This window comes from Pseudomonas sp. P42, assembly GCF_017973755.1.
Lineage (GTDB): Bacteria > Pseudomonadota > Gammaproteobacteria > Pseudomonadales > Pseudomonadaceae > Aquipseudomonas > Aquipseudomonas iridis.
On the sequence record NZ_JACOPU010000003.1, the window covers coordinates 229,649 to 285,199 of the forward strand.

Here is a 55,551-nt window from a genome sequence, read left to right on the forward strand (position 1 = left end):
GTCATGGACCCTATCGCCAGCATCTCCTATAAAAAGGATAGCTCGCTGGCCATGCTGCTGGCCGCGCAGAAGCGCGGCTGGGAACTGTTCTATATGGAACAGCGCGACCTGTATCAAGGTGAAGGTCAGGCACGGGCGCGCATGAAGCCGCTGAAAGTCTTCGCCAACCCGGAAAAATGGTTCGAACTGGACGCCGAGCAGGACAACCTGCTGAGCGATCTGGACGTGATCCTGATGCGCAAGGATCCGCCGTTCGACATGGAGTTCGTTTACTCCACCTACCTGCTTGAACAGGCCGAAACCGCTGGCGTGCTGGTGGTCAACAAGCCGCAGAGCCTGCGCGACTGCAACGAAAAGCTGTTCGCCACACTGTTCCCGCAGTGCACGCCGCCAACCGTGGTCAGCCGCCGCGCCGATGTGTTGCGCGAATTTGCCGCGAAACACGGCGACGTCATCCTCAAACCGCTGGACGGCATGGGCGGCACTTCGATCTTCCGTCACCGCGCTGGCGATCCGAACCTGTCGGTGATTCTGGAAACCCTGACCGCCCTCGGCGGCCAGCAGATCATGGGCCAGGCCTATCTGCCGGCGATCAAGGACGGCGACAAGCGCATCCTGATGATCGACGGTGAGCCGGTGGATTATTGCCTGGCACGGATTCCGGCCCAGGGCGAAACCCGTGGCAACCTGGCGGCTGGCGGCCGCGGTGAAGCCCGTCCGTTGACCGACAAGGATCGCTGGATCGCTGCTCAAGTCGGCCCGACCTTGCGTGAAAAAGGCCTGCTGTTCGTTGGCCTCGATGTGATCGGCGAGCATCTGACCGAAATCAACGTCACCAGCCCGACCTGCATCCGTGAAATCGACAACGCTTTCGGCACCGACATTGGCGGGATGCTCATGGATGCTATTGAAAAGCAGCTGCAAGCTTCTAGCCGCAAGCCACAAGCCTGACGGCCAGCTCGAAACTTGCAGCTGCTCCTCTGCAGCTTGTCGCTTACAGCTTGAAGCTTGCAGCTAAAAACCAACATTGCGTTATCATGCCGTGCCTTTAAAAACGCGATGTTGGTTTTTCTGTCATGACCCTCCCGTCCGATCTGCCCGCTGAACTCGCCCATCGTGGCGTGCGCCCGGCCGATCGCCTCGGATTTACCCTGTTCCTCGCCGCGCTGATTCATTTGGCGCTGCTGCTCGGCGTCGGTTTCACGATGGTCGAGCCGAAACAGATCAGCAAAACCCTGGAAATTACCCTCGCCACCTTCAAGAGCGAAAAGAAGCCCGAAAAAGCTGACTTTCTCGCTCAGGAAAATCAGGAAGGCAGCGGCACGCTGGACAAGAAGGCGACGCCGAAGACCACCGAGATCGCGCCGTTCCAGGACAATCAGGTCAAAAAAGTCACGCCGCCACCGGCCGCCAAGCCGCAAGTGCAAGCCGCGCCCAAGGCTGCCGTGACTACTGTTGCGCCGACGCCGAAAAAGGCGCCGACCAAGAAAGAAGAAACCAAAACCGAAGTCAAACCGTCGGTCGACGCGCCGACGTTCGACAGCTCGCAGCTGTCCAGCGACATCGCCAGCCTTGAAGCCGAGCTGGCCAAGGAACAACAGCTGTACGCCAAGCGCCCGCGAATCCACCGTTTGAGCGCTGCCTCGACCATGCGCGACAAGGGTGCCTGGTACAAAGACGACTGGCGCAAGAAGGTCGAACGTATCGGCAACCTCAACTACCCCGAGGAAGCACGGCGCAAGCAGATCTACGGCAATTTGCGCCTGATGGTGTCGATCAACCGCGACGGCTCGCTGTATGAAGTGCTGGTGCTGGAATCGTCCGGCCAGCCGCTACTGGATCAGGCCGCGCAGCGCATCGTGCGACTGGCGGCGCCGTTTGCACCGTTTACCGGGGATCTGTCGGATATCGACCGACTGGAAATCATCCGCACCTGGAAATTCGCCCGGGGCGACAAGCTGTCAAGTAATTAAAGAACACCGTAGAACCCTGTGGGAGCGGGCTTGCCCGCGATGGGGCCGGCACATGCGGCATTGATCGTGACTGACACGACGCCATCGCGGGCAAGCCCGCTCCCACAAAGATCAGCATCGCTCACGGCTTTTGCAGCATTTCCCAGACATCCTCAGCTTGTCAGTTCGCCCCTTGAACGCCACACTAGCGCACATGAAAAACGTCAGCCCCAGCTACCTCAAGCATCAATTCCTGATCGCCATGCCACACATGGCCGACCCGAACTTTGCCCATACCTTGACCTACATCGTCGAGCACACGGCCAATGGCGCCATGGGGATCGTGGTCAATCGACCGCAAGAGCTGAATCTGGCTGACATCCTCGAGCAATTGCGCCCGGACATCGATCCGCCGGCCCTCTGCCAGCATGTGCCGATCTTCATCGGCGGGCCGGTACAGACCGATCGTGGTTTTGTTCTGCACCCGGCGGGCAAGACCTTCCAGGCCACCGCCGAGCTTGAGGGCGACCTGGCACTGTCCACCTCGCAGGACGTGCTGTTCGCCATCGCTGACGGCATGGGCCCGGAAAAAAGCCTGATCGCGCTGGGCTACGCCGGTTGGGAAGCCGGGCAACTGGAGGCCGAAATGGCCGACAACGCCTGGCTGACCTGCCCGTACGACGCCGACATCCTGTTCAACACCCGCAGCGAACTGCGTCTGGAAGCGGCGGCCAAGCACTTGGGGATCAACCTCAACCTGCTGACCAGCCAGGCAGGGCACGCCTGATGGCCCTGCGCCTGATTCTCGGCTTCGACTACGGCACCAAACAGATCGGCGTAGCGGTCGGTCAGGTGATCACCGGCCAGGCCCGCGAGCTGTGCACCTTGAAAGCGCAGAACGGTGTTCCTGACTGGAACCAGGTCGAAGCGCTTATAAAGGAATGGAAACCCGACGCCGTCGTCGTCGGCCTGCCGTTGAACATGGACGGCACACCCAGCGACATGTGCGTGCGCGCCGAGAAATTCGCCCGCCGCCTCAACGGCCGCTACAACCTGCCCTTCTATACCCACGATGAACGCCTGACCACGTTCGAAGCCAAGGGCGAGCGCCTGGCACGTGGCGGTCAGAAGGGCAGTTACCGCGACAACCCGGTGGACGCCATCGCTGCCGCTCTGCTGTTGCAGGGCTGGCTCGATGAAAACACTGCTTTATTTGAATCCTGACAAGCGCTACGGCGCTTTTCTTTTGGCTAAAATCTCGAGCCACCTCCGGCAGGATGGAGCTCGGGTCGAAGAAGGAGCAACCATGAGTCTGCCCAATCCCGCCGATCTGATCAGCCAGATGGCGATCCGCCTCAAGGCGCACCTTGCTCAACGCGGCGTCAGCGAACCGCGTTACATCGGTATCCGCACCGGCGGCATCTGGGTCGCGCAGGCGCTGCTCAAGGAACTGGGCAGCGACGCGCCGCTGGGCACGCTGGATGTTTCCTTCTACCGCGACGACTTCAGTCAGAACGGCCTGCACCCACAAGTTCGCCCGTCTGCCCTGCCCTTCGAGATCGAAGGCCAGCATCTGGTGCTGATCGACGACGTGCTGATGAGCGGGCGCACCATCCGCGCCGCCATGAACGAATTGTTCGACTACGGTCGCCCGGCCAGCGTGACGCTGGTCTGCCTGCTCGACCTGGAAGCTGGCGAACTGCCGATCCGCCCGAACGTGGTCGGCGCGACCCTGTCGCTGGCCGCTCACGAGCGCGTGAAGCTGTCCGGTCCCGAGCCGCTGAGGCTCGAACTGCAAGATTTCACCCTTTAATCCGCCCTATTGAGAGTCCCCCTCGCGATGACGCCTCTAGATACCAAGCGCCCGCTGCAGCTCAATGATCAGGGCCAGCTGCGCCACTTCCTCTCGCTCGACGGTCTGCGCCGCGAGTTGTTGACGGAAATCCTCGACACTGCCGACTCGTTCCTTGAAGTCGGCGCCCGGGCGGTGAAAAAAGTCCCATTGTTGCGCGGCAAGACCGTGTGCAACGTGTTCTTCGAAAACTCCACCCGCACCCGCACCACCTTCGAACTCGCCGCCCAGCGGCTGTCGGCGGACGTGATCACCCTGAACGTGTCGACCTCGTCGGCAAGCAAAGGTGAAACCCTGCTCGACACCCTGCGCAACCTGGAAGCCATGGCCGCCGACATGTTCGTCGTGCGCCACGGTGATTCCGGCGCTGCGCACTTCATCGCCGAACATGTTTGCCCGCAGGTGGCGATCATCAACGGCGGCGACGGCCGTCACGCGCACCCGACGCAAGGCATGCTCGACATGCTGACCATCCGTCGGCACAAGGGCGGTTTCGAAAACCTCTCGGTGGCCATCGTCGGCGACATCCTGCACTCGCGGGTCGCGCGCTCGAACATGCTCGCCCTGAAAACCCTCGGCTGCCCGGACATCCGCGTGATCGCGCCGAAAACCCTGCTGCCGATCGGCATCGAGCAATACGGCGTCAAGGTCTACACCGACATGACCGAAGGCCTGAAAGACGTCGACGTGGTGATTATGCTGCGCCTGCAACGTGAGCGCATGACCGGCGGCCTGCTGCCGAGCGAAGGCGAGTTCTATCGCCTGTTCGGCCTGACCACCGCGCGCCTGGCCGGAGCCAAACCCGATTGCATCGTCATGCACCCGGGGCCGATCAACCGTGGGGTGGAAATCGAGTCGGCGGTGGCCGATGGCCCACACTCGGTGATCCTCAATCAGGTCACCTACGGCATCGCGATTCGTATGGCCGTGCTGTCCATGGCCATGAGCGGGCAGACTGCCCAGCGCCAATTCGAGCAGGAGAACGCCCAGTGAAGCTCAGCATTCTCGGCGCACGCGTCATCGATCCAAGCAGTGACCTGGATCAAATCACCGACATTCACATTGAAGCCTGCAAGATCATCGCCCTCGGCGCGGCGCCGGCCGGTTTCAGCGCGATGGAAACCATTGATGCCACAGGCCTGGTGGCCGCTCCGGGCCTGGTCGACCTCAACGTCGCCCTGCGCGAGCCGGGCTACAGCCGCAAAGGCTCAATCGCCAGCGAAACCCGCGCCGCAGCGGCCGGCGGTGTGACCAGCCTGTGCTGCCCACCGCAAACCAAACCGGTGCTCGACACCTCCGCTGTGGCCGAACTGATCCTCGACCGCGCCCGCGAGGCCGGTAATACCAAGGTGTTCCCGATTGGCGCCTTGAGCAAAGGTCTGGACGGTGAGCAGCTCGCCGAGCTGGTTGCCCTGCGCGACGCCGGTTGTGTGGCGTTCGGCAACGGTCTGGAGAGTTTCCGCAACACCCGCACCCTGTGCCGGGCGCTGGATTACGCGGCGACGTTCGACCTGACGGTGATCTTCAACTCGCAGGATCACGATCTGGCCGAAGGTGGCCTGGCCCATGAAGGCGCGGTGGCCAGTTTCCTCGGCCTGCCGGGGATTCCGGAAACCGCTGAAACGGTGGCGCTGGCTCACGACCTGTTGCTGGTCGAGCAGACCGGCGTGCGCGCGCACTTCAGCCAACTGACCAGTGCTCGCGGTGTTGCGCTGATCGCTCAGGCTCAGGCCCGTGGTTTGAAGGTGACGGCGGATGTGGCGCTGTATCAGTTGATTCTGACCGACGAAGCGCTGATCGACTTCAGCAGCCTCTATCACGTGCAGCCACCGCTGCGCACCCGCGCTGACCGCGATGGTCTGCGCGAAGCAGTGAAGTCGGGGGTGATCTCGGCGATTTCCAGCCATCACCAACCCCATGAGCGTGACGCCAAACTGGCACCGTTTGGCGCGACTGAACCGGGCATCAGCAGCGTAGAACTGCTGCTGCCGCTGGCGATGACGCTGGTTGAGGATGGTTTGCTCGATCTGCCGACCTTGCTGGCTCGCCTGAGCGCCGGCCCGGCCGAGGCACTGCGCCTGCCGGCGGGCAAACTGACGGTGGGCGGTGCGGCGGATATCGTACTGTTCGATCCGAAGGCATCGACGGTGGCCGGTGAGCACTGGCTGTCGAGAGGCGAGAACTGCCCGTTCATGGGTCACAGCTTGCCGGGTGTGGTTCGCTATACGCTGGTGGATGGGCGGATCAGCCACCAGGCCTAAAAGCAAAAGATCGCAGCCCGGCGAGGGGCTGCGATCGATTGAGCTGCATCTAATGGCTATACAAAACCGTAATTAAAAGGATGATTTACTCAATCAACCTTACCCACAACAAGCAGTTGCACGAGATCGCAAGACCGCACAGCCATATCCCTCCTCAAATTATCTCCGCTAAATACCAGTCCAGAAACGTCAGAAAAATCGCACTCGCCTGAAAGAAAATTCTCCCCCTCCGCAATTCGCGAAAACAACTTCAACCTAATCAGAAACAGCCTACAAAGCTTCCAGATAAAAAATTATCGATCAGCAATTAACATTGATCCATCAGAAGGATGACAAACACAAACAGGGATGAACAAATGAAAAACGCACTTACGTTACCCCCAATAGTCACACGAGGCACAACTGGAAATTCTGGCGGCTTTACGGTCGACACGGGATTCAGGTGGGGAACCTATGCAACTGCAGATTGGCAGGGAGCGGGAGAAGCCATCATTACTAATGAAGGTCAAACCTATTCCCTTCCGTTGAGTGGTGGGCCAACAATATCCACCGCAGACATGGATTTATTCCATGCCTTATTGGCCAATACCATCAGAAGCACCAAAGAAGCTGGAACCTACTACTTGTCTGACCCCAAGATCCCATACGCAACCATCAATGACAGTAAAGTCACGGGAGCGTACTTAGGAAGAATAACGTTGAAGATGGAAGGGAACTTTACTCGAGACAATCAAGGCGCTTGGGTTTTCGATGGTTTCGTCAAAGCCTACGCTGACACCTACGACTTCGACGCCAGTAACAGATCGACCGCTCTTGAAACATTAACAACAGCTGGTAGAGTATTTTCTGGAACACACTATGAAATCGATATATTCGGCGAACAAAAAATACGACTCAACGGAGTTGGCTATAATCCGTCACCGTAACACGATGAATTCCTGAGAGGCTAATCACGAAAATGCCAATGAATCGAACCTACAAACATCCGAGCTACGTCTACCCGTTGTTTTTAGCCATCACATCTGTCACGGGCATATTCACAATTATAAATAATCTGGAATTAAACAAATATCAAATGGATCGGGACTCAGTTGGGCTACCCATCAGCATAATAATAATCACATGGGCAGTTCTAACACTCGCACACATGATACAAATAGTGATCCTAAAAAATAAATCCACCCGCAACCACACAGGCTTACTAATTAATATCCCAATATATTTGATTGCAGCTTCATCGCTATCGATTCTCGCGGACAGAACTATTTACTGGGCGGTACCCGACCATGCTGTGATTTCAATTCTGTATGGCGCTTGCACGATCGTATTCATGGATTTTCAACTGAGGACACTCGCACAATTGAAATAAACCGAACGCACATCAAGAGGCTTGCTGGCCAGGCACTGCGGCTTTCCAGCAAGCTCCCTCATCCAGTAATTACTGAAAGGTGCCGCGATTCTGTGCGTTGCGCACCGAGACCTGATCGTTCAGTGTCCAGAAGTCATACAGCACGCCAATGAAGAACAACCCGCCGGTCAGCAGGTACAACAAGCCGCTGATCCACTTGCCCTGGTACATCCGGTGCACGCCCAGCACGCCGAGAAACGTCAGCAGAATCCACGCCACGTTGTACTCGATCGGCCCGTCGGCAAAGCGCAGATCTGCTTCGCGATCCATTGCCGGGATCAGAAACAGGTCGATCAGCCAGCCAATTCCCAGCAAACCGAAGGTGAAGAACCAGATCGTCCCGGTCACAGGCTTGCCGTAATAAAAGCGGTGGGCACCGGTAAATCCGAAAATCCACAGCAGGTAACCGATGATTTTGCTGTGGGTGGTTTTTTCCTTCACACGGGGTAGCTGATAGCTGTTCATGAAGACCTCGATGCACTCGATAGATAAATATTCTTGAATTCTTTGTGACTTTTTTACAGGTAGCCGACGTATGGCAAATGTTACCGTCGCTACCGTGAAAGCCTTATAGCACCGGACCTCTGTCCGACAATCGCGTCAATTTGCCGCTTATTTGGTTCCGTTGCCTCCCGTTTGAATCGACCAACGGCCTCGGAAGTCACAAAAAAGCTGTTATAAAGTTGCGCGCTATCACTTAAGAGCCACGCCTAATGCGACCATTTTTCAAGACATGGCTAACTATTTGCCTATTAATGCCACTGGCCGCCCACGCCACCAATCGTGAGCAACGTCTTCCTAACGTTAACGGCTTTACTCCTAAATCCCATGCTTCTGCCCCATCGAGCAAAAGCAAACAAAGCAAAATCACCACGCTGAGCAGCAAAAGCCGCAGCAGCCTGGTACCGCCGATGGCGAGCAAGGAAAGCAGCAATGTCCTGAGCCGCGCCGTAAACGTCCTCGGTACTCCTTATCGTTGGGGCGGCAGCAGCCCAAGTAAAGGCTTTGATTGCAGCGGCCTGGTGAAATACGCGTTCAACGACGCCACATTCGACCTGCCACGCACTTCCAATGCCATGGCCAGCGGCCACGGTGAGAAAGTCGACCGCAAGGATTTGAAGCCTGGCGACCTGATTTTCTTCAAACTCAAGAGCCGTCGGGTCAATCACGTTGCCATCTACATGGGCAACGACCGCTTTATCCACGCGCCACGTCGTGGCAAGTCGGTGAGCATCGATACGCTGAACAAGCCGTATTGGCAGAAACATTACGTGGTTGCCAAGCGTGTATTACCGAAAGAGCAAAGCCAGATGCGCGTGGTTCAGCGCTAAAGGTCAAAAGATCGCAGCCTTCGGCAGCTCCTACAGGATTCTGTGTTCATCCCCGATATGTGGACGATCTGACCTGTGTAGGAGCTGCCGAAGGCTGCGATCTTTTGCTTTTAGAAGTTATCCGGCGTGCGCGCCTTCTCCCGCGCATGCTCGCGACTGATCAAGCCCTTGGTCACCAGATCTTTCAGGCACATATCCAGTGTCTGCATCCCCAGCGACCCACCGGTCTGAATCGCCGAATACATCTGCGCCACCTTGTCCTCGCGGATCAGGTTACGGATCGCCGACGTTCCCAGCATGATCTCGTGCGCCGCCACTCGCCCGCCGCCGATCTTCTTGATCAACGTCTGCGAGACCACTGCCAGCAGTGACTCCGACAGCATCGAACGCACCATGGATTTCTCGTCACCGGGGAACACGTCCACCACACGGTCGATGGTTTTCGCGGCAGACGTCGTGTGCAATGTGCCGAATACCAGGTGCCCGGTCTCGGCCGCGGTCAGCGCCAGGCGAATGGTCTCCAGGTCGCGCATCTCGCCCACCAGAATCACATCCGGGTCTTCACGCAACGCTGAACGCAGAGCCGTAGCGAAACTGCGGGTATCGCGGTGGACTTCACGCTGATTGATCAGGCATTTGCGCGACTCGTGAACAAACTCGATCGGGTCTTCGATGGTCAGGATGTGATGGTGGCGATGGGTATTGAGGTAGTCGATCATCGCCGCCAGCGTGGTCGACTTGCCGGAACCGGTCGGCCCGGTGACCAGCACCAACCCACGCGGAGCATCGGTGATCTTGCGGAAGACGTCGCCCATGGCGAGGTCTTCCATGCTCAGCACTTTCGAGGGAATGGTGCGGAACACGGCACCCGCGCCACGATTCTGATTGAAGGCATTGACCCGAAAGCGCGCCACGCCGGGGACTTCGAAGGAAAAGTCGGTTTCCAGATGTTTCTCGAAGTCGACCCGTTGGGTGTCGTTCATGATGTCGTAGATCAATTCGTGCACTTGCTTGTGGTCCAGCGCCGGCAGATTGATCCGCCGCACATCGCCATCGACGCGGATCATCGGCGGCAGACCGGCCGACAGGTGCAGGTCGGAAGCGCCCTGTTTGGCGCTGAAGGCCAGCAGTTCAGTGATATCCATAGCGCTCCTCAATTCCAGTAGAATGCCGCGAACCTTCAGACCCACGGCGCCTCTTGATGTCCACGATAGCAGACAACATCCTTCAGGTTAGTTCGCGCATCCAGGCCGCTACCGCCGCAGCCGGACGCGCTGAAAACAGCGTGCAGTTGCTGGCCGTGAGCAAAACCAAACCTGCCGAGGCGCTGCGCGAAGCTCATGCCGCCGGTCTGCGGGACTTTGGCGAGAACTATCTGCAAGAGGCCCTGAGCAAACAGCTCGAACTGGCCGACCTGCCCTTGATCTGGCACTTCATCGGCCCCATTCAATCGAACAAGACTCGCGCGATTGCCGAGCATTTCGAATGGGTGCACTCCGTGGATCGTCTGAAAATTGCCCAGCGCCTGTCCGAACAGCGCCCGGCCGACCTGCCGCCGCTGAACATCTGCATTCAGGTCAACGTCAGCGGTGAAGCCAGCAAGTCCGGCTGCACCCCGGCCGACCTGCCGGCGCTGGCGAATGCCATCAGCGCCCTGCCACGCCTTAAGCTGCGCGGCTTGATGGCGATTCCCGAGCCGACTGAAGATCGCGCCGAGCAGGACGCCGCGTTTGCTGCCGTGCAACGTTTGCAGGCCAGCCTGAATCTGCCGCTCGACACACTTTCCATGGGCATGAGCCATGACCTTGAGTCGGCCATTGCCCAAGGCGCCACCTGGGTGCGGATTGGTACCGCCCTGTTTGGCGCACGCGACTATTCCCAATCTTGAAATTTTCCAGATAAGGACCTGACATGAGCAACACACGTATTGCCTTCATCGGTGCCGGCAACATGGCCGCCAGTTTGATCGGCGGCCTGCGGGCCAAGGGTCTGGAAGCTGCACACATCCGCGCCAGCGACCCGGGCGAAGAAACCCGCGCCAAGGTCAGCGCCGAACACGGCATTGAAACTTTCGCCGACAACGCTCAGGCCATCGAAGGCGTCGACGTTGTCGTGCTGGCGGTCAAACCACAGGCGATGAAAGCCGTTTGCGAAGCGATTCGCCCCAGCCTCAAACCCGATCAACTGGTGGTCTCCATCGCGGCGGGCATTACCTGCGCGAGCATGACTGCATGGCTAGGCGAGCAGCCGATCGTACGCTGCATGCCCAACACCCCGGCGCTGCTGCGTCAGGGTGTGAGTGGTCTGTACGCCACCAGCGAAGTGACTGCCGAACAACGCCAGCAAGCCGAAGAACTGCTGTCCGCCGTCGGCATCGCACTGTGGCTGAATGAAGAACAACAACTCGATGCAGTGACCGCTGTATCCGGTTCCGGCCCTGCGTACTTCTTCCTGCTGATCGAAGCCATGACCGCCGCCGGCGTCAAACTCGGGCTGCCGAAAGAAACCGCTGAACAACTGACCCTGCAAACCGCACTGGGCGCCGCGCACATGGCAGCGGCCAGTGACGTCGATGCTGCCGAACTGCGTCGTCGCGTGACCTCGCCGGCCGGTACCACCGAAGCCGCGATCAAATCGTTTCAGGCCGGGGGCTTCGAGGCTCTGGTGGAAAAAGCACTCGGCGCCGCCGCGCACCGCTCGGCCGAAATGGCCGAACAACTGGGCAAATAAGGAGCCTTACATGATTGGATTGAACACTGCAGCGGTTTACGTGCTGCAAACCCTCGGCAGCCTGTACCTGCTGATCGTACTGCTGCGCTTTGTCCTGCAACTGGTGCGGGCGAATTTCTACAACCCGCTTTGCCAGTTCATCGTCAAAGCGACTCAGCCGCTGCTCAAGCCACTGCGCCGGATCATCCCGAGCATGTTTGGTCTGGACATGTCGTCGCTGGTGCTGGCGATTCTGGTGCAACTGGCGCTGATGGCGCTGACCCTGCTGCTGACTTACGGCACCATCGGCAACCCGCTGCAACTGCTTATCTGGTCGCTGATCGGCGTGACTGCGCTGTTCCTGAAGATCTTCTTCTTTGCCCTGATCATCAGCGTGATCCTGTCCTGGGTCGCTCCGGGCAGCCACAACCCGGGCGCTGAGCTGGTCAACCAGATCTGCGAGCCAGCCCTGGCGCCGTTCCGCAAATTCCTGCCTAACCTCGGTGGTCTGGATCTATCGCCGATCTTCGCCTTCCTCGCGCTGAAGCTGATCGACATGCTGGTGATCAACAATCTGGCGGCGATGACGATGATGCCGGAAATCCTCCGTCTGCTGATGTGAGCTGGTTTCGTTGGGACGGTGACGACCTGATTCTGGAGTGTCACCTGCAACCGGCAGCCCGTAGCGATGATTTCTGCGGGCTGCACGGTGATCGCCTGAAAATCCGCCTGACTGCGCCACCGGTCGAGGGCAAGGCCAATGCGTATCTGATGGGTTTTCTGGCCAAGGCTTTTGGGGTGTCCAAGAGCCAGGTCAGCTTGCTCAGTGGCGAGTTGAACCGGCAGAAACGGGTGAAAATTTGCTCCCCGAAGAAGTTGCCGGATTTGCCAGATCTAATGCGTCCGACCTGATCCACCGAGTCGTCCCACTCGCGAGCAGGCTCGCTCCCACATTGAAACGCAATCCCCTGTGGGAGCGAGCCTGCTCGCGAATGGCGGCACCTCGGTCCAGAGCGAACACATGAGGGCCAGATGGTTGCTTGCCGCTAACCCCCCCGGTCTTTAGACTTACGCCTCATTTCAACGAGAGCAGGGTCGATGCCAACTGCCTTTCCCCCCGATTCTGTTGGTCTGGTGACGCCGCAAACGGCGCACTTCAGCGAACCTCTGGCCCTGGCCTGTGGCCGCTCGCTGCCAGCCTATGACCTGATCTACGAAACCTACGGCACGCTGAACGCACAGGCGAGCAACGCCGTGCTGATCTGCCACGCCTTGTCCGGCCATCATCACGCCGCCGGTTATCACAGCGTCGACGACCGCAAACCCGGTTGGTGGGACAGCTGCATCGGCCCCGGCAAACCGATCGACACCAGCAAGTTCTTCGTGGTCAGCCTGAATAATCTGGGCGGCTGCAACGGCTCCACCGGCCCGAGCAGCATCAACCCTGAGACCGGCAAACCGTTCGGTGCCGACTTCCCGGTGCTCACCGTGGAAGACTGGGTGCACAGCCAGGCGCGCCTCGCTGACCTGCTCGGCATCGGCCAGTGGGCCGCGGTGATCGGCGGCAGCCTCGGTGGTATGCAGGCGCTGCAATGGACCATCACTTATCCGGATCGCGTGCGTCACTGCCTGGCCATCGCCTCGGCGCCCAAGCTGTCGGCGCAGAACATCGCGTTCAATGAAGTGGCGCGCCAGGCGATTCTCACTGACCCGGAATTCCACGGTGGTTCGTTCCAGGAAGCGGGTGTAATCCCCAAGCGCGGCCTGATGCTGGCGCGCATGGTCGGCCATATCACCTACCTGTCCGACGATTCGATGGGCGAGAAATTTGGCCGTGGCCTGAAGAGCGAGAAGCTCAACTACGACTTCCACAGTGTCGAGTTCCAGGTCGAAAGCTACCTGCGTTATCAGGGCGAAGAGTTCTCCGGACGCTTCGACGCCAATACCTATCTGTTGATGACCAAGGCGCTGGATTACTTTGATCCGGCGGCGAACTTCGACGATAACCTGGCGAAAACCTTCGAGAACGCCACGGCCAAGTTCTGCGTGATGTCGTTCACCACCGACTGGCGCTTCTCCCCGGCCCGCTCGCGTGAGCTGGTGGATGCACTGATGGCGGCGCGCAAAGATGTCAGCTATCTGGAAATCGACGCACCGCAGGGCCACGACGCCTTCCTGATTCCGATCCCTCGCTACTTGCAGGCGTTCGGCAATTACATGAACCGCATCACGTTGTGAGAAAGCCATGAGAGCTGATCTGGAAATCATCCAGGAATGGATCCCCGCCGGCAGCCGCGTCCTCGACCTCGGTTGCGGTGACGGCGAACTGCTGACCTGGCTGCGCGACAACAAGCAGGTCACCGGTTATGGCCTGGAAAACGATGCTGACAACATTGCCCAGTGCGTGGCCAAAGGCGTCAACGTCATCGAGCAGGACCTGGACAAGGGCCTCGGCAACTTTGCCAGCAACAGTTTCGACATCGTCGTCATGACCCAGGCCCTGCAAGCCGTGCACTACCCGGACAAGATCCTCGACGAAATGCTGCGGGTCGGTCGTCAGTGCATCATCACCTTCCCCAATTTCGGCCACTGGCGCTGCCGCTGGTATCTGGCGAGCAAGGGGCGCATGCCGGTGTCGGAGTTTCTGCCCTACACCTGGTACAACACGCCGAACATTCACTTCTGCACCTTCGAAGACTTTGAAGAACTTTGCCGCGAACGTGACGCGAAGGTCATTGATCGGCTTGCCGTGGATCAACAGCACCGCCACGGGTGGGCCAGTAAGCTATGGCCTAATCTGTTAGGTGAGATTGGTATCTACCGCGTCAGCAGCCCGGTACTGGCAGATCACCAAATCGCGGTCTGACATTCGAGGAGAACGAGCATGAGACGTTTGATTGGCACGCTGTTGGCAGCATGTCTGAGCTTTTCGGCGGTCGCCGCCGACGCGATCAAGGGCGAGCGCAAGGAAGTGCTTGGTGATGTCACCGTTCACTACAACACCTTTAATTCCACCTTTCTGACGCCTGACATCGCCAAGGCTGCCGAACTGATCCGCAGCAAGAACCAAGGCGTGATCAATGTCTCGGTGATCAAGGACGGCAAACCACTGGTCGCCAATGTCACCGGCACGGTCAAAGACCTGACCAGCAAAAGCGTGCCGCTGAATTTCCGCCAAGTCACCGAACAGGGTGCGATCTATTACATCGCCCAATACCCGGTGGAACAGCAGGAAACCCGCACCTTTGAAATCAAGGTGCAGAGTGGCGACAAGATCAACACCATCAATTTCAACCAAGAACTTTTCCCCGGCGAATGATGAACCTCAAGCAGCTCGTACTGGCCAGCCACAACGCCGGCAAACTCAAGGAACTCCAGGCCATGCTCGGCGAATCGGTGCAACTGCGCTCGATCGGCGAGTGGAGCAACGTGGAGCCGGAAGAAACCGGTCTGTCGTTCGTCGAGAACGCGATCCTCAAGGCACGCAATGCCGCACGCATATCCGGGCTGCCGGCGCTGGCCGACGATTCCGGTCTGGCCGTGGATTTCCTCGGCGGCGCACCGGGCATCTACTCGGCGCGTTATGCCGACGGCAAGGGCGATCCGGCAAACAACGCCAAACTGCTCGATGCCTTGAAGGACGTTCCTGAGGCCGAGCGCGGCGCGCAGTTCGTTTGTGTTCTGGCACTGGTGCGTCACGCCGACGATCCGTTGCCGATCCTCTGCGAAGGCTTGTGGCACGGGCGCATGCTGACGGCGGCCAGCGGCGAACACGGTTTTGGTTACGACCCGCTGTTCTGGGTGCCGGAGCGTGATTGCTCCAGCGCCGAGCTGACGCCTGCCGACAAGAACCAGATCAGCCACCGCGCCCGTGCAATGGATCTGCTGCGCCAGCGTCTGGGCTTGAAATGACCCGTGACTCTTCTGCGTCGTCGCTGATAGTCGGCGGCGCCGCTTCTTCGCCACGGGCGCCATTGCCGACGTTGCCGCCCCTGTCGTTGTACATCCACATCCCGTGGTGTGTGCGCAAATGCCCGTATTGCGATTTCAACTCGCACACCGCCAGCCCGGTGCTGCCGGAGCAGGAGTACGTCGACGCGTTGCTGGCCGATCTCGATCAGGATCTGCATGCGGTCTACGGTCGCGAAATCAGCTCGATTTTCTTCGGTGGCGGTACGCCGAGCCTGTTCAGCGCCGAGGCGCTCGGGCGTTTGCTGGAGGGCGTCGAGCAGCGCATTCCGTTTGCTCACGACATTGAAATCACGCTGGAAGCCAACCCCGGCACCTTCGAGCAAGAGAAGTTCGTTGCGTACCGCAAACTGGGGATCAATCGCCTGTCGATCGGTATCCAGAGTTTCCAGGAGGAAAAACTCAAGGCCCTCGGCCGTATCCATAACGGCGACGAAGCGGTACGTGCGGCTGGCATGGCGCGGCAGGCCGGGTTCGATAACTTCAATCTCGACTTGATGCACGGCCTGCCCGATCAGTCGCTGGACGATGCGCTGAGCGATCTGCGCCAGGCCATCGAACTGAATCCCACGCATATCTCCTGGTACCAACTGACGCTGGAGCCGAACACCGTGTTCTGGAATCAGCCGCCTGTGCTGCCGGAAGACGACACGCTGTGGGACATTCAAGAAGCCGGGCAAGCGCTGCTGGCCGAGCACGGCTATGCGCAATACGAAGTGTCGGCCTATGCCCAAACCGGCCGCCCCGCGCGGCACAACCTCAATTACTGGAGTTTCGGCGACTTCATCGGCATCGGCGCGGGTGCGCATGGCAAGCTCAGCCATCCGGACGGGCGCATCGTGCGCACCTGGAAAACCCGTTTGCCGAAGGACTATCTCAACCCGGCCAAAAGCTTCCAGGCTGGCGAAAAAGCCCTGACCAATGACGAGATGCCGTTCGAGTTTCTGATGAATGCTTTGCGCCTGACCGCTGGCGTCGAATCGCGCCTGTATCCGCAGCGCACGGGGCTGTCGCTGGAAAGCCTCGCCGAAGGCCGGGCAGCCGCAGAACAAAGCGGTCTGTTGCAGGTCGAACCGTCACGTCTGGCGGCCACCGAGCGCGGACAGCTGTTCCTCAATGACTTGCTGCAACAATTTCTGAACTGATTTCAGTGCTAAGGGAAAACGCATGGATTTGATACTCGATCTGCTCGCCACCGTCTCCCGCTGGAGCCGCAGCAACCTCTCGGAAATCGCCCTGGCACTGGTGGGCTGCCTGCTGGTGCTGTTCGGCGCCGACTTCAAAGGCTGGGTCGAACAACGTCTGGGCAGCATTGCCGGCGCCCTGCGCGTACCGCTGATGGCCCTGCTGTGCGTGATCGGCAGCGGCGCAGCGCTGATTTACGCCACGCCGTGGGTAATCAAAGGCCTGAGCCAGTTCAACAATTACAGCCTGGCGCCGGTGTTGTTGGTGGTACTGGTGCTGATCGGCGTAGTCGCCGACCGCCGCTGAATTCGAGCCATACACAAAGCAAATGTGGGAGCGAGCCTGCTCGCGAAGGCGTCATGACATTCAACTTCATCGTTGACTGTCAGAGCGCTTTCGCGAGCAGGCTCGCTCCCACATTGTTACTGCGTAAGGCTTACGACTGCTTTTCGAACTTCAGATCCCACACACCATGCCCAAGACGTTCGCCGCGGCGTTCGAACTTGGTGATCGGGCGTTCGGCCGGGCGCGGTACGCACTTGCCGTCTTCGGCGAGGTTGCGGTAGCCCGGGGCGACGTTCATGACTTCCAGCATGTATTCGGCGTACGGCTCCCAGTCGGTAGCCATGTGCAGAATGCCGCCGACCTTCAACTTGCTGCGCACCAGTTCAGCGAACGACGCCTGGACGATACGACGCTTGTGGTGACGGCTTTTGTGCCACGGATCCGGGAAGAACAGCATCAGGCGGTCGAGGCTGTTGTCGGCGATGCAGCGGTTGAGCACTTCGATCGCGTCGCAATCGTAGACCCGCAGGTTGGTCAGGCCCTGCGTCAGTACGCCATTGAGCAGCGCGCCGACACCCGGACGGTGAACTTCAACGCCGATGAAATCCTGATCCGGTGCAGCAGCGGCCATTTCCAGCAGCGAATGGCCCATGCCGAAACCGATTTCCAGCGAGCGCGGTGCCGAACGGCCGAAAACCTGATCGTAATCGACCGGCTCATCGGCCAATGGCAGCACGAACAGCGGTGCGCCTTGATCCAGGCCTTTCTGCTGGCCTTCGGTCATGCGCCCGGCGCGCATCACGAAACTCTTGATGCGGCGGTGTTGGCGCTCGTCGCCCTCTTCCGGCTGGATAGGCGTGTCGTTCGATTCAGTCATCTTGGCTCTTACTTGATCAGACCATCCAGCGGCGAAGAGGCGCTGGCATAGAGTTTTTTCGGCATGCGGCCGGCGAGGTAGGCCAGACGGCCCGCGACGATCGCGTGTTGCATGGCTTGGGCCATCATCACTGGCTGACCCGCGTGGGCAATGGCCGAGTTCATCAGCACTGCGTCACAGCCCAGTTCCATGGCGATGGTGGCATCGGAGGCGGTGCCGACACCGGCGTCTACCAATACCGGAATCTTTGCTTCTTCAAGGATGATCTGCAGGTTGTATGGATTGCAGATACCCAGGCCAGAACCGATCAGACCGGCCAGCGGCATGACGGCGATGCAGCCGATTTCCGCCAGTTGACGGGCGATGATCGGGTCATCACTGGTGTAAACCATCACGTCAAAACCTTCCCTGACCAGTGTTTCGGCGGCCTTGAGGGTTTCGATCACGTTGGGGAACAGGGTTTTCTGGTCGGCGAGTACTTCCAGCTTCACCAGATTGTGGCCGTCGAGCAGCTCACGGGCCAGGCGGCAGGTGCGCACGGCTTCAATGGCGTCGTAGCAACCGGCGGTGTTCGGCAGGAAGGTGTAGCGATCCGGCGACAATACGTCGAGCAGGTTCGGTTCGCCTTCGATCTGGCCGAGGTTGGTGCGGCGCACGGCGAAGGTGACGATCTCGGCACCCGAGGCTTCGATGGCCTGGCGGGTTTCTTCCATGTCACGGTACTTGCCGGTACCGACCAGCAAACGCGACTGGTAAGTACGACCGGCCAGCACAAAAGGCTTGTCGCTACGAACGATGCTCATGGGGAATCCTCTTTAGGGGTGAGGGTCTTGCAGAATTCTGTGCCCTTGCGGGCCGAGCGATTAGCCGCCGCCGATGGCGTGAACCACCTCGACGTTATCGCCGTCGTTTAGCGCGGTGTCGGCATGCTGGCTGCGCGGGACGATATCCAGATTGAGTTCGACCGCCACCCGGCGTCCGGTCAGATCCAGACGGGTCAGCAGGGCCGCAACGGTTTCACCGTCGGGCAGTTCAAGGGATTCACCGTTCAACTGAATGCGCATGCGCAATGCCGCCATCATTTTTAGGGGCTCGCATTCTAGCCCGATCATGACCTAAAGGTCAGCACCAAGCGTCAAGCGGTTCATTGCAAGCGCCAGGCAGCCAGGCCCAGGCACACCCAGCCGACGAGAAACGCCAACCCGCCGAACGGGGTGATGATGCCGAGCTTGCTGATACCGGTGGTGGTCAGCAGGTAGAGGCTGCCGGAAAACAGCAGGATACCGACGGTGAACGAGACACCGGCCCAAGTGACCAGTCGCCCCTGAATCTGCGTAGCCAGCAATGCCACACCGAATAACGCCAGTGTATGCACCAGTTGATAGGTGACGCCCGTGTGGAAAATCGCCAGATATTCAGGTGTCAGACGGCTTTTCAGGCCGTGGGCGGCAAACGCACCCAGCGCGACACCCGTGAAACCAAAAAAAGCGGCCAGCATTAAAAAGCCACGCAGCATTGGGAACTCCAGTCAGACTCGATCGGCAGGGTCTGTATAATGGCCCGCTCCACGGGTTCGGCCAAGCCATCTCTATGTTGCGTTCAATTTTCCGTCGTCTCACTAAGGCCCTGCTCTGGTTTGCGGGGGGCAGCGTATTGCTGGTTCTGGTATTTCGCTTCGTACCGCCGCCGGGCACCGCGCTGATGGTCGAGCGCAAGGTCGAATCCTGGATCGACGGCGAGCCGATCGACCTGCAGCGCACCTGGAAGCCGTGGGACGAGATTTCCGACGATCTCAAAGTGGCGGTCATGGCTGGCGAAGACCAGAAATTTCCCGAGCATTGGGGCTTTGATTTCAGCGCAATTCAGGCAGCGCTCGCGCACAACGAACTCGGCGGCTCAATTCGCGGCGCCAGTACGTTGAGCCAGCAAGTGTCGAAAAACCTGTTTCTGTGGGCCGGGCGCAGCTATCTGCGTAAAGGCCTGGAAGCCTGGTTTACTGCGCTGATCGAGGTGTTGTGGCCCAAACAGCGGATTCTCGAGGTGTATCTGAACAGTGTCGAGTGGGATGACGGCGTGTTCGGCGCCGAAGCCGCAGCGCGACATCATTTCGGCGTGAGCGCGAAGTCGTTGTCCCGACAGCAGGCGAGCTATCTGGCGGCGGTATTGCCCAACCCGCGGGTGTGGAGTGCGAGCCATCCGACGGCTTATGTTGCGCGCCGGGCCGGGTGGATTCGGCAACAAATGAGTCAATTGGGTGGGACGAGTTATCTGCTGAGTCTGAATGATTCGCGGCGTGCACCGTGGGCGCAGTGACTTCAAGATCAAAGGATCGCAGCCTTCGGCAGCTCCTACAGGTGAATGCGGGTCCCGTGTAGGAGCTGCCGAAGGCTGCGATCTTTTGATTTTCAAACAAAAATGCCCCGATCATCGCTGATCGGGGCATTTTTTGTTGTCGGCCGCCGGTTATGCGGCAATCGACAATTTGAGCTTGTTCATCGCGCTCTTTTCGAGCTGACGGATTCGCTCCGCCGACACGTTGTACTTCTGCGCCAGGTCGTGCAGCGTGGCTTTCTCTTCTGCCAGCCAGCGCTGGTAGAGGATGTCGCGGCTGCGTTCGTCCAGCACTTCCAAAGCTTCGTGCAGGTTGTTGTTGGAGTTGTCGCTCCAGTCGGCATCTTCCAGTTGACGCGCCGGGTCGTACCGGTGGTCTTCCAGATAGTTGGCCGGCGACTGGAAGGCGCTGTCGTCGTCCGCTTCCGCAGCCGGGTCGAAAGCCATGTCATGGCCGGTCAGGCGACTTTCCATCTCGCGCACTTCACGCGGTTCGACGCCGAGGCTTTCCGCCACACGGTGGACTTCCTCGTTATTCAGCCACGCCAGACGCTTCTTCTGGCTGCGCAGGTTGAAGAACAGCTTGCGCTGGGCCTTGGTGGTCGCGACTTTCACAATGCGCCAGTTGCGCAGGATGAACTCGTGAATTTCCGCCTTGATCCAGTGCACTGCGAACGACACCAGGCGCACACCCATTTCCGGGTTGAAGCGCTTTACGGCCTTCATCAGGCCGACGTTACCTTCCTGGATCAGGTCAGCCTGAGCCAGACCGTAGCCGCTATAGCTACGGGCAATGTGTACGACAAAACGCAGGTGGGCGAGCACCATCTGCCGAGCCGCCCCCAAATCCTGCTCATAATAGAGACTCTCGGCCAGTTCACGCTCCTGCTCCGGCGTCAGCAATGGAATGCTGTTCACGGTGTGCACATAGGCTTCCAGGTTTGCGCCTGGAACCAACGCGTACGCAGGTTGCAAAGAATTGGTCATACGAAAAAACCTCCGACTTACATACTCGTGCTTCTCAGCACTGCGAAAAATTGACCGGGAACTCAGGTACAAGTTCCCAATAACCGTAAGGCCAATCACGCGCAAAAAAGATTCTACTTCGGCGCCAGCTCCCTGAGATGACGTGCGACTGCAATCCATGCACCGATATAACCCAACAGCACCGCGCCAAGCAAGAGCGACAGACCATCGGCAACTGGCACTCCGGCCAGCGCGAAATCACTGCCGTACAAGCCGGCCAATCCAACCACCGCATCGTTCAGCCAGTCCAGGCCGAACGCCAATACGCCCCAGGACAACAGCCCCGCACCGAAGCCATACAACGCGCCCATATAAAGGAAGGGGCGCCGCACATAGCTGTCAGTGCCGCCGACGAGTTTAATCACTTCTATCTCTGTGCGGCGGTTTTCAATATGAAGACGAATGGTATTGCCTATCACCAAAAGTAATGCAGAAACCAGCAGCACCGTCAGACCGAAGACAAAACGATCGCCGAGCTTGAGGATGGCGGCCAGTCGCTCGACCCAGACTAGATCAAGTTGTGCCTGTTGTACCTTCGGCAGCTCGGAAAGTTTTTGTCTTAATGCTTCCAGGGTGGTCTTGTCGACCTCGTTCGGCGTCACCAGCACCACGCCCGGTAGCGGGTTTTCCGGCAGCTCGCGCAGGGCTTCGCCCAAACCGGACTGCTGTTGAAACTCTTCCAGCGCCTGATCGCGGCCGACATATTCAGCATCAGCTACGCCGGGCATGCCTTTGATCTGTTCGCGCAACGACTCGCCCTGCTCCGGGCTGGCGTCGAGCTGCAGGTACAGCGAGATCTGCGCCGCACGCTGCCACGATCCGCCGAGACGCTCGACGTTATTGAGCAACAGCGAAAGACCCATCGGCAGGCTCAGCGCCACCGCCATCACCATGCAGGTGAAGAAACTGCCGATCGGCTGCTTGCCGAGGCGACGCAGGCTGTCGAGCAGGCTGGCGCGATGGCTTTCGACCCAGGCACGGAACAGCGTGGCGAAGTCAGGGCCGTCGTCATCGTCGTGTTTTTTCTTTTTAGCCGGTTGCGGATCGGCGGCTTTCGGGGCCACGCGCTCGGAAACCTTCGGACTGCGAGTGGCACTCATACCCCGGCCTCCCCGTCGCCGATCAATCGGCCACGCTGCAGGGTCAGCATGCGGTGGCGCATACGGGCGATCAGCGCCAGGTCGTGACTGGCGATCAGCACGCTGGTGCCCAAGCGGTTGATGTCTTCGAACACCCCCATGATCTCGGCCGCCAGACGCGGGTCGAGGTTACCGGTCGGTTCGTCCGCCAACAGCAGGGCCGGACGATGGACGATGGCGCGGGCGATGCCGACTCGCTGTTGCTGACCGGTGGACAAGTCGCCCGGATACAGATCGGTTTTATCCGACAGCGCCACGCGCTCCAGCGCCGAATCGACGCGCTTGGCGATTTCGGGCTTGGACAGCCCGAGAATCTGCAACGGCAACGCGACGTTGTTAAACACCGTGCGATCGAACAGCAACTGGTGGTTCTGGAACACCACACCAATCTGCCTGCGCAGGAATGGAATCTGCGCATTGCTGATGGTGCTCAGGTCTTGCCCGGCGAGCAGCAGCTTGCCACTGGTCGGACGCTCCATCGCCAGCAACAGGCGCAATAGCGTGGATTTACCGGCACCGGAGTGGCCGGTGACAAACAAGAACTCGCCGCGACGGACTCGAAAGCTCAGCTCATGCAAGCCGACGTGACCGTTCGGGTAGCGTTTACCGACCTGTTCGAAACGAATCATGAACGCTCCCGCTCGGCAAAGAGTGCCTGGACAAAGGGTTCGGCTTCAAAGGTACGCAAATCGTCGATGCCTTCGCCGACGCCGATATAGCGAATCGGCAGACCGAACTGCTTGGCCAGGGCAAAGATCACCCCACCTTTGGCGGTGCCGTCGAGTTTGGTCAGCGCCAGGCCGGTCAGTTCGACAGTCTGATTGAATTGCTTGGCCTGGTTGATGGCGTTCTGGCCAGTACCGGCGTCGAGTACCAGCAGCACTTCGTGCGGCGCGTCGGCGTCGAGCTTGCCGATCACACGGCGAACCTTTTTCAGTTCTTCCATCAGATTGTCTTTGGTGTGCAGACGACCGGCGGTGTCGGCGATCAACACGTCGATGCCACGCGCCTTGGCGGCTTGCACGGCGTCGAAGATCACCGAAGCGGAGTCGGCGCCCGTGTGCTGGGCGATCACCGGGATCTTGTTGCGCTCGCCCCATACCTGCAACTGCTCAACAGCAGCAGCGCGGAAGGTGTCACCGGCGGCCAGCATGACTTTCTTGCCTTCCAGCTGCAGCTTCTTCGCCAGTTTGCCGATGGTGGTGGTTTTGCCGGCGCCGTTGACGCCGACCACAAGGATCACGAACGGCTTGTTCTGCGAAACGATTTTCAGCGGCTGCTCGACCGGTTTGAGCATCGCAGCCAGTTCGGCCTGCAGGGATTTGTACAACGCATCGGCGTCGGCAAGTTCCTTGCGAGCGACCTTCTGGGTCAGACGCTGGATGATCTGCGTGGTGGCTTCGACGCCAACGTCGGCGGTCAGCAGACGGGTTTCGAGGTCATCCAGCAGCTCGTCATCAATGGTTTTGCGGCCCAGGAACAGGCTGGCCATGCCCTCGCCAATGCTGGCACTGGTTTTCGACAGACCTTGCTTGAGGCGGGCAAAAAAACCGGCTTTGGTTTCTTCGGTGCGCGGGGCTTCGGTAACCACTTCGACCGGCAAGACTGGAGCAGCAACCACGGGGGCAGGTGCTGGCCCGGGCTGTTGAACGATTGGAGCAACAGGGGCAGGAACGACCGGAGCAACAGGCTCGGAAGCGATAGGTTCAGGGACCGGCTCTGAAACAACGGGCGCAGCCACAACAGGAGCCGGAGCGACCTCTGGAACAAACGCAGCCGGCGCAGGAATCTGCGGGGTGATATGCGGCGCGGCCTCTTCAACCAGCGCCACCGGCTCTTCCGCCACTGGCAAGGTCAGCCATGGCTCAGCCGCCGGAGTCAGCGGCAGCTCAACGGCCACAGGCGCTGCAGGCTCCGGTTCAGGCTCAACCGGTTGCAACACCGGTTCGGCATTCGGCAGCACAATCGGCGTCGGCTCTTCTTCTATTAAAGGAGCAGGCGCCGGGGCCGGTTCAGGAATCGCGGGCGGCTGTTCGACGACGGGTTCCTGCGGTTTCTTACGCAGCCATCCGAACAGGCTTTTCTTCTCGCCAGCCGCAGCTGGGGTCTTCTTGTCGTCGTTGGAACCAAACATGGAGGACGGCTATCTCACGGTAGCGACGCGCCATAAGGGCGCCCCGGCAAATAAATATTCGATGCAGAACAGACTGTGTTTCACCCAGCTTGTTCACGCGCAACATTTTGTCGAGGCGCCAGCGGCACCCCAAAGATTCGTATTAACGAAGGACTAAACCGGAAAAATCGGCGAAAAAGCGAAGTCTAGTCGATAAACCGCTGCTTTCTGCCGCCAACCTATACAGCCGCATCAGGCCTGAAAACCTGATAGGCGTGGTCGCCGGTAAAACGGATCAGTATCCTAGCACCTCCTCGCCCGCCGACGCTAAGACCAAGCGGGCAGCTCAACAGGTTAAAAAACGAATGAATGCTCTAGCCCGCCGCGCTGCAGGCCTGCTGTTCAGCACAGTCTGCCTGCCCCTTTCGGCCCTGGCGGCCGACCCGCAACCGACCCACGAATTCACCCTCGACAACGGCCTGAAGGTCGTCGTGCGCGAAGACCATCGCGCGCCGGTGGTGGTGTCGCAGGTCTGGTACAAGGTCGGCTCCAGCTACGAAACCCCGGGCCAGACCGGTCTGTCTCACGCGCTTGAGCACATGATGTTCAAGGGCAGCGAGAAAGTCGGCCCCGGCGAAGCCTCGCTGATCCTGCGCGACCTCGGTGCCGAAGAGAACGCGTTCACCAGCGATGACTTCACCGCTTATTACCAGGTGCTGGCGCGCGACCGTCTGGGCGTGGCCTTCGAACTGGAAGCCGATCGCATGGCCAACCTGCGCCTGCCGGCCGACGAGTTCGCCAAGGAAATCGAAGTCATCAAGGAAGAGCGCCGTCTGCGCACCGATGACAAGCCGATGTCCAAGGCTTACGAGCGTTACAAGGCGATGGCTTACCCGGCAAGCGGCTATCACACGCCGACAATCGGCTGGATGGCTGACCTTGACCGGATGAAGGTTGAAGAGCTGCGCCACTGGTATCAATCCTGGTACGTGCCGAACAACGCCACGTTGGTGGTCGTCGGCGACGTCACCCCGGACGAAGTCAAAACCCTCGCCCAACGCTACTTCGGCCCAATCGCCAAACGCGACGTACCGCCGGCGAAACAACCGCTGGAACTGGCCGAGCCCGGCGAGCGCAAGATCACCCTGCATGTGCAGACACAACTGCCTAGCCTGATGCTCGGCTTCAACGTGCCGAGCATCGCCACTGCCGAAGACAAACGTTCGGTTAACGCGCTGCGGTTGATTTCGGCGCTGCTCGATGGCGGTTACAGCGGGCGCATTCCGACCCAACTGGAGCGCGGTGAAGAGCTGGTGTCCGGCGGCTCGTCGAGCTACGACGCCTACACTCGCGGCGACAGCCTGTTCACCCTCTCGGCCACGCCCAACACGCAGAAGAAAAAGACCATGGCGCAAGCCGAGGCCGGTTTGTGGAAGCTGCTGGAAGAGTTGAAAACCACCGCGCCGTCCGCCGAAGAACTGGAGCGCGTGCGTGCGCAAGTGATTGCCGGCCTGGTCTACGAGCGTGACTCGATCACCAGCCAAGCCACGGCCATCGGTCAGCTTGAGACCGTCGGCCTGTCGTGGAAACTGATGGACACCGAACTGGCCGATCTGGAGAGCGTCACCCCGCAAGACATCCAGAACGCCGCCAAGCTGTATTTCACCCGCGAACGTCTCAGCGTCGCCCACGTACTGCCACTGGAGACGACTCATGAGTGAGCGCAAAACCCCACGCCTGTTGTTGCTTGGTCTGATCGCTGTCGCGGTGATCGGTGCCACTGCTTTCTATCTGTCGCCAGGCGCTGACAGCAAGGCGAGCGAAGCACTGGACAACGCCAAGTCCGCGCAGAAGCTGCAATCGCTGGCCGAACTCGACGGCAAGGCCCCGGCTAGCCGCAAACTCGACGTGCAAACCTGGAACACCGCCGAAGGCGCCAAGGTGCTGTTCGTCGAAGCCCACGAGCTGCCGATGTTCGACATGCGTCTGATCTTCGCCGCCGGCAGCAGTCAGGACGGCAACGCGCCGGGTCTGGCGGTGCTGACCAACGCGATGCTCAATGAAGGCGTGGCCGGCAAGGACGTCGGTGCTATTGCCCAAGGTTTCGAAGGCCTCGGCGCGGATTTCGGCAATGGTGCTTTCAAGGACATGGCGCTGGCTTCGCTGCGCAGTCTGAGCGCCGCTGACCAGCGCGAACCGGCATTGAGACTGTTCTCGGAAGTCGTCGGCAAACCGACTTTCCCTGCCGACTCGCTCGCGCGCATCAAGAATCAGATGCTCGCCGGATTCGAATACCAGAAACAGAACCCCGGCAAACTGGCCAGCCTGGAGCTGATGAAGCGCCTGTATGGCGATCACCCGTACGCACATTCGAGCGACGGCAACGAGCAGAGCGTACCGAAGATCACCCTCGCGCAACTGCGTGAATTCCACGCCAAAGCCTACGCTGCCGGCAACGTGGTGATCGCGCTGGTCGGTGACCTGTCCCGCGCTGACGCCGAGGCGATTGCCAATCAGGTGTCCGCGGCCCTGCCGAAAGGCCCGGCAATGGCGAAAATCGCCCAGCCACAGGAACCGCAAGCCAGCGTCGGTCACATCGAATTCCCATCGAAGCAGACCAACCTGATGATCGCGCAGTTGGGCATCGATCGTGATGACCCGGACTACGCGGCATTGTCGATGGGTAACCAGATACTCGGCGGCGGTGGTTTCGGCACCCGGCTGATGAGCGAAGTTCGCGAGAAACGCGGGCTGGCCTATGGCGTGTATTCCGGATTTAGCCCGATGCAGGTTCGCGGCCCGTTCCTGATCAACCTGCAGACCCGCGCTGAAATGAGCGAAGGCACTCTGAAACTGGTGCAGGATGTGCTCGCCGACTACCTGAAAACCGGCCCGACCCAGAAAGAACTCGACGACGCCAAACGCGAACTGGCCGGCAGCTTCCCGCTGTCCACTGCGAGCAACGCCGACATTGTTGGCCAACTCGGTGCCATGGGCTTCTATAATCTGCCGTTGAGCTATCTGGATGACTTTATGCGTCAGTCCCAGAGCCTGACCGTAGAACAGGTCCGCAACGCACTGAACAAACACTTGAGCACGGACAAAATGGTCATCGTCACCGCTGGCCCGACCGTGCCGCAAAAGCCGTTACCGGCCCCATCTGATAAACCTGCCGAGCAACCGCTCGGGGTTCCGGAGCATTAATGGCTACTCGTCCAAAAAAACCTGTTCACAACGTGCACAACGGCGTGAATCAACTGCGCATCATTGGTGGTGAATGGGGCAGCCGCAAGCTGAGCTTCCCCGATGCGCCGGGTCTGCGCCCAACGCCGGACCGCGTGCGTGAGACCCTGTTCAACTGGCTCGCGCCTTACGTTGAGGGGGCCAAGGTATTCGATCCGTTCGCCGGCAGCGGCGCGCTGTTTCTCGAAGCACTGTCCCGTGGCGCCGCCATGGGCCAGGCGCTGGACGCCAGCAATATCGCCGTTTCAAGCCTCAAGGAACACCTCGGCACCCTGCGCTGCACCAACGGTCAGGTACAAACGGCCGACGCCCTGCGCTATCTGGAAACGCAAACTGCCACCGCGTACGACCTGGTGTTCCTCGACCCACCGTTCAACCAGAACCTGCTGCCCACCGTGTGCACGCTGCTCGAAGAGCGCCAGTGGCTGGCCGATGACGCCTGGGTTTACACCGAAAGCGAAAGCGCCCCATCGACCCTCGGCCTGCCGCAAAACTGGCGTCTGCATCGCGAGCAGAAATCCGGTCGCGTGTATTACGCGTTGTGGCATCGCCTGGCAGAAACAATCGCTTGAACACGCTTGAGCAGGCAACTTGACTGCCCGAGTTTCCAACTCGGGTTTTAATTAAGTTGCAATAGTTCAGCAATAGCGAGAGCCCTCTGTTTCATCCATCTTGTGCAAGCGAAATTAGTCGCCTAAACATCATGGATGAAACTTGGATGAATACATCTACCCTCGAATACACCCCTAATCCGCTTCATGAATTCACGCTCGACAATGGCTTGAAAGTTGTAGTGCGAGAAGATCACCGAACACCTCAAGTTGCACTAACACTGACTTTCGCCAGCCGCGGTGACGAGCGCCCTGAAGAGTTCGGGACGGGCAACGTGCTACTGCGTGCACTGCGATATCTTAAAAACGATTACGAGGCCTTCATTACAGAAAGCGAAGGTACTCGGTTCCGTTACGGCGATTCCCCTGGCTCTGGCCAACTGACTGACTCGTTATTGGTACCGGTAGAACACTTGGAAAGCGCGCTCAAGCTCCAGTCGAAGCTGATGACAACCGATCTGCCGGACGAATCGCTGCAAAATGCTCTGAATATCACCAGAGACAGGAACAAGAAGGAATCCCTCTTCTTATCACCGATATGGTACAGCCCAGAAATCGAATGCCTGGCGTACGCAGGCAGCAGGCACTACAGATCCCATCAGGCGGTTTCGGCCAACCTTGAACGATTGTCTCCCGATCGCATACGTAACTTGCGGCGGAGTCGGCACTGCCCCGACAACGCACAGCTGGCAATCACTGGCGATATTGGAATTGAAGAAGCCCGGCGCTTGGTCGAACGCCACTTCGCAGATATCCCCCGAGGTGAGCCTTCGTTCAGATCTGCGGTGCAAGTTCCGGCAGCGCCCGGCTATCGCCGGATAACGCAGTATCTGGATACTCAACACCCCAAGTACGCCATGATGATCTTCATATTCAATACACCGCTGGCGTATGAACTGGAAGTATTAGGCTCCTTGCTTGAAGGCGATACCCTCCCACGTTTGGCCGCACTCCAGGAAAAGCGGAGTGGAGTTGTACCGAGGTTCATTGGAGACAATCAAGGCAATACAATTCTCGGCCTTGCTTTTTATATCCACGGCGACCCACAGGAAGCCGAAGAGAACTTCTGGAAGTTTCTGGATGAAGTGAAGCGTTCCCCTTTCTCTCCTGAAGAGATCGACTCCGCCGTCAACAAAGCCTGTTCGCTGCCTCAAGTCTGGAACAGCTCACTAGAGCACCAGGCAGAAGCGCTCTCCTATTTGTATGGATCAGGTCAGCCTTTGCAGTTGCTTGACGATAAAGTCGGGCTGTTGCGCAGCATCACCCCTGAGGACGTTCATGTTGCAGCCAACGCCTACCTCACCCGCGAAAATGTCACCGTCGTTTGTGCATTGCCGATCGGAACAAAACCGAAGTAACGCTTTAAACAGTCTGCGACTGTAGCGGTTCGGTTTTTTTAAACCGCTCACTAGCAGCGTCAAGCAATGCAGTGCCTGACGCTCAAGCAATAAATGAAACAGTGAAACGCCACCGGTCTGCTGATCGGTGGCGCCTGGTAACCGTAAGGGTGATGTCGCGTCGAAACAGGCTTTGTGGCAAGTTAGGTTCTTTCATTGAAAGCGTCAGCGCCTGATACGCCCGCCGCTTTGCGCAAGACCTGTCGAGAGTTGCCGTGCCGTCACTGAACCCAACATCAAGCCCCCGTTTTACGCCAGCCTTCGGCCTCGGCAACCCGCACTTGCAAACCTTGTGGGGACCGCTCTGGCGCAAAACCACCCACCTGGACCGCGAACGTGAACGCTTGTGGCTTGCAGACGGTGACTTCCTCGACCTCGACTGGCACGGCCCGCACAGCGCCGATGCGCCATTGGTGCTGGTGTTGCACGGCCTGACCGGTTCGTCCAATTCGCCTTATGTCGCCGGCCTGCAAAAAGTGCTGGGCGCTCAAGGCTGGGCCAGTGTCGCGCTCAACTGGCGTGGCTGTTCGGGCGAGCCGAATCTGTTGTCGCGCAGCTATCACTCCGGTGCCAGCGAAGACCTCGCCGAAGCCATTCGGCACCTGCGCGCCAAGCGACCACTGGCGCCGCTGTATGCCGTCGGCTATTCACTGGGGGGCAACGTGCTGCTCAAGCACTTGGGCGAAACCGGCAGCGCCAGCGGCGTAATCGGTGCCGTGGCGGTGTCGGTACCGTTTCGGCTCGACCAATGCGCCGACCGTATCGGACAAGGCTTTTCGAAGATCTATCAGGCGCATTTCATGCGCGAGATGGTCGGCTACATCAAGAACAAGCAACGGCAGTTTCAGCACGATGGCCGCGAAGACAGCCTGGCGGAGCTGGCCGCGCTCGGCTCACTGGAAAACATGCGCACATTCTGGGATTTCGATGGCCGGGTGACGGCGCCGCTGCACGGATTTACCGATGCGCACGATTACTACCGCCGTGCATCGAGCCGCTACTTTCTTGGCGAGATTCGTACGCCGACATTAATTATCCAGGCAGCGGACGATCCTTTCGTCTTCCCTCACAGCTTGCCGAGCGCTGAAGAGTTGTCTGCCTGCACGCAGTTCGAATTGCAGCCCAAGGGTGGCCACGTCGGTTTTGTCGATGGCACGCTTCGCCGACCGGATTACTACCTTGAACGGCGCATCCCGCAGTGGCTGGCGCGCCTTACGTCTTGATCGATCAAGGCAGTCGATCCCTTTCTGGCAAACCGCACCGCCGACGGTGATCTTTTGAGCTTATTCGCCGGTGGCAATGCCGCGCGAAGGCTCGTTGATCCACTCACTCCAGGACCCGGCATACAGCGAAGCCAATGGATACCCGGCCAGACACAGCGCAAACAGGTTGTGACACGCCGTCACGCCTGAGCCGCAATAGGCGACCAGTTCCGACGGCGAGCGCTCACCAAGCTTCGCGGCAAAGCGCTGTTTAAGCTGATCGGCCGGCAGGAATCGCCCATCACTGCCCAGGTTGTCGGTGAACGCCGCGCATTGCGCGCCGGGAATGTGCCCGGCGATCGGGTCGATCGGTTCCACTTCGCCCTTGAAACGCGGCAGGGCCCGCGCATCGATCAGGGTCAACGCGGGTTGACCGAGGCGTTGTTGTAATTGCTCGGCACTGAGCAGCAGGCTCATGTCCGGCTGACCACTGAAATGACCAGGCGAGAGAGTCGGCGCATCCAGACTCAGCGGCAGACCCGCCGCATGCCAGGCCTTGAGCCCGCCATCGAGAATGAACACGCCGTCGCGCTTGCCCAGCCACGCCAGCAACCACCAGGCACGCGCCGCGTAGGCACCGGGGCCGTCGTCATACAAAACCACGTCGCTGTCGGCATTGATGCCCCAGGCTTGCAGGCGCTCGACCAGCGCTGTCGGCTCGGGCAAAGGATGACGCCCGGTCACGCCTTTGACCACTTTGCCACTGAGGTCGCGCTCCAGATCGGCAAAGCCCGCCCCGGCAATGTGCCCCTCGGCATAACTGCGCTGACCGTAATCCGGGTCATCGAGGGCAAAACGACAATCGAGAATCACCAGCCCCGGCTGTTCCCTGCGGGCATCCAGTGCGTTGGGACTGATCAGTTGCGCAATCGGCATAACGGGCTCCTGTGAATTCAACGAAACGGTTTACTTCACGTCATCGAGGGCCTGGGCCAGCGGCACGTAAAACTCCTCGAACAGCGCATTGACCTCTTCACGTGCCTGCTCGGTGACAAACCCGGCCTCCAGTACCAGCACCTGATACACGCCACGCTTGATGGCTTGCTCGCTGAGGTGATTGGAGTTTTCCCGAGTAGTGCACAGAAAGCGCACCCAGGACGTCAGGATGATCCAGGCATTGAGGGTCAGGGATTCGATCTGCACGCGATCCATGTCGAGGATCCCGGCGGCAACAAAACCTTCGTAGATCGCCCCGCCCTGGATCAAGCAGCGCTGGGAAAAACGCCGATAGCGCGCGGCCAGCTCCGGGTCGCTGTCGAGCAGATGCTCGAGGTCGCGGTGCAGAAAGCGATATCGCCACATCGCCGAGAGCAGCTCCTTGAGATAGAAACGCTTGTCTTCGACGGTCGCGGCGCGCCCCTGCGGCGGGCGCAGGAAGCTGTCGACAAGGCTCTCGTACTCACTGAACAACACGGCGATGATCGCCTGCTTGTTGGGGAAGTGGTAGTAGAGGTTGCCCGGAGAAATCTCCATATGGGCGGCGATGTGATTGGTGCTGATGCTGCGCTCGCCCTGTTGATTGAACAGCTCGAGACTGTTCAGCACGATACGCTCGCTGGTTTTTATTCGTGGGGCCATGGGCTTGAGCTTTAATTCAGAGTGCGTTGAGGAGCATCTTACGACCTAACCGGAAATGGATAAAACACTGCTGTGCATGGAAGTCATTTGACTTTCTAGAGCATAGACTCTAAAAAGTGCCTCATTATAATAAATCCGGAGCCGACCATGACTGCCGATATTGCCTACCTGCAAACGCTACAAGAGCCACTGCAAGCACTTGATCGGCAGTTCAATGCGCAAAGGGCCGCGTACGCCGCCAACCCGATGCCACCTGCTGCCCAGCGTCAGCAATGGCTCAAGGCTCTGCGCGATTTGCTCAGCAACGAGCGTCAGGCCTTGATCGAGGCAATCAGTGCCGATTTCAGCCATCGCAGCGCCGATGAAACGCTGCTTGCCGAATTGATGCCGAGCCTGCATGGCATTCACTACGCCAGTCGCCATCTCAGAGGCTGGATGAAAGACTCGCGACGCAAGGTCGGCATGGCTTTCCAGCCAGCCTCGGCGAAAGTGGTTTACCAGCCGCTGGGCGTGATCGGCGTCATCGTGCCGTGGAATTACCCGCTGTATCTGGCCATCGGCCCACTGGTCGGCGCGTTGGCGGCGGGCAACCGGGTGATGCTCAAACTCAGTGAATCGACCCCGGCCACTGGCCTGTTGCTCAAGGAACTGCTGGCGCGGATCTTCCCCGAAGATCTGGTCTGTGTGGTGCTTGGCGAAGCTGACATCGGCGTGGCGTTTTCCCGTCTGCGCTTCGATCATCTGCTGTTCACCGGTGCCACCAGCATCGGTAAGCACGTCATGCGCGCCGCAGCAGAAAACCTCACGCCCGTGACGCTGGAACTGGGCGGCAAATCCCCCGCCATCGTCTCCCGTGATGTGCCGCTCAAGGATGCCGCCGAACGCATCGCCTTCGGTAAAACCCTCAACGCCGGGCAGACCTGCGTCGCCCCCGATTACGTGCTGGTGCCGGAAGATCGGGTCGGCGGCTTCGTCGAAGCCTATCGCCAGGCCGTGCAGGGTTTTTATCCGACCCTCACCGACAACCCGGACTACACCGCGATCATCAACGAACGCCAATTGGCCCGACTCAACAGTTACGTCAGTGATGCCACCAGCAAGGGCGCACTGCTGATTCCGCTGTTCGATCAGGGTCAGGGCCGGCGCATGCCGCACAGTGTGTTGTTGAATGTCAGCGACGAAATGACGGTGATGCAGGATGAAATCTTCGGCCCGCTGTTGCCGATCGTGCCGTATCGAGATCTGGAGCAGGCATTCGCTTACATCAATCAGCGGCCTCGACCTCTGGCTCTTTACTATTTTGGCTACGACAAACGCGAACAGAACCGCGTGCTGCACGAAACCCATTCCGGCGGCGTGTGCCTGAACGACACGTTGCTGCATGTGGCGCAGGACGACATGCCCTTCGGCGGCATCGGCGCGTCGGGGATGGGCCATTACCATGGTCACGAAGGGTTCCTGACCTTCAGCAAAGCCAAAGGGGTGCTGATTAAACAGCGCTTCAATGCGGCCCGACTGATTTACCCGCCTTATGGAAAATCGATTCAGAAGCTGATCCAGAAGCTGTTCATCCGCTAAACATTCGTCATCGCCGCCGGGTAATAAAAACAATGCACCCAATCCTGACCGATACACCTGCACTGTCGCGCCGTGGCCTGCTGAAATTCAGCCTCGGCGCCACGGCATTTCTCGCCACCGCCGGACTCGGCGCTAGCCTCAGCGGCTGCTCGTCGAGCGTCGCGGCCAATGGCTTCGTCTCGTTACGCGACGGCGACCTGCTGTTTCTGCGCGCACTGATTCCGGTGATGCTCGATGGCGCCGCGGCTCCAGAGAAAATGCCGGACGCGGTGGCTGGCACTCTCAAGTCGCTGGATTACAGCCTCGATCACCTGTCGCCGGAAATGCTCAAACTCACTCGACAGTTGTTCGACGTGCTGGGCATGACCGTGACGCGCGGGCCGCTCACCGGGATCTGGGGCAGCTGGGAAAACGCCAGTCCCGACGCAATGCGCAGCTTTCTTGATCGCTGGGAAAACAGCTCGTTGAGTCTGCTGCGCATGGGCCACAGCTCTTTGCAGCAGATGGTGCTGATGGCCTGGTACAACCGCGGCGAATCCTGGGCGCACTGCGGTTATCCCGGCCCGCCCACGGTCTGAACATCACGCGAGACCTGTGGGAGCGGGCTTGCCCGCGATAGCGTCAGTCGCCGCACAGTCGAATCAAAAAATAATAAAGAGAGCCTGATCGATGCCCGTACCCGACCCCTTCCGCGAAGGCCTCGCCCGAGGCTGGAAAACCTACAATGGCGCGCAACTGGCCGATGATCTGACCCTTGAGGCCGATGTCGCGATCATCGGCAGCGGTGCCGGTGGCGGTACCACCGCAGAAATCCTCAGCGCCGCCGGCTATAAAGTGCTGCTGATCGAAGAAGGCCCGCTGAAAACCAGCTCCGACTTCAAAATGCTCGAAGACAAGGCCTACAGCAGCCTCTATCAGGAAGGCATCGGCCGCATGAGCAAGGACGGCGCGATCACCATCCTGCAGGGCCGCGCGGTCGGCGGCACGACGCTGATCAACTGGACATCGAGCTTCCGCACGCCAGAGCCAACCCTCGAACACTGGGCCACCGAGCACAACGTCAAGGGCCACAGCCCTGCCGACATGGCGCCATGGTTCGAAAAAATGGAGCAGCGCCTCGGCGTCGCGCCGTGGATGGTTCCACCGAACCCCAACAACGACGTCATCCGCAAAGGCTGCGAGCAACTCGGCTATAGCTGGCACGTGATTCCGCGCAATGTGCGCGGCTGCTGGAACCTCGGCTACTGCGGTATGGGCTGCCCGACCAACGCCAAGCAATCGATGATGGTCACGACCATTCCGGCCACCCTGGAAAAGGGCGGCGAACTGCTGTACCTCGCCCGCGCGGAAAAGCTGCTGATCAAAGGCGACAAAGTGACCAGCCTGCATTGCGTGGCCATGGATGAGCGCTGCGTCGAGCCGACCGGACGCAAAATCACCGTCAAGGCGCGGCATTACATATTGGCCGGCGGTGGTATCAACAGTCCGGCCCTGCTGCTGCGCTCCGACGCACCGGATCCGCATCAGCGAGTGGGCAAACGCACGTTTCTGCACTTGGTGAACATGTCCGCCGGACGCTTCGACGAGGTGATCAACCCTTTTTACGGTGCGCCGCAATCGATCTACTCCGACCACTTCCAATGGAAGAACGGTGTCACCGGGCCGATAGGCTACAAACTGGAAGTGCCGCCACTGCACCCGGCGCTGGCGGCCACGCTGCTGGGCGGATTTGGTCAGGAGAGCGCGCAGCACATGGCCGATCTCCCACACACCCACGCGATGCTGGCGTTATTGCGCGACGGTTTTCACCCGGACAGCCCGGGCGGCAATGTCGAGTTGCGCGGCGACGGCTCGCCGGTGCTCGACTATCAGGTTTCGCCTTACGCCTGGGAAGGCTTGCGCCGCGCGTTCCACAACATGGCCGAGATCCAGTTCGCCGGTGGCGCCAAAGCGGTGATGCCAATGCACGCCGACGCGCGTTACGTGAAGACGCTGGCCGAGGCGCGCAGCCTGATCGATGGTTTAAGCCTTGAGTTGTATCGCACACGGCTGGGCAGCGCCCACGTCATGGGCGGCTGCGCGATGGGTGAAGATCCGAAAACCGCGGTCACCGATAGCCTTGGCCGCCATCATCAACTGAGCAATCTGTCGATTCATGACGGCTCGCTATTCCCCACCAGCATTGGCGCCAACCCGCAATTGTCGGTGTACGGCCTGACTGCACAATTGGCCACTTCCCTCGTCGATCGGCTGAAAAATCCGTGAAAAAGCAGGATATTCCGATCGTCTATAGTGCTTTCTTACCCAACAGGCGACTTGGCCGACCGGGACGGCTGCGATACCATCCGACTCCCCAACGGACTCCCGCCAGGACGACGCGATGAACCGAGTGTTGTACCCAGGTACCTTCGACCCTATTACCAAGGGCCATGGCGATCTGGTCGAACGCGCCTCGCGCCTGTTCGATCACGTGATCATTGCGGTCGCCGCCAGCCCCAAGAAGAACCCGCTGTTCCCGCTGGAACAACGAGTAGAACTGGCTCGTGAGGTCACCAAACACCTGCCGAACGTGGAAGTGGTCGGTTTCGCGACGCTGCTGGCGCACTTCGCCAAAGAGCAGAACGCCAATGTCTTCCTGCGTGGTTTGCGCGCAGTGTCGGACTTCGAATACGAGTTCCAGCTGGCCAACATGAACCGCCAGTTGGCGCCGGATGTGGAGAGCCTGTTTCTTACCCCGTCCGAGCGTTATTCGTTCATTTCCTCGACGCTGGTGCGGGAAATCGCCGCGCTGGGTGGCGATATCAGCAAGTTCGTTCACCCGGCCGTGGCCGATGCCCTGACCTTGCGCTTCAAGAAGTAACGACCGTTCAAACGGCGCCCGCGTGCACTGCGGGCGCCAATGCGGCACAATTGCGCGCATTGGTTTATAGCGCCCGGGCCTACCGCCCCGGCTGGAGTTAGCATGTCCCTGATCATCACCGACGATTGCATCAACTGCGACGTCTGCGAACCCGAGTGCCCGAACGCCGCCATTTCCCAAGGCGAAGAGATCTACGTGATCGACCCGAATCTGTGCACCCAGTGCGTCGGCCACTACGACGAACCGCAGTGCCAGCAGGTCTGCCCGGTGGATTGCATTCCATTGGACGAAGCGCATCCGGAGACTGAAGAACAGTTGATGGAGAAGTACCGCAAGATCACCGGCAAGGCCTGAGTTCTTCAGCGCCGCTGGCGACGCCATCGCGGGCAAGCCCGCTCCCACAGGGTTCTGTGGTGGGACAAAAATTGTGTGAACACCAAAACCTTGTGGGAGCGGGCTTGCCCGCGATGAGCCCATCGGCAACACCGCAAAACCCGGATCAGCTCACTCGCGCTGCTCAAAACCCTCCCCGACACACCCCAGACACCGCACAAACGCTGCCCTCGCCGGATCAACCACCAGCGCCTGCCCTGCCTCGCCAATTCCGCCACCCAGCGCGGTAAACGGCAACGACACCACAAACGCCCCCGCACCGATCACCGTCGCCACCACCAGCAAAGGTCGGGCGATCAGCAAGTCGCCAAGCATGGCGTAGGCCGGTGGGTTCTGGATGGTGTAACGCGGATCACCGCTGCCGGTTTCCGTGGCCTGGACAGCCAGACTGGAACACAGCAGCAGTGCGGCACAGAGGACTTGCAGGGATTTCATGGCACGATCCTTCGGGCTAGGCAGTGAGACAACTCACTATAGACCGTAGGATGCTTTCGAACGGTTTGCCTCAGCTCTGACAGCGCGGGCAGAAAACACTGGCGCGCTGGCCAAGCTTCACTTCGCGCAGCCCGGTGCCGCAGACCTTGCAGTGTTCACCACCACGGCCATAGACAAACAGCTCCTGCTGGAAATATCCCGGTTGCCCGTCGCCGCCGATAAAATCACGCAACGTGGTGCCGCCACGCTCGATGGCGGCGGCAAGGATGCGCTTGATCTCGATCGCCAGTTTCAGATAACGCGTCCGGGAAATGCCCCCGGCCTCGCGACGTGGATCAATCCCGGCAGCGAACAGCGCTTCGGTCGCATAGATATTGCCGACCCCGACCACCACCGCGTTGTCCATGATGAACGGCTTGACCGCCATGGAGCGTCCCCGCGACAGCTTAAACAACCGCTCACCGTCAAAAAGATCGGTCAACGGCTCCGGCCCGAGGCGAATCAGCAATTCGTGATTGAGTGGGTCGGTACTCCAAAGCATTGCGCCGAAACGCCGCGGATCGGTGTAGCGCAGGGCCAAACCGGATTCCAGCTCGATATCGACATGCTCATGCTTGAGCGCCGGCAACCCGACCTCGACCAGGCGCAAATTACCCGACATGCCCAGATGGCTGATCAACGTGCCGACTTCTGCATTGATCAGCAGATACTTGGCCCGCCGCTCGACCAGCACGATGCGCTGGCCCGACAGGCGCACATCGAGGTCTTCGGGGATCGGCCAGCGCAGACGGCGGTCGCGCACGATCACACGGCTGACGCGCTGGCCTTCCAGATGCGGAGCAATGCCCCGGCGGGTGGTTTCGACTTCCGGCAATTCAGGCATGGCGTCCTCGAATCAATGCGCGCCGAGGTCGCGGATCGTTTGTTTTAGGGATTCGAAGTCGTATTCCGACAGGCCGACATAATCAAGCACCAACGGGCCGACCGCGTTCCATTCGAAATCTTCGGTCTGGTTGCCCAGTACCCGATAGGACGCGCAGATGTGCTCGGCCATCTTGAGGATCGCCAGCAGGTTCTTCAGTTGACTGTTGCGGGACGACTCGTCGCTGAAAATCGCCAGCGCATTGTGGTGGTTGGCGATCGCTGCACTCACGTGTTCCGGCAGGCGCCAGGACTTGGCCGTGTAGTAGCCGACCACGGCGTGGTTGGTGTTGAACGCGTTGTTTTCGGTGTCCACCACCCGGCATTCGGCACTGGCCTGGGCGTAGGCTTTTTCCAGAATCGACATGTAATTGGGGAAGCGCTGCAACATCAACGGCACCCCGCAATCGTGGAACAGGCCCAAGGCGTAGGCTTCGTCGCCGGCCTGAGTGCCGATGCGCTTGGCCAGCGTCAGGCACGTCATCGCCACGTCCTGGGCGGTATCCCAGAAACGGTTGAGCGTGACGATGGTGTCATCGTTCATCTCGCCCTTGATCGACTGCGCGTTGATCAGGTTGATGATCGAACGACTGCCCAACAGGTTCACCGCGCGCTGGATCGAAGTGATCTTGTTGCTCAAGCCGTAATACGGCGAGTTGACGATTTTCAGCAGCGAGCCGGAGAGGCCAGGATCCTGGGCGATCAGTTTGGCGATCACCTCCAGGTCCGGGTCAGGCATGTACTGCTCCATTTGCAGATCCACCATGATCTGCGGCTGCGCGGGCACGCTGATGCCTTGCAGGGATTGTTGGATCTGTTCGGCGGTCAGCTCTTGGGACATAAGTACACACTCTGGGACAGGCGGCGATTCTACCCTCTAAAAACCGCAGGACGACACACCAGTGGGCAATTGTCAGGAACTTTCATTCAAGCGCCGGCTTCGGATTCATTAATGCCCAGCGGATCATTTCGGTCCCATGAGGCGGTAAATTCCCACAGACTCAGGAGCTTATCGATGGCTACTCAACTCAACGGCAAGCGCGTCGCTTTTTTGGTAACTGATGGTTTCGAACAGGTTGAATTGACAGGTCCCAAGCAAGCGCTCGAACAGGCCGGCGCTCAGGTCGACATTCTTTCGGCCGAAGAAGGCACGGTCAAAGGCTGGAACCATGACAAACCGGCGGATGACTTCAAGGTCGACCGGACCTTCCAGGCCGCCAGCAGCGAGCAATATGACGCGATCGTATTACCCGGTGGCGTACAGAATTCGGACACCATCCGCATCGACCAGGATGCCCAGCACCTGGTCAAGACGGGCACCTCGGCCGGTAAACCGATCGCGGTGATTTGCCATGGCGGCTGGCTGTTGATTTCGGCGGGGCTGGTGAATGGCAAAACCATGACCAGCTACAAGACGCTAAAGGATGATCTGGTGAATGCCGGCGCCAACTGGGTCGATCAGGAAGTGGTCAAAGACGGCCACTTGATCAGCAGCCGGCAGCCGGATGATATTCCGGCGTTCAGTCGTGAGTTGATCGGCGCACTGTCGGCGTAGCATTCCTTAACGCTTGCGCGAGCGATCTCGCTCCCACAGGGGATTTGTGATCACCACAAGCCCGATGTGAGAGCAAGTCTGCTCGCGAAGGCGTCACCAGCGTTTCATCGCACGCCAAACCCGGCACAAGTCTCAACACGCTATACTCCCGCTCTTTTTTCCGGAGCGACGTCATGTCCCTGCCTAGCTTGCGCCTCAAAGCCAACGCCGACCGTCGCCTGCGCGCCGGTCACCTGTGGGTCTACAGCAACGAAATCGATGTAGCCGCCACGCCACTGCACGACTTCAATGCCGGCGATCAGGCGATCCTCGAAGCTGCCGGTGGCAAGCCGCTGGGCATCGTGGCGATGAGCCCGAACAACCTGATCTGTGCACGCCTGCTGTCGCGCGACACCAAGGTGATGCTGGACAAATCCCTGCTGGTGCATCGCCTCAACGTAGCGCTGTCGCTGCGTGATCGCCTGTTCGACAAGCCGTTCTATCGTCTGGTGTACGGTGATTCCGACCTGCTGCCGGGTCTGGTCGTTGACCGTTTCGGCGACATCCTCGTGGTCCAGATCGCCTCGGCGACCATGGAAGCGCATAAAGATGACGTGATCGCCGCACTGACCCAAGTGCTCAAGCCAAGCGGCATTCTGTTCAAGAACGATTCCGCTGCGCGTGACGCCGAAGGCCTCAACCGCTACGTCGAAACCGTATTCGGTCTGGTACCGGAATGGGTCGCACTGGAAGAGAACGGCGTGAAGTTCGAAGCGCCGGTCATTCAGGGTCAGAAAACCGGTTGGTTCTATGACCACCGCATGAATCGCGCACGCCTGGCGCCGTATGCCAAAGGCAAGCGTGTACTCGACCTCTATAGCTACATCGGTGGCTGGGGCGTGCAGGCTGCCGCATTCGGCGCCAGCGAAGTATTCTGCGTCGATGCCTCGGCCTTCGCCCTTGATGGGGTCGAGCGCAACGCTGCATTGAACGGCTTCGCCGACAAGATGACCTGCATCGAAGGTGATGTCTTCGAAGCCTTGAAAGAGCTGAAGGCAAGCGAAGAACGCTTCGACGTGATCGTGGCCGACCCGCCAGCGTTCATCAAACGCAAGAAAGACATGAAGAACGGCGAAGGTGCCTACCGCCGTCTGAACGAGCAAGCCATGCGCCTGCTCAACAAGGACGGCATTCTCGTCAGCGCTTCGTGCTCGATGCACCTGCCGGAAGACGATCTGCAAAACATTCTGCTGACCAGCGCCCGCCACCTGGACCGCAACATCCAGTTGCTGGAGCGCGGTGGTCAGGGCCCGGATCACCCGGTCCACCCGGCGATCGCCGAAACCCGCTACATCAAGAGCATCACCTGCCGCCTGCTGCCTAACAGCTGATCAATGCGGATGACGGGGAGCCACCAGGCTCCCCGTTTGCTTTACGCCTGAATCTGACGGCCAATCAACCTACTTTTACCTTCGTTATTGCGACTTCCTACACTTGCGTCCGACTGACGTGCAGGACGTTTCCTTACGCCTTTTAATTATTGAAACTTACCCTACAAAGCCCATCTCTTTCTAAAGATCGCTCCGACAAAATTACTGGAATATTCCTACTTAATATCCACTTGCCAATAATCCATTACAAACTATTATGAAGTTGTCGCCACGAGGTGACTTCGCTTATCAATGAACAAGGAGTTCACATCATGAAAAACATTTCTCTGGAAACCAACAAAATCGCAAACCTGGCTTTTCTGGTTGCGCCTAAAGTCCGTTAAATAAGTCTGGACGCTGCGGAGTGCCGGCCCCTCGGCGTCCTTTCGATTTTTTCCAGAGTGAATGAACCCCATGTACATCAACCCTTATTTGTTTATATTGCCGCGCTCGCCCGGACAAATAATCTGGAACTACAAAGATCACATTCAACATGAACTCGACCTGAACTATGCGTCACGCCTTACCCAACTAATAAATGACCCCGACTTATTCGACACACACAACATCATAGACACACAATTATTAAACACGGGCATTCTAACCGTTTCAAAACCAGACAACCCGCACTGGGGTTGGGATGAACTATCGAAGATTTTTCATATCGGCACGCAAAACATTCCCTGCGAACATACCCCACAGAATATTCAAGAGTGGTCCAGGCAATACCTGACGCACTGCAACGAAGTGCTGGCCACCCCGCCGCCCGCAAAAAGCCGTCCGCAGCACGAGGCTGCACAGCGCATCGCCTTGCCCGCCCCTGGCGAATTGAGCGACGACAGCCTGGCTAACGCGCTGTTCCAGCGAAAAACCTGTCGCTCCTTTACCGGTGCAGCGATGACGCTCGATAACGTCAGCACCTTGCTTTACCTGACTCTCGGTTACCTGCGCGAGCGCGAAACTGTTACGGACGACAGCATCGCCGAAGGACTGGGCGCACGCCGCAGCAGTCCCTCCGGCGGTGGCCTGAACGCATGCGAAGGTTTTCTGCTGGTGCAGAACGTCGACGACGTTGCTCCCGGCATTTATGCCTATCACCCCGACGAACACTCCATCAGTCGAGTCAATCCATTGCCGTCATCGGCACTGGGCCATTTGCTCGGCGGTCAGCATTTCATCAACAACCTGCCGCTGGGATTGTTCATCACGGCGCGATTCGATCGACTTTGGTGGAAGTATGGGCACTCCCGCGCCTATCGCATGGCGTTCGTGGAGGCCGGTCACCTCTCACAAACCTTTCAACTGGTTGCCACAGCACTTGGCCTGAACACCTGGTTGACCGGCGCGTTTGCCGACGAGCAAGTCGAAACACACCTCGAACTTGGGGGAAGCGCCGAACAGCCATTGTTCTTTGTCGGCTGCGGGGAAAGCGACGGACAGGCGATGTGCCAGGAACTGCGCGAACTGCTGCGCGAGGCCCAGGTATGACTCTCCTCAGTGCCGATCCGAGCGAAGCGCCAACCTCCTGGGCGCTAAAATTCACCTTGGGGGACTGGGACAACCGAGCCTCCGTCCGCACCAGCACTCATGACTATCAGTTGCCAGACGATGTGCAGCAACAACTGGAAAGTCGTTACTGGTTTCCACCGGACTTCCTGCCCTACCTGTCGCATCCCGCCATTCAAGCAGCAGGGCGTGATGTGCTGCATCGGCTGACGGCCAATCATCTGGTGCACTTTCTCGACTACACCACCCTGCTGGAACACCGCATCGTCAATCGCGCGGTAGAAGTCATCATCCACCGGGAACTGCCGATTCATGTGTCTCAAGCCATGAAGCATGCAGCGCTGCAGCTCTATACCGACGAGGGCTATCACGCGCTGTTTTCGAATCGTCTCGCCGATCAGATCGCCGGGTTCTACGGGATCATCGGGCGTCCGGCGATGCCAAAGCGGATTGCGCGCATGAACGCCCTGATCGCCCGCACTTCGGAGAAAAACCGCCCACTGGCATGGTTTCTCCTCGGCTTCGTCTCGGAAACCATCATTGCCCGGGAGCTGCTGGAGGTGTGTCGCAACAGTCTGGTGTCCAGCGTGAACGATATGCTGCGCGATCACCTGGCCGACGAAGCCCGCCACAGCCGCTACTTCGCCGAAGTGTTCCATTACCTGTGGCTGGCCTTGAACAATCGCCAGCGAACCTTCGCCTCCAGATCGCTGTTGGAGATCATCGGGATGTTCTTCGAAGCCGACGAGCGCTGGTTGCAACAGAGCCTGCGTGGAGCAGGCATCACCGACAGCGCCGTGACCGACATCATCGCCAGCGTAACGGCGCCGCAAGCCACTCGACGGCGCGCACGCTCAGGTGCCACCGCGACAGTGGACGCACTGAAAAGAGCCGGTTTTTTTGCGTGGCCCACCAACCAGCAACGCTTCGCCAAGGCAGGATTGATCGATGGATAAGGGGCAGTCAGTGGTAAACGCCAGACAACGCCGTGGCGCGGTCAGCCTGTTGCTGGCGATGGTGCTGCTCGGCGTGTTCCCTCTGGATGTTCTGCTGCCTTCATTTCCGGCACTGGCTGCACACTTTCGCAACACGCCGACAGACATTGCGCTGTCGATCAGTCTGTTCGCCGTGGGAATCGCGTTTGCTCAGGTTTCGATCGGGCCACTGTCCGACGTGATCGGGCGCAAGGGCTTGCTGCTCGCAGGCATGATCGTATCGATACTCGGCGCGCTTGGTTGCGTGATGACCAGCGACTACTCGCTGTTTCTGATGTTTCGAGTAGTGCAGGCCGTGGGCTGCGGGTGTTTTGTGCTGTCACAGGCGCTGGTGCAGGATTTGTTCGAGGGTAAAGAACGTGATCGTCTGCGCATCCTGATGGTCACGGCGAGCGGGGTCTTTATTTCGGTGTCGCCGCTGGCCGGCACCTTTCTGCAAGCCACTCTCGGCTGGCGCGGCAGTTTCTGGGTCTTCATTGCGCTGGCGGCCGTGGTATTCATCAAAGCCTGGCTGCTTCTGGACAACAGTCGTCCGGCCAGCAACGGCGAACGCCTGGGTTTCATTCAGTCCTACCGACGGGTGCTGGGAAGTTTCGAGTTCGTCGGCTATTGGCTGATATCAGCGTTCGCCTTTGCCTGCCACTTCTCGTTCATCGTGATCTCGCCGCTGATTTTCATGGATCAGTTGCAACTGACGCCGTACGACTTTGCGCTGATCCTGCTGATTTACGGTGCCGCCTACATTGTCGGGGGCATCATCGCTTCGGTGTTGAATCGACGCATCACGCCCGGCCGACAAATCATTATCGGGCTGAGTCTGATCCTGCTGTCGGGCCTGCTGACGCTGTATCTGGCGGCCCATCATGCGCTGACCCCGATTGCGGTGCTGATCCCGATGCTGATGTGTACCGCTGGCACGACCATCTCCCGGCCAGCCGCCACTTCTCGAGCCATGAGTCTGTTTCCCGACAACGCCGGTACCTCGGCCTCGGCCGGCAGCACCATCATCTTCATTTGCGCAGGATTGATCAGCGCGCTGATAAGCCTCAGTCCTGCCAATCTGCAATCCACGCTGGGCTACAGTTTCGTGCTGCTCAGTTGCGTGGCGCTGGCATTGAACGGTGGTATCAGCCGTCGAGCAAGAAACACTCAGACCGACGTGATCGTGCAGCCGGGGAGCGATTAATCCTGCCGGTCGTCACGCAACAGGCACCGTCGGCACGGCAACAACACTTTGCGCCATTCCCTCCAGACGCCAGCGGTGTAGAATCGCTTCATTCATCGCCATTCATCCCCCGGCGGGTTTATGAGCTCAGGCTGAGGCAAGCGGCGATCCCGCAAAGTCATCGGCAACTTCCGGACACACGGCCATTTCTGAGTGTTCCAGACGTCAATAGAAGCTCTCTCCCCTTTTGATACCTGATTAGCCGCCCGGAGTGCTCCATGCCTGATTACCGTTCGAAAACATCCACCCACGGCCGCAACATGGCCGGCGCCCGCGCACTGTGGCGCGCCACCGGGATGAAAGATGACGACTTCAAAAAGCCGATCATCGCCATTGCCAACTCGTTCACCCAGTTTGTACCGGGCCATGTGCACCTGAAGGATCTGGGCCAGCTGGTCGCCCGTGAAATCGAACGCGCCGGTGGCGTGGCCAAGGAATTCAACACCATCGCCGTGGATGACGGCATCGCCATGGGCCACGACGGCATGCTCTATTCGCTGCCGAGCCGCGAAATCATCGCCGACTCCGTCGAGTACATGGTCAACGCCCACTGCGCCGATGCCATTGTCTGCATCTCCAACTGCGACAAGATCACCCCGGGCATGTTGATGGCTGCGTTGCGCCTGAACATTCCGGTGATCTTCGTTTCCGGCGGGCCGATGGAAGCCGGCAAGACCAAACTTGCGTCCCACGGCCTCGACCTCGTCGATGCCATGGTCATCGCCGCCGACGCCAGCGCTTCTGACGAGAAAGTCGCTGAATACGAGCGCAGCGCCTGCCCTACCTGCGGCTCGTGCTCCGGCATGTTCACCGCCAACTCGATGAACTGCCTGACCGAAGCCCTCGGTCTTGCACTGCCGGGGAACGGTTCGACCCTCGCCACCCACAGCGACCGCGAACAACTGTTCCTGCAGGCCGGCCGCACCATCGTCGAGCTGTGCAAGCGCTACTACACAGAGGACGACGAGTCGGTGTTGCCGCGTAACATCGCCAATTTCAAGGCGTTCGAAAACGCGATGATGCTCGACATCGCCATGGGCGGTTCGACCAACACCATCCTGCATTTGCTGGCTGCTGCCCAGGAAGCCGAGATAGATTTCGACCTGCGCGACATCGACCGTCTTTCCCGCGTTGTGCCGCAGCTGTGCAAGGTCGCGCCGAACATCCAGAAGTACCACATGGAAGATGTGCACCGTGCCGGCGGCATCTTCAGCATCCTCGGTTCGCTGGCCCGTGGCGGCCTGCTGCACACCGACCTGCCGACCGTGCACAGCCGCAGCATGGAAGAAGCCATCGCCAAGTGGGACATCACCCAGACTGACGATGAAGCCGTGCATCACTTCTTCAAGGCGGGCCCGGCGGGCATCCCGACCCAGACTGCATTCAGCCAGTCGACGCGTTGGGAAAGCCTCGATGACGACCGTGAAAACGGCTGCATCCGCAGCTTCGAGCACGCCTATTCGAAAGAAGGTGGGCTGGCCGTGCTCTACGGCAACATCGCGCTCGATGGCTGCGTGGTGAAAACCGCTGGCGTCGACGAGTCGATCCACGTGTTCGAAGGCAACGCGAAGATCTTCGAAAGCCAGGACAGCGCCGTACGCGGCATCCTCGCCGACGAAGTGAAAGAAGGCGACATCGTCATCATTCGCTACGAAGGCCCGAAAGGTGGCCCGGGCATGCAGGAAATGCTCTACCCGACCTCGTACCTGAAATCCAAAGGCCTGGGCAAAGCTTGCGCCCTGCTTACCGACGGCCGTTTCTCCGGCGGTACCTCGGGGCTGTCCATCGGCCACGCTTCGCCAGAAGCCGCGGCCGGCGGTGCGATCGGTCTGGTGCAGGATGGCGACAAGGTGCTGATCGACATTCCAAATCGCTCGATCAACCTGTTGGTCAGCGACGAAGAACTGGCCGCACGCCGGGTCGAGCAGGACAAGAAAGGCTGGAAACCGGTGGAAATCCGTCCACGCAAAGTCACCACCGCCCTGAAGGCCTACGCCCTGCTGGCGACCAGTGCCGACAAGGGTGCTGTGCGTAACAAGGCGATGCTCGACGGGCTGTAAGCCTCGATAGCAAAAACAAAAATGCCCCGCCAAGGTGCGGGGCATTTTTTTGTCTGGCCGATTCAGTCGGCGACCATGATGGTCTCATCGCTGGCAAGCAAGTCCCCACAGGTTTCGGGCTAGAACACAACTTCTGCGAACACCACAGGCCCTGTGGGAGCTGGCTTGTCAGCGATTGGAGCGACTCGGTTTTACTGAATCTCTTCAGGTTTGACGATCACCCAGTTCTTGTCCGCCGTCACCGGCAACCCTTCCTTGGCCTGCGCCGCCGCATGCTTGGCCATCATGCCGTTGATTTGCGTCATGTACTTGTCCTTGCGGTTGATCCACAAGTGAATACCGCCCTTGGCCACATCGACATCGTGGAACAGCATGTAGCCGTCGCTGGTGGGCGTATCGCCGCCGACCAGCACCGGTTTTTTCCACTCATCGATGTAGGTCAGGATCGCTGCATGCTTGCCGGCCATCCAGGTCGCTGGCGTCCACAGGTACGGGGTCAGTTCCAGACCGAGGTTGGCCTTCTCGTCGTATTTGCCCGCCGTGATTTGCTTGCGTGCAGTGGTCAGCTCGTTGGTCTCGCGGTTCTTCAGCAGCAGGCTCACGCCGATGACATTTTGCGGTTTGACGTTGTAGCCGTACTTGGGATCCGCCGCGACCATGCGCACCAGTTCTTCAGAGGCGGCGGTCATCACATAGACCTCGATGCCGTTCTCCATCAGCTTGTTGTACAGCTCTTGCTGGCCGGTAAAGATCTTCGGCGGATTGACGTCGAGTTTCTTGACCACATCGCCTTCGTAATACGTGGCCGGCACCGGTTTGCCAGAGGCCATCAGCTCATCGACGTAGCCTTTGAGCTCCTTGAGGGTGAAGCCGGAGAACACCTGCGCCACCCACGGGTAGCAGACCATGTCGTCGACTTCGCAGAGACGATAGTAGTAACTGAACAGGCTTTCCTTGTGGTCGGCGGTGTCCTTGAAAGGCATCAGTTTCAGGGAGGGGTCGAGTTTGTCGCGGGTGATCAGGCCCTTGTTTTCCATGAACGGCAACAACGACTCTTCGAGGTCGTAGCGGTAACTGGTGTTGTCCATGTCGAACACCGCGTAGTTACCCTTGTTGGCGTTGGCCGCAATCATCGCGTCCAGCGCCTTGGCCTGATCGGCTGGCCAGTGTTTCAAGTCGGTAGCGAAGGCCTGAGTGGCCAGGCCCATCCCTACAGTCAGTGCGACAGCCAGAAATTTCGGTGCGAACTTCATCGACGCTTTCTCCCTGATCTAAAAGCATCGACGCTAACAAATACGTGTGACAGTACTCGTCTGTCAGCGACCGCCCCCGCCCCTGTTTGCGCCAAATGCATTGCTGTGAGCGACACACGCTTATTCCAAAAACGACGGACACCATACGTTTTCGGTATTAAATCATTAGTTTTCAAGCTGTTAGGCTTGCCGGTTCGCAGCAGCCCCGGAAGGCTGTTGGCAAAGACTTTCCTGGAGTTCTCATGAATCTACCGTTGATTCTCAACCTGCTGGTGTTCCTCGCCCTGCTCTTCAGTCTGGCGCAGACCCGCCACACTTCGTGGAGCCTGGCGAAAAAAGTCCTGCTCGCGCTGGCTCTCGGCGTGGCATTCGGCGTGGCGCTGCACAGCATTTACGGTGCCGGCAACCCGGTGCTGAAAGCTTCGATCGGCTGGTTCGATCTGGTCGGTAACGGCTACGTGCAGTTGCTGCAAATGATCGTCATCCCGCTGGTGTTCGCCTCGATCCTCAGCGCCGTGGCCCGGCTGCACAACGCGTCGTCGTTGGGCAAGATCAGCTTCCTGACCATCGGCACGCTGCTGTTCACCACCGCCATTGCGGCGCTGATCGGCATTGGCCTGACCAACCTGTTCGGCCTCACCGCCGAAGGTCTGGTCGCCGGCACGCAGGAAATGGCTCGCCTGCAAACCATTCAGACTGACTACGCCGGCAAGGTTGCCGACCTGAATGTGCCGCAACTGTTGCTGTCGTTCATCCCGCAAAACCCGTTCGCCGACCTGGCCCGGGCCAAGCCGACCTCGATCATCAGTGTGGTGATTTTCGCGGCGTTCCTGGGGGTTGCCGCACTGCAACTGCTCAAGGATGACGTCGAAAAAGGTCAAAAAGTGATCAACGCCATCGACACCCTGCAAGCCTGGGTGATGCGTCTGGTGCGTCTGGTGATGAAGCTGACCCCGTACGGCGTGCTCGCGCTGATGACCAAAGTCGTCGCCGGTTCCAACCTGCAAGACATCATCAAGCTCGGCAGTTTTGTGGTGGTGTCGTACCTCGGTCTGGGCCTGATGTTTGTCGTCCATGGCTTGCTGGTGTCGGCGGCCGGGATCAACCCGCTGCGTTTCTTCCGCAAGATCTGGCCGGTGCTGACGTTCGCGTTCACCAGCCGTTCCAGTGCAGCGAGCATTCCGCTGAGCATCGAGGCGCAAACCCGTCGTTTGGGTATTCCGCAGTCAATCGCCAGTTTCGCCGCTTCGTTCGGTGCGACTATCGGTCAAAACGGCTGCGCAGGTCTGTACCCGGCGATGTTGGCGGTGATGGTTGCGCCGACCGTGGGCATCAACCCGCTGGATCCGCTGTGGATCGCCACGCTGGTAGCGATTGTGACCCTGAGTTCGGCCGGTGTGGCGGGCGTGGGCGGCGGTGCGACGTTCGCAGCGTTGATCGTGCTGCCGGCGATGGGCTTGCCGGTGTCTTTGGTGGCGCTGCTGATTTCGGTTGAGCCGCTGATTGATATGGGGCGTACGGCGTTGAACGTGAGTGGTGCGATCACCGCCGGTGCGATTACCAGCCAGGTGATGCAGCAGACAGATAAAGAACTGCTGGATGCCGATGAGCATGCGCAGCTGGCGCAGGCTTGATGTAAAGCAAGATCAAAAGATCGCAGGCTTCGCCAGCTCCTACAGGAGAAATGCGAACACTCTGTAGGAGCTGCCGCAGGCTGCGATCTTTTAGGCCTTCTCCCAAACCTCGAAGTTGTACGCCGGCTTATCGCCCTCTGCCGGGTTCGGCACATTCGACACCAGTGTCCACTGGTTCAAATCAAACTCCGGAAACCACGCATCGCCTTCCGGGCTCAGCGCCACACGGGTCAGGTACAGACGATCCGCCTGCGCCAGCCCTTGCGCATACAACTGCGCGCCGCCAATCAGCATCAGCTCATCGACGCCCTGCTCCTTCGCCCACTCTTCAGCGCGAACTACCGCCGCATCCAGCGACGGATAAACCTCCGCACCTTCGAGCACCAGATCGGCCTGACGGCTGACCACGATGTTCAAGCGCCCCGGCAGCGGGCGGCCCAGCGAATCCCAGGTCTTGCGACCCATGATGATCGGCTTGCCGAGGGTCGTGGCCTTGAAGTATTTGAAGTCGCCCGGCAGGTGCCAGGGCATGCTGTTGTCGACGCCGATCACACGGTTTTCACCGAGGGCTGCGATCAGGCTGAGGGGGAGTGATTTAGTCATGTCGGCGAGGATACCAGAGCCTCGCTTACCCCGATAAGCGCCACAGCGGTTATGCTCTCGACTCAATTGAGCGACGGAATGGCGCGTGACTGAACTGACTCCACTGCAAAACCTCTGGCTGACCGAAACCGTGCGCCTGCGCGAAGAACATGCAGGCCCTCTGGATGATCTGGAAGCCAATCGCCTGGCCCGCGCGGCCGGCGGCGATCTGCCGAGCCGCATTCAACGCCGCGCCTTGTGGCTGGCTGAGCGTGACGGGCTGACGGCCGCACTCAAACACTGGCTGCAAGGCGCACGTCTGGCGTTGGTGTTGCTGATGATACTGGCGATGTTGAGTGGCGCCGGTCTGGCGTTCGCCGCGCTGGGCCAGACGCCGGTCAATGTGTTCTGGGCCTTGGGCAGCCTGCTCGGGCTGAACCTGATTCTGCTGCTGAGCTGGGCACTGGGGCTGATTTTTGCCGGCGAACATGGCGCCACCCTCGGGCGACTGTGGTTGTGGCTGAGCGAAAAACTCGCCCGCGACGCTAAAGCCGCCCAACTGGCGCCGGCCCTGCTGTTGATGCTGCAGCGCAAGAAACTCAATCGCTGGGCGCTCGGTGCGCTAGTCAATGGCCTGTGGTTGCTGGTAATGCTCAGCGCGTTGGTTCTGCTGCTGACGCTGATGGCGACGCGGCGTTACGGCTTCGTCTGGGAAACAACCCTTCTCAGCGCCGATACCTTCATTCACGTCACCCAGGCCCTCGGTCATCTGCCATCGTTGCTGGGGTTCAACGTGCCGACCGTGGACATGATCCGCGCCAGCGGCGACGGTGCTCTCGATATCGAAAGTGCCCGTCAGGCCTGGGCGACATGGCTGGTCGGCGTGCTGGTGGTCTATGGCGTGCTCCCGCGCCTGATTTTGGCGCTGTTGTGCTTCTGGCGCTGGAACAGCGGCAAAGCGGCACTGCGCCTGGACCTGAACCTGCCCGGCTACGCCCAACTGCGCGAACGCCTGATGCCAAGCAGTGAGCGCCTCGGTGTCAACGATCCGGAGCCCCCGCAGATGCATCGCGTCGAAAGCGGTGTCAGCGAACACGCCAGCGAAGGCGCGTTGCTGGTCGCGATTGAACTCGACGAACAACGCCCATGGCCGCCCGCGCTGCCGAAAAACATCAGCAACGCCGGCATTCTCGACAGCCGCGAGTCGCGGCATAAGCTCCTCGAACAACTCAGCCGTTTTCCACCGGCGCGGCTGGCCATCGCCTGCGACCCACAGCGCTCGCCGGATCGCGGCAGCCTTGCGCTGATCGCCGAACTGGCGCGCAGCGCTGGCGAAACGCGCGTGTGGCTATTGCGACCGCCGCCCGGTGCAGCGCTGGATGCCGAACGTCTCGGCGACTGGCACATCGCGCTGCAACAGCTTGAGCTGGAGTTTGCCGACAGCGCGCCGCTGAACTGGCTGGAGACTGGACATGACTGACGCCCGCAAAGCCCCGCTGAAACTGGCAGTGGTCGGCCACACCAACGTCGGCAAGACGTCGCTGCTGCGCACGCTGACCCGCGATGTCGGCTTCGGCGAAGTCTCCCATCGGCCAAGCACCACACGGCATGTCGAGGGCGCGCGGCTGTCGGTGGACGGCGAGCCGTTGCTCGATCTCTATGACACGCCGGGGCTGGAAGACGCCATCGCCCTGCTGGATTTTCTCGAACGTCTGGAACGCCCTGGCGAACGCCTTGATGGCCCGGCGCGGCTGGCGCGGTTTCTCGACGGCAGCGAGGCACGCCAGCGCTTCGAGCAAGAGGCCAAGGTGCTGCGACAACTGCTCGCCTCGGATGCCGGTTTGTATGTGATCGACGCTCGTGAACCGGTGTTGGCCAAATATCGCGATGAGCTGGAAGTGCTGGCCAGTTGCGGCAAACCGCTGCTGCCGGTACTCAATTTCGTCAGCAGTGCCAACCATCGCGAGCCGGATTGGCGCGAGGCGCTTGCGCGACTGGGTCTGCATGCGCTGGTGCGTTTCGACAGCGTCGCGCCGCCGGAGGATGGCGAGCGGCGATTGTATGAAAGCCTCGCGCTGCTGCTGGAAAATGCGCGGCCACAACTGGAGCGGTTGATTGCTGATCAACAGGCTCAGCGCCTGGCGCGCCAGCAAAGTGCCGCACGGCTGATCGCAGAATTGCTGATCGACTGCGCCGCGTGCCGACGCAGCGTGGTCAGTGAAGCCGAGCAGGAACAGCAAGCCATCAGCGAATTACGCAAGGCTGTGCGTCAACGCGAACAGAAGTGCGTCGAGGCGTTGCTCAAGCTGTATGCGTTTCGCCCGCAGGATGCGGCGGCCAGTGATTTGCCGTTGCTGGACGGGCGCTGGGGCGATGACCTGTTCAATCCCGAGACGCTGAAGCAACTCGGTGTACGGGTTGGCGGCGGGATCGCAGCGGGCGCGGCGGCGGGGGCCGGCGTGGATTTGCTGGTCGGCGGGATTACCCTCGGGGCCGCAGCGCTGGCCGGTGCGATTGCGGGTGGCGCACTGCAAACGGCGCGCAGTTATGGCAGTCGTTTGCTCGGCAAGATCAAAGGGCAACGGGAGTTGACCGTGGACGATGGGGTGTTGCGGTTGTTGGCGTTGCGTCAGCGGCAATTGCTGCTGGCACTTGATCAGCGCGGGCATGCAGCGATGGACGCGGTTCAGGTGGCCACACCGCAGGACAAGACCTGGCGTGAGGGCAAGTTGCCCGAGGCGCTGAGCAAGGCGCGGGCGCATCCGCAGTGGTCATCGCTCAATCCGCACGCGAAGTTGAATCAGGGGGAAAGGCAGGAGCAGATCGAGGAGTTGGTTGGAAAGGTGTTTGAGCTTTAGATCGCTACCCCCCTCACCCCAGCCCTCTCCCCCCAAGGGGGCGAGGGGAAAGGGAGCAGATCTTCATGCTTTTCAAATCCTGAGTTCGGCTGGATATCTCAGGTCGGCGCATAACTGAAGATCACTCCGTCGGCCCCCTCTCCCTCTGGGAGAGGGCTGGGGTGAGGGTGACTTTCACAAGCCCGACAACAATGTCACTGCCTTGCGCTTCAATACCCCAAGGTCCATCACCGGCACCGCCCTCTCCTTCGCCAACTCATCCCACTGGCGCATGCGCAGACTGACCGCGCACAAAGGATCGCGCGCAAACTCATCCGCCTCGACCTCCGTCATCACTCCGCCCTGATATTCCAGCGTCCTGCGGCTCGCTTCACTCAACCGCTCGAAATACCCAGGCTCGCGCAACGTCAGGTAACGCTTGGCCTGCACGTGATACTCCACCAGCCGCGCCATGCGTTCGCTGAATCCGGCCTCACGTAAATAATCCGCCCCGAGCCGTTCGTGGCTGACTACGCCATAACCGTCCATGTTCTCCGCGCCCTCGGCACACAAATGGCCGATGTCATGAAAGAACGCCGCCAGCACCACTTCGTCGTCGAAGCCCTCGGCGATAGCCAGTTCGGCCGCCTGGGACATGTGCTCGATCTGCGACACCGGTTCGCCGATGTAATCACGGGTGCCGAAGCGCTCATACAACCCGAACACCCTCGCCACGATTTGCTCATGACCTGCCATCAAACTTCCTCCAGCAACTGCGCCACGTTGCGCTCGGCCATCGCCGGGCCAACGCTCATGCCGACGCCAGTGTGCATCAACGCCCCACTCAAGCCCGGTACCGGGCGCAGGAACGAAAACGGTCCCGGCCCCCGAGAACCATAGACGCCCTGCCAGCGTTCAACCACTTGCACCTTGCAGCCCAGGGTCTGTTCGGCCAGCTCAAGCATCCAGGTATCGACTTGTTCGGCGTTGAACGGTGAAGCATCGCTGCCGTAATGGTGCGAGTCGCCGATGATCAACTCGCCATACGGCGTCGGGCTGATCAGCAGGTGGATGCCGTTTTCGTGCAGGTGCGGTTGCTCACGCAGAATCTGCGCTTGTACCGCCGCCGCTTCCGGCAGATCGGCGAAGGCGCCGTAGTGCACGCAACTCAAACCCGTGAGCAACGCGTGTTGCAGATCAAGATCGATCTGCGGCCGGGCGCGGAGCATTTGCAGGCGACAGATTTGCGGGTCGAGCGCGGCAATCGGCTCGGCCAGTAACGTCTGATAATCGTGGCCCGAGCAGACGATGATCTGCTTGGCAGTAAACGTTCCGGCCGTGCTTTGCAGACGTCCGGACTCGACATCGCGCACCAGCGTGGAGAAGTGAAATTCGACACCGAGGTCGCGGCGAAGATAATCGATCAGCGCCGGAATGGCCTCGCGCGAGTACAGCTGTTGGTCGTCCATCCCGTGTAACGCGGCGCGGTGGTGGCTGAACTGGCCGTTGTACAGATCGCGCAATGCAGCGCCGCGCAGCAAGTCGACGTTGTAACCGTGCTCCACTGCGCGGCTTGCGCAGAATGCTTCGAGCAGATGCTCTTCGGCTTCGCTGCGGGCGAACAGGTACGAGCCGTTGCGCTTGATTTGCAGCCCGGTGAGTTGCGCCCAGTCCCCCCAGATGTCACGGCTTGCCTTGGCCAGTTCGAGCATTTGGCCGGGCGGTTGGCCGGTGACCAATGCCTGGCCGAAGTTACGCACCGAAGCGCCGAGTGGCGTG

At 59.7% G+C, this 55,551-nt stretch carries 58 protein-coding genes (2 of these 58 only partly in view); 39 read left to right on the top strand and 19 right to left on the bottom strand.

Annotated elements, in window-relative coordinates; all coding sequences use genetic code 11:
• From gshB to H8B20_RS10430, 8 genes are all read left to right on the top strand, one after another.
• A protein-coding gene (gene gshB, locus H8B20_RS10395; RefSeq protein ID WP_210623088.1) for a glutathione synthase crosses the window boundary here: on the top strand, window positions 1-951 show its 3' portion. The gene continues 21 nt to the left of window position 1, outside the view; only the last 951 of its 972 coding nucleotides appear in the window; its start codon lies beyond the left edge, outside the window; it ends in the stop codon at window positions 949-951.
• 125 nt (window positions 952-1,076) lie between these two features.
• Window positions 1,077-1,973, top strand: coding sequence for an energy transducer TonB (locus H8B20_RS10400; RefSeq protein WP_210623089.1), 897 nt, complete (start codon window positions 1,077-1,079; stop codon window positions 1,971-1,973).
• A gap of 193 nt (window positions 1,974-2,166) precedes the next feature.
• Window positions 2,167-2,739: a YqgE/AlgH family protein gene (locus H8B20_RS10405; protein WP_210623090.1), complete on the top strand. Its 573-nt coding sequence runs from the start codon at window positions 2,167-2,169 to the stop codon at window positions 2,737-2,739.
• Complete coding sequence (ruvX, locus tag H8B20_RS10410; protein WP_042561537.1) at window positions 2,739-3,176, top strand: Holliday junction resolvase RuvX; 438 nt, start codon at window positions 2,739-2,741, stop codon at window positions 3,174-3,176. The genes H8B20_RS10405 and ruvX overlap by 1 nt, the downstream gene beginning before the upstream one ends.
• 82 nt (window positions 3,177-3,258) lie before the next feature.
• Window positions 3,259-3,765, top strand: coding sequence for a bifunctional pyr operon transcriptional regulator/uracil phosphoribosyltransferase PyrR (gene pyrR, locus H8B20_RS10415; protein ID WP_210623091.1), 507 nt, complete (start codon window positions 3,259-3,261; stop codon window positions 3,763-3,765).
• Between the two features lie 27 nt (window positions 3,766-3,792).
• Window positions 3,793-4,797, top strand: a complete 1,005-nt coding sequence (locus H8B20_RS10420; RefSeq protein WP_007913665.1) for an aspartate carbamoyltransferase catalytic subunit — start codon at window positions 3,793-3,795, stop codon at window positions 4,795-4,797.
• Entirely contained in the window at window positions 4,794-6,065 is a 1,272-nt protein-coding gene (locus H8B20_RS10425) for a dihydroorotase (RefSeq protein WP_210623092.1), read from the top strand. Before H8B20_RS10420 ends, H8B20_RS10425 begins: the two co-directional genes overlap by 4 nt.
• A gap of 356 nt (window positions 6,066-6,421) precedes the next feature.
• Complete coding sequence (locus tag H8B20_RS10430; RefSeq protein WP_210623093.1) at window positions 6,422-6,991, top strand: lipid II-degrading bacteriocin; 570 nt, start codon at window positions 6,422-6,424, stop codon at window positions 6,989-6,991.
• A 512-nt stretch (window positions 6,992-7,503) separates the two neighbouring features.
• Here the strand turns inward: H8B20_RS10430 and H8B20_RS10435 are convergent.
• Complete coding sequence (locus tag H8B20_RS10435; RefSeq protein WP_150601974.1) at window positions 7,504-7,938, bottom strand: NINE protein; 435 nt, start codon at window positions 7,936-7,938, stop codon at window positions 7,504-7,506.
• 248 nt (window positions 7,939-8,186) lie between these two features.
• On the opposite strand from H8B20_RS10435, the gene H8B20_RS10440 reads away from it, so the two are divergent.
• The gene (locus H8B20_RS10440) at window positions 8,187-8,804 is read left to right on the top strand and encodes a C40 family peptidase (RefSeq protein WP_042561542.1); all 618 of its coding nucleotides are present in this window, start codon (window positions 8,187-8,189) and stop codon (window positions 8,802-8,804) included.
• A 110-nt stretch (window positions 8,805-8,914) separates the two neighbouring features.
• Here H8B20_RS10440 and H8B20_RS10445 read toward each other — a convergent pair whose 3' ends face one another.
• Window positions 8,915-9,949 (bottom strand): type IV pilus twitching motility protein PilT, encoded by a 1,035-nt coding sequence (locus H8B20_RS10445; RefSeq protein ID WP_007953348.1) that lies wholly within the window; start codon window positions 9,947-9,949, stop codon window positions 8,915-8,917.
• 56 nt (window positions 9,950-10,005) lie between these two features.
• Here H8B20_RS10445 and H8B20_RS10450 point away from each other — a divergent pair, with 56 nt between their 5' ends.
• From H8B20_RS10450 to H8B20_RS10495, 10 genes are all read left to right on the top strand, one after another.
• Window positions 10,006-10,692, top strand: a complete 687-nt coding sequence (locus tag H8B20_RS10450; protein WP_150597569.1) for a YggS family pyridoxal phosphate-dependent enzyme — start codon at window positions 10,006-10,008, stop codon at window positions 10,690-10,692.
• 23 nt (window positions 10,693-10,715) lie between these two features.
• Window positions 10,716-11,534: a pyrroline-5-carboxylate reductase gene (gene proC, locus H8B20_RS10455; protein ID WP_042561544.1), complete on the top strand. Its 819-nt coding sequence runs from the start codon at window positions 10,716-10,718 to the stop codon at window positions 11,532-11,534.
• Between the two features lie 10 nt (window positions 11,535-11,544).
• Complete coding sequence (locus H8B20_RS10460; protein WP_042561545.1) at window positions 11,545-12,135, top strand: YggT family protein; 591 nt, start codon at window positions 11,545-11,547, stop codon at window positions 12,133-12,135.
• On the top strand, window positions 12,132-12,425 hold the full coding sequence (locus tag H8B20_RS10465; RefSeq protein ID WP_042561546.1) for a DUF167 domain-containing protein: 294 nt from the start codon (window positions 12,132-12,134) through the stop codon (window positions 12,423-12,425). The genes H8B20_RS10460 and H8B20_RS10465 overlap by 4 nt, the downstream gene beginning before the upstream one ends.
• Window positions 12,426-12,611: 186 nt before the next feature.
• Window positions 12,612-13,751 (top strand): homoserine O-succinyltransferase MetX, encoded by a 1,140-nt coding sequence (gene metX, locus H8B20_RS10470; protein ID WP_042561547.1) that lies wholly within the window; start codon window positions 12,612-12,614, stop codon window positions 13,749-13,751.
• Between the two features lie 7 nt (window positions 13,752-13,758).
• Window positions 13,759-14,379, top strand: a complete 621-nt coding sequence (metW, locus tag H8B20_RS10475; RefSeq protein WP_042561548.1) for a methionine biosynthesis protein MetW — start codon at window positions 13,759-13,761, stop codon at window positions 14,377-14,379.
• Between the two features lie 18 nt (window positions 14,380-14,397).
• Window positions 14,398-14,832, top strand: a complete 435-nt coding sequence (locus H8B20_RS10480) for a DUF4426 domain-containing protein (protein ID WP_210623094.1) — start codon at window positions 14,398-14,400, stop codon at window positions 14,830-14,832.
• A complete protein-coding gene (rdgB, locus tag H8B20_RS10485) occupies window positions 14,829-15,425 on the top strand; it encodes an RdgB/HAM1 family non-canonical purine NTP pyrophosphatase (RefSeq protein WP_210623095.1) in 597 nt (198 codons plus the stop codon). Before H8B20_RS10480 ends, rdgB begins: the two co-directional genes overlap by 4 nt.
• On the top strand, window positions 15,422-16,627 hold the full coding sequence (hemW, locus tag H8B20_RS10490) for a radical SAM family heme chaperone HemW (protein WP_228732677.1): 1,206 nt from the start codon (window positions 15,422-15,424) through the stop codon (window positions 16,625-16,627). Before rdgB ends, hemW begins: the two co-directional genes overlap by 4 nt.
• A gap of 22 nt (window positions 16,628-16,649) precedes the next feature.
• Window positions 16,650-16,973, top strand: a complete 324-nt coding sequence (locus H8B20_RS10495; protein WP_007913629.1) for a DUF3392 domain-containing protein — start codon at window positions 16,650-16,652, stop codon at window positions 16,971-16,973.
• Window positions 16,974-17,103: 130 nt separating this feature from the next.
• Here H8B20_RS10495 and trmB read toward each other — a convergent pair whose 3' ends face one another.
• The 4 genes from trmB to H8B20_RS10515 form a co-directional block, all read right to left on the bottom strand.
• Window positions 17,104-17,829: a tRNA (guanosine(46)-N7)-methyltransferase TrmB gene (gene trmB, locus H8B20_RS10500; protein ID WP_042561553.1), complete on the bottom strand. Its 726-nt coding sequence runs from the start codon at window positions 17,827-17,829 to the stop codon at window positions 17,104-17,106.
• Between the two features lie 8 nt (window positions 17,830-17,837).
• On the bottom strand, window positions 17,838-18,632 hold the full coding sequence (locus tag H8B20_RS10505) for a thiazole synthase (RefSeq protein WP_210623096.1): 795 nt from the start codon (window positions 18,630-18,632) through the stop codon (window positions 17,838-17,840).
• A gap of 60 nt (window positions 18,633-18,692) precedes the next feature.
• Window positions 18,693-18,893, bottom strand: coding sequence for a sulfur carrier protein ThiS (gene thiS / locus H8B20_RS10510; RefSeq protein ID WP_162184594.1), 201 nt, complete (start codon window positions 18,891-18,893; stop codon window positions 18,693-18,695).
• 80 nt (window positions 18,894-18,973) lie between these two features.
• On the bottom strand, window positions 18,974-19,345 hold the full coding sequence (locus H8B20_RS10515; RefSeq protein WP_210623097.1) for a DUF423 domain-containing protein: 372 nt from the start codon (window positions 19,343-19,345) through the stop codon (window positions 18,974-18,976).
• A gap of 74 nt (window positions 19,346-19,419) precedes the next feature.
• On the opposite strand from H8B20_RS10515, the gene mtgA reads away from it, so the two are divergent.
• The gene (mtgA, locus tag H8B20_RS10520; RefSeq protein ID WP_042561556.1) at window positions 19,420-20,142 is read left to right on the top strand and encodes a monofunctional biosynthetic peptidoglycan transglycosylase; all 723 of its coding nucleotides are present in this window, start codon (window positions 19,420-19,422) and stop codon (window positions 20,140-20,142) included.
• A 150-nt stretch (window positions 20,143-20,292) separates the two neighbouring features.
• Here the strand turns inward: mtgA and rpoH are convergent, their stop codons facing one another.
• The 4 genes from rpoH to ftsY all read right to left on the bottom strand — a co-directional run bounded on the left by rpoH (window position 20,293) and on the right by ftsY (window position 24,459).
• On the bottom strand, window positions 20,293-21,147 hold the full coding sequence (gene rpoH, locus H8B20_RS10525; RefSeq protein ID WP_042561557.1) for an RNA polymerase sigma factor RpoH: 855 nt from the start codon (window positions 21,145-21,147) through the stop codon (window positions 20,293-20,295).
• A 113-nt stretch (window positions 21,148-21,260) separates the two neighbouring features.
• Entirely contained in the window at window positions 21,261-22,286 is a 1,026-nt protein-coding gene (gene ftsX / locus H8B20_RS10530) for a permease-like cell division protein FtsX (protein ID WP_042561558.1), read from the bottom strand.
• Window positions 22,283-22,954, bottom strand: a complete 672-nt coding sequence (gene ftsE / locus H8B20_RS10535; protein WP_042561559.1) for a cell division ATP-binding protein FtsE — start codon at window positions 22,952-22,954, stop codon at window positions 22,283-22,285. The genes ftsX and ftsE overlap by 4 nt, the downstream gene beginning before the upstream one ends.
• Window positions 22,951-24,459 (bottom strand): signal recognition particle-docking protein FtsY, encoded by a 1,509-nt coding sequence (gene ftsY / locus H8B20_RS10540; protein ID WP_200616840.1) that lies wholly within the window; start codon window positions 24,457-24,459, stop codon window positions 22,951-22,953. Before ftsY ends, ftsE begins: the two co-directional genes overlap by 4 nt.
• A 344-nt stretch (window positions 24,460-24,803) precedes the next feature.
• On the opposite strand from ftsY, the gene H8B20_RS10545 reads away from it, so the two are divergent.
• The 5 genes from H8B20_RS10545 to H8B20_RS10565 all read left to right on the top strand — a co-directional run bounded on the left by H8B20_RS10545 (window position 24,804) and on the right by H8B20_RS10565 (window position 30,912).
• Complete coding sequence (locus tag H8B20_RS10545; protein WP_210623098.1) at window positions 24,804-26,159, top strand: M16 family metallopeptidase; 1,356 nt, start codon at window positions 24,804-24,806, stop codon at window positions 26,157-26,159.
• Complete coding sequence (locus H8B20_RS10550; protein ID WP_210623099.1) at window positions 26,152-27,642, top strand: M16 family metallopeptidase; 1,491 nt, start codon at window positions 26,152-26,154, stop codon at window positions 27,640-27,642. The genes H8B20_RS10545 and H8B20_RS10550 overlap by 8 nt, the downstream gene beginning before the upstream one ends.
• On the top strand, window positions 27,642-28,253 hold the full coding sequence (rsmD, locus tag H8B20_RS10555; protein ID WP_042561563.1) for a 16S rRNA (guanine(966)-N(2))-methyltransferase RsmD: 612 nt from the start codon (window positions 27,642-27,644) through the stop codon (window positions 28,251-28,253). Before H8B20_RS10550 ends, rsmD begins: the two co-directional genes overlap by 1 nt.
• 146 nt (window positions 28,254-28,399) lie before the next feature.
• The gene (locus H8B20_RS10560; protein ID WP_210623100.1) at window positions 28,400-29,650 is read left to right on the top strand and encodes a M16 family metallopeptidase; all 1,251 of its coding nucleotides are present in this window, start codon (window positions 28,400-28,402) and stop codon (window positions 29,648-29,650) included.
• Between the two features lie 263 nt (window positions 29,651-29,913).
• Window positions 29,914-30,912, top strand: coding sequence for a hydrolase (locus H8B20_RS10565; protein ID WP_210623347.1), 999 nt, complete (start codon window positions 29,914-29,916; stop codon window positions 30,910-30,912).
• Between the two features lie 60 nt (window positions 30,913-30,972).
• Here H8B20_RS10565 and H8B20_RS10570 read toward each other — a convergent pair whose 3' ends face one another.
• Together H8B20_RS10570 and H8B20_RS10575 are read right to left on the bottom strand one after the other, a co-directional pair.
• Complete coding sequence (locus H8B20_RS10570; RefSeq protein WP_210623101.1) at window positions 30,973-31,827, bottom strand: sulfurtransferase; 855 nt, start codon at window positions 31,825-31,827, stop codon at window positions 30,973-30,975.
• A 30-nt stretch (window positions 31,828-31,857) separates the two neighbouring features.
• Window positions 31,858-32,529, bottom strand: a complete 672-nt coding sequence (locus tag H8B20_RS10575) for a TetR/AcrR family transcriptional regulator (protein WP_042561566.1) — start codon at window positions 32,527-32,529, stop codon at window positions 31,858-31,860.
• A 147-nt stretch (window positions 32,530-32,676) separates the two neighbouring features.
• Here H8B20_RS10575 and H8B20_RS10580 point away from each other — a divergent pair, with 147 nt between their 5' ends.
• The 5 genes from H8B20_RS10580 (at window position 32,677) to H8B20_RS10600 (ending at window position 37,321) form a co-directional block, all read left to right on the top strand.
• Entirely contained in the window at window positions 32,677-34,107 is a 1,431-nt protein-coding gene (locus H8B20_RS10580) for a coniferyl aldehyde dehydrogenase (RefSeq protein ID WP_042561567.1), read from the top strand.
• Window positions 34,108-34,139: 32 nt separating this feature from the next.
• Complete coding sequence (locus H8B20_RS10585) at window positions 34,140-34,685, top strand: twin-arginine translocation pathway signal protein (protein ID WP_210623102.1); 546 nt, start codon at window positions 34,140-34,142, stop codon at window positions 34,683-34,685.
• A gap of 91 nt (window positions 34,686-34,776) precedes the next feature.
• Complete coding sequence (locus tag H8B20_RS10590; RefSeq protein WP_210623103.1) at window positions 34,777-36,372, top strand: GMC family oxidoreductase; 1,596 nt, start codon at window positions 34,777-34,779, stop codon at window positions 36,370-36,372.
• Between the two features lie 115 nt (window positions 36,373-36,487).
• Window positions 36,488-36,967, top strand: coding sequence for a pantetheine-phosphate adenylyltransferase (coaD, locus tag H8B20_RS10595; protein ID WP_150593581.1), 480 nt, complete (start codon window positions 36,488-36,490; stop codon window positions 36,965-36,967).
• A 102-nt stretch (window positions 36,968-37,069) separates the two neighbouring features.
• Entirely contained in the window at window positions 37,070-37,321 is a 252-nt protein-coding gene (locus H8B20_RS10600) for a YfhL family 4Fe-4S dicluster ferredoxin (protein WP_003195146.1), read from the top strand.
• A gap of 150 nt (window positions 37,322-37,471) precedes the next feature.
• Here the strand turns inward: H8B20_RS10600 and H8B20_RS10605 are convergent, their stop codons facing one another.
• From H8B20_RS10605 to H8B20_RS10615, 3 genes are all read right to left on the bottom strand, one after another.
• Window positions 37,472-37,795: a multidrug transporter gene (locus tag H8B20_RS10605; protein ID WP_123469595.1), complete on the bottom strand. Its 324-nt coding sequence runs from the start codon at window positions 37,793-37,795 to the stop codon at window positions 37,472-37,474.
• Window positions 37,796-37,865: 70 nt separating this feature from the next.
• Window positions 37,866-38,678: a bifunctional DNA-formamidopyrimidine glycosylase/DNA-(apurinic or apyrimidinic site) lyase gene (gene mutM, locus H8B20_RS10610; RefSeq protein ID WP_047303975.1), complete on the bottom strand. Its 813-nt coding sequence runs from the start codon at window positions 38,676-38,678 to the stop codon at window positions 37,866-37,868.
• A gap of 12 nt (window positions 38,679-38,690) precedes the next feature.
• Window positions 38,691-39,503 (bottom strand): HDOD domain-containing protein, encoded by an 813-nt coding sequence (locus H8B20_RS10615; protein ID WP_181818492.1) that lies wholly within the window; start codon window positions 39,501-39,503, stop codon window positions 38,691-38,693.
• 228 nt (window positions 39,504-39,731) lie between these two features.
• Here H8B20_RS10615 and H8B20_RS10620 point away from each other — a divergent pair, with 228 nt between their 5' ends.
• The 6 genes from H8B20_RS10620 (at window position 39,732) to ilvD (ending at window position 47,466) form a co-directional block, all read left to right on the top strand.
• Complete coding sequence (locus H8B20_RS10620; RefSeq protein ID WP_042561573.1) at window positions 39,732-40,271, top strand: type 1 glutamine amidotransferase domain-containing protein; 540 nt, start codon at window positions 39,732-39,734, stop codon at window positions 40,269-40,271.
• Window positions 40,272-40,444: 173 nt separating this feature from the next.
• Window positions 40,445-41,641 (top strand): class I SAM-dependent rRNA methyltransferase, encoded by a 1,197-nt coding sequence (locus H8B20_RS10625; RefSeq protein WP_210623104.1) that lies wholly within the window; start codon window positions 40,445-40,447, stop codon window positions 41,639-41,641.
• Between the two features lie 453 nt (window positions 41,642-42,094).
• Window positions 42,095-43,168 carry a SagB family peptide dehydrogenase gene (locus tag H8B20_RS10630; protein WP_210623105.1) on the top strand — a complete coding sequence of 358 codons (1,074 nt, stop codon included), beginning with the start codon at window positions 42,095-42,097 and terminating at the stop codon, window positions 43,166-43,168.
• Window positions 43,165-44,142, top strand: coding sequence for a diiron oxygenase (locus H8B20_RS10635; RefSeq protein ID WP_210623106.1), 978 nt, complete (start codon window positions 43,165-43,167; stop codon window positions 44,140-44,142). The genes H8B20_RS10630 and H8B20_RS10635 overlap by 4 nt, the downstream gene beginning before the upstream one ends.
• Window positions 44,135-45,367: an MFS transporter gene (locus H8B20_RS10640; RefSeq protein ID WP_210623107.1), complete on the top strand. Its 1,233-nt coding sequence runs from the start codon at window positions 44,135-44,137 to the stop codon at window positions 45,365-45,367. The genes H8B20_RS10635 and H8B20_RS10640 overlap by 8 nt, the downstream gene beginning before the upstream one ends.
• 257 nt (window positions 45,368-45,624) lie before the next feature.
• Window positions 45,625-47,466, top strand: a complete 1,842-nt coding sequence (gene ilvD / locus H8B20_RS10645) for a dihydroxy-acid dehydratase (protein ID WP_150597586.1) — start codon at window positions 45,625-45,627, stop codon at window positions 47,464-47,466.
• A gap of 191 nt (window positions 47,467-47,657) precedes the next feature.
• Here the strand turns inward: ilvD and H8B20_RS10650 are convergent, their stop codons facing one another.
• Window positions 47,658-48,719, bottom strand: a complete 1,062-nt coding sequence (locus tag H8B20_RS10650; protein ID WP_150617861.1) for an HAD family hydrolase — start codon at window positions 48,717-48,719, stop codon at window positions 47,658-47,660.
• 242 nt (window positions 48,720-48,961) lie between these two features.
• Between H8B20_RS10650 and H8B20_RS10655 the strand changes: the two genes are divergently transcribed.
• Window positions 48,962-50,353 (top strand): L-cystine transporter, encoded by a 1,392-nt coding sequence (locus H8B20_RS10655; protein ID WP_210623108.1) that lies wholly within the window; start codon window positions 48,962-48,964, stop codon window positions 50,351-50,353.
• 90 nt (window positions 50,354-50,443) lie between these two features.
• On the opposite strand, the gene H8B20_RS10660 is transcribed toward H8B20_RS10655, so the two are convergent.
• Window positions 50,444-50,956: a dihydrofolate reductase gene (locus H8B20_RS10660; RefSeq protein ID WP_210623109.1), complete on the bottom strand. Its 513-nt coding sequence runs from the start codon at window positions 50,954-50,956 to the stop codon at window positions 50,444-50,446.
• Window positions 50,957-51,041: 85 nt separating this feature from the next.
• On the opposite strand from H8B20_RS10660, the gene H8B20_RS10665 reads away from it, so the two are divergent.
• Both H8B20_RS10665 and H8B20_RS10670 read left to right on the top strand, forming a co-directional pair.
• Window positions 51,042-52,415 carry a DUF2868 domain-containing protein gene (locus tag H8B20_RS10665; protein WP_210623110.1) on the top strand — a complete coding sequence of 458 codons (1,374 nt, stop codon included), beginning with the start codon at window positions 51,042-51,044 and terminating at the stop codon, window positions 52,413-52,415.
• Entirely contained in the window at window positions 52,408-53,793 is a 1,386-nt protein-coding gene (locus H8B20_RS10670; protein WP_210623111.1) for a GTPase/DUF3482 domain-containing protein, read from the top strand. The genes H8B20_RS10665 and H8B20_RS10670 overlap by 8 nt, the downstream gene beginning before the upstream one ends.
• 174 nt (window positions 53,794-53,967) lie before the next feature.
• Here the strand turns inward: H8B20_RS10670 and H8B20_RS10675 are convergent, their stop codons facing one another.
• Together H8B20_RS10675 and H8B20_RS10680 are read right to left on the bottom strand one after the other, a co-directional pair.
• Window positions 53,968-54,528 (bottom strand): phosphonate degradation HD-domain oxygenase, encoded by a 561-nt coding sequence (locus H8B20_RS10675; RefSeq protein ID WP_210623112.1) that lies wholly within the window; start codon window positions 54,526-54,528, stop codon window positions 53,968-53,970.
• Window positions 54,528-55,551: the 3' portion of a TIGR03364 family FAD-dependent oxidoreductase gene (locus H8B20_RS10680; RefSeq protein WP_210623113.1), read on the bottom strand. Its footprint extends 110 nt past the window's final position; only the last 1,024 of its 1,134 coding nucleotides appear in the window; its start codon lies off the right edge, out of view; the stop codon is at window positions 54,528-54,530. Before H8B20_RS10680 ends, H8B20_RS10675 begins: the two co-directional genes overlap by 1 nt.

Coding starts and splice junctions, on each gene's coding strand:
- H8B20_RS10600 (WP_003195146.1), top strand. CDS start 37,070: ATGTCCCTGATCATCACCGACGATTGCATCAACTGCGACGTCTGCGAA.
- H8B20_RS10670 (WP_210623111.1), top strand. CDS start 52,408: ATGACTGACGCCCGCAAAGCCCCGCTGAAACTGGCAGTGGTCGGCCAC.
- H8B20_RS10440 (WP_042561542.1), top strand. CDS start 8,187: ATGCGACCATTTTTCAAGACATGGCTAACTATTTGCCTATTAATGCCA.
- H8B20_RS10620 (WP_042561573.1), top strand. CDS start 39,732: ATGGCTACTCAACTCAACGGCAAGCGCGTCGCTTTTTTGGTAACTGAT.
- H8B20_RS10675 (WP_210623112.1), bottom strand. CDS start 54,528: ATGGCAGGTCATGAGCAAATCGTGGCGAGGGTGTTCGGGTTGTATGAG.
- trmB (WP_042561553.1), bottom strand. CDS start 17,829: ATGACTGAATCGAACGACACGCCTATCCAGCCGGAAGAGGGCGACGAG.
- H8B20_RS10660 (WP_210623109.1), bottom strand. CDS start 50,956: ATGACTAAATCACTCCCCCTCAGCCTGATCGCAGCCCTCGGTGAAAAC.
- hemW (WP_228732677.1), top strand. CDS start 15,422: ATGACCCGTGACTCTTCTGCGTCGTCGCTGATAGTCGGCGGCGCCGCT.
- H8B20_RS10635 (WP_210623106.1), top strand. CDS start 43,165: ATGACTCTCCTCAGTGCCGATCCGAGCGAAGCGCCAACCTCCTGGGCG.
- H8B20_RS10625 (WP_210623104.1), top strand. CDS start 40,445: ATGTCCCTGCCTAGCTTGCGCCTCAAAGCCAACGCCGACCGTCGCCTG.
- metW (WP_042561548.1), top strand. CDS start 13,759: ATGAGAGCTGATCTGGAAATCATCCAGGAATGGATCCCCGCCGGCAGC.
- H8B20_RS10400 (WP_210623089.1), top strand. CDS start 1,077: ATGACCCTCCCGTCCGATCTGCCCGCTGAACTCGCCCATCGTGGCGTG.
- H8B20_RS10435 (WP_150601974.1), bottom strand. CDS start 7,938: ATGAACAGCTATCAGCTACCCCGTGTGAAGGAAAAAACCACCCACAGC.
- H8B20_RS10585 (WP_210623102.1), top strand. CDS start 34,140: ATGCACCCAATCCTGACCGATACACCTGCACTGTCGCGCCGTGGCCTG.
- H8B20_RS10575 (WP_042561566.1), bottom strand. CDS start 32,529: ATGGCCCCACGAATAAAAACCAGCGAGCGTATCGTGCTGAACAGTCTC.
- ftsE (WP_042561559.1), bottom strand. CDS start 22,954: ATGATTCGTTTCGAACAGGTCGGTAAACGCTACCCGAACGGTCACGTC.
- H8B20_RS10630 (WP_210623105.1), top strand. CDS start 42,095: ATGTACATCAACCCTTATTTGTTTATATTGCCGCGCTCGCCCGGACAA.
- proC (WP_042561544.1), top strand. CDS start 10,716: ATGAGCAACACACGTATTGCCTTCATCGGTGCCGGCAACATGGCCGCC.
- H8B20_RS10445 (WP_007953348.1), bottom strand. CDS start 9,949: ATGGATATCACTGAACTGCTGGCCTTCAGCGCCAAACAGGGCGCTTCC.
- H8B20_RS10480 (WP_210623094.1), top strand. CDS start 14,398: ATGAGACGTTTGATTGGCACGCTGTTGGCAGCATGTCTGAGCTTTTCG.
- H8B20_RS10515 (WP_210623097.1), bottom strand. CDS start 19,345: ATGCTGCGTGGCTTTTTAATGCTGGCCGCTTTTTTTGGTTTCACGGGT.
- H8B20_RS10405 (WP_210623090.1), top strand. CDS start 2,167: ATGAAAAACGTCAGCCCCAGCTACCTCAAGCATCAATTCCTGATCGCC.
- H8B20_RS10640 (WP_210623107.1), top strand. CDS start 44,135: ATGGATAAGGGGCAGTCAGTGGTAAACGCCAGACAACGCCGTGGCGCG.
- metX (WP_042561547.1), top strand. CDS start 12,612: ATGCCAACTGCCTTTCCCCCCGATTCTGTTGGTCTGGTGACGCCGCAA.
- H8B20_RS10655 (WP_210623108.1), top strand. CDS start 48,962: ATGAATCTACCGTTGATTCTCAACCTGCTGGTGTTCCTCGCCCTGCTC.
- ilvD (WP_150597586.1), top strand. CDS start 45,625: ATGCCTGATTACCGTTCGAAAACATCCACCCACGGCCGCAACATGGCC.
- coaD (WP_150593581.1), top strand. CDS start 36,488: ATGAACCGAGTGTTGTACCCAGGTACCTTCGACCCTATTACCAAGGGC.
- H8B20_RS10450 (WP_150597569.1), top strand. CDS start 10,006: ATGTCCACGATAGCAGACAACATCCTTCAGGTTAGTTCGCGCATCCAG.
- H8B20_RS10570 (WP_210623101.1), bottom strand. CDS start 31,827: ATGCCGATTGCGCAACTGATCAGTCCCAACGCACTGGATGCCCGCAGG.
- mtgA (WP_042561556.1), top strand. CDS start 19,420: ATGTTGCGTTCAATTTTCCGTCGTCTCACTAAGGCCCTGCTCTGGTTT.
- mutM (WP_047303975.1), bottom strand. CDS start 38,678: ATGCCTGAATTGCCGGAAGTCGAAACCACCCGCCGGGGCATTGCTCCG.
- H8B20_RS10430 (WP_210623093.1), top strand. CDS start 6,422: ATGAAAAACGCACTTACGTTACCCCCAATAGTCACACGAGGCACAACT.
- H8B20_RS10580 (WP_042561567.1), top strand. CDS start 32,677: ATGACTGCCGATATTGCCTACCTGCAAACGCTACAAGAGCCACTGCAA.
- H8B20_RS10420 (WP_007913665.1), top strand. CDS start 3,793: ATGACGCCTCTAGATACCAAGCGCCCGCTGCAGCTCAATGATCAGGGC.
- H8B20_RS10605 (WP_123469595.1), bottom strand. CDS start 37,795: ATGAAATCCCTGCAAGTCCTCTGTGCCGCACTGCTGCTGTGTTCCAGT.
- H8B20_RS10550 (WP_210623099.1), top strand. CDS start 26,152: ATGAGTGAGCGCAAAACCCCACGCCTGTTGTTGCTTGGTCTGATCGCT.
- H8B20_RS10505 (WP_210623096.1), bottom strand. CDS start 18,632: ATGAGCATCGTTCGTAGCGACAAGCCTTTTGTGCTGGCCGGTCGTACT.
- H8B20_RS10650 (WP_150617861.1), bottom strand. CDS start 48,719: ATGAAGTTCGCACCGAAATTTCTGGCTGTCGCACTGACTGTAGGGATG.
- H8B20_RS10590 (WP_210623103.1), top strand. CDS start 34,777: ATGCCCGTACCCGACCCCTTCCGCGAAGGCCTCGCCCGAGGCTGGAAA.
- rsmD (WP_042561563.1), top strand. CDS start 27,642: ATGGCTACTCGTCCAAAAAAACCTGTTCACAACGTGCACAACGGCGTG.
- ftsX (WP_042561558.1), bottom strand. CDS start 22,286: ATGAGTGCCACTCGCAGTCCGAAGGTTTCCGAGCGCGTGGCCCCGAAA.
- H8B20_RS10495 (WP_007913629.1), top strand. CDS start 16,650: ATGGATTTGATACTCGATCTGCTCGCCACCGTCTCCCGCTGGAGCCGC.
- H8B20_RS10560 (WP_210623100.1), top strand. CDS start 28,400: ATGAATACATCTACCCTCGAATACACCCCTAATCCGCTTCATGAATTC.
- H8B20_RS10545 (WP_210623098.1), top strand. CDS start 24,804: ATGAATGCTCTAGCCCGCCGCGCTGCAGGCCTGCTGTTCAGCACAGTC.
- ruvX (WP_042561537.1), top strand. CDS start 2,739: ATGGCCCTGCGCCTGATTCTCGGCTTCGACTACGGCACCAAACAGATC.
- rpoH (WP_042561557.1), bottom strand. CDS start 21,147: ATGACCAATTCTTTGCAACCTGCGTACGCGTTGGTTCCAGGCGCAAAC.
- ftsY (WP_200616840.1), bottom strand. CDS start 24,459: ATGTTTGGTTCCAACGACGACAAGAAGACCCCAGCTGCGGCTGGCGAG.
- rdgB (WP_210623095.1), top strand. CDS start 14,829: ATGATGAACCTCAAGCAGCTCGTACTGGCCAGCCACAACGCCGGCAAA.
- thiS (WP_162184594.1), bottom strand. CDS start 18,893: ATGCGCATTCAGTTGAACGGTGAATCCCTTGAACTGCCCGACGGTGAA.
- H8B20_RS10460 (WP_042561545.1), top strand. CDS start 11,545: ATGATTGGATTGAACACTGCAGCGGTTTACGTGCTGCAAACCCTCGGC.
- pyrR (WP_210623091.1), top strand. CDS start 3,259: ATGAGTCTGCCCAATCCCGCCGATCTGATCAGCCAGATGGCGATCCGC.